41 protein-coding genes and 1 tRNA gene are annotated in these 51643 nt (G+C 43.5%); 19 read left to right on the top strand and 23 right to left on the bottom strand.

All coding sequences use genetic code 11. The features are described from left to right. The first annotated feature begins 141 nt into the window (after positions 1-141). Together H5185_RS05785 and H5185_RS05780 are read left to right on the top strand one after the other, a co-directional pair. Positions 142-218, top strand: a tRNA-Asp gene (locus H5185_RS05785). Between the two features lie 434 nt (positions 219-652). Beyond that, a complete protein-coding gene (locus H5185_RS05780; protein WP_182722979.1) occupies positions 653-1927 on the top strand; it encodes a CinA family nicotinamide mononucleotide deamidase-related protein in 1275 nt (424 codons plus the stop codon). Between the two features lie 50 nt (positions 1928-1977). Here H5185_RS05780 and H5185_RS05775 read toward each other — a convergent pair whose 3' ends face one another. The 4 genes from H5185_RS05775 to argE all read right to left on the bottom strand — a co-directional run bounded on the left by H5185_RS05775 (position 1978) and on the right by argE (position 9710). Continuing rightward, positions 1978-5037 (bottom strand): DUF2339 domain-containing protein, encoded by a 3060-nt coding sequence (locus H5185_RS05775; RefSeq protein WP_182722980.1) that lies wholly within the window; start codon positions 5035-5037, stop codon positions 1978-1980. 185 nt (positions 5038-5222) lie between these two features. Then, positions 5223-5762 carry a DUF1439 domain-containing protein gene (locus H5185_RS05770; RefSeq protein WP_182722981.1) on the bottom strand — a complete coding sequence of 180 codons (540 nt, stop codon included), beginning with the start codon at positions 5760-5762 and terminating at the stop codon, positions 5223-5225. After that, positions 5759-8407, bottom strand: a complete 2649-nt coding sequence (gene ppc, locus H5185_RS05765) for a phosphoenolpyruvate carboxylase (RefSeq protein ID WP_124018200.1) — start codon at positions 8405-8407, stop codon at positions 5759-5761. Before ppc ends, H5185_RS05770 begins: the two co-directional genes overlap by 4 nt. 151 nt (positions 8408-8558) lie before the next feature. After that, entirely contained in the window at positions 8559-9710 is a 1152-nt protein-coding gene (argE, locus tag H5185_RS05760; RefSeq protein WP_182722982.1) for an acetylornithine deacetylase, read from the bottom strand. A gap of 261 nt (positions 9711-9971) precedes the next feature. On the opposite strand from argE, the gene argC reads away from it, so the two are divergent. From argC to H5185_RS05725, 7 genes are all read left to right on the top strand, one after another. Next, the gene (gene argC, locus H5185_RS05755) at positions 9972-10952 is read left to right on the top strand and encodes an N-acetyl-gamma-glutamyl-phosphate reductase (RefSeq protein ID WP_182722983.1); all 981 of its coding nucleotides are present in this window, start codon (positions 9972-9974) and stop codon (positions 10950-10952) included. An 18-nt stretch (positions 10953-10970) separates the two neighbouring features. Further along, positions 10971-11753 carry an acetylglutamate kinase gene (argB, locus tag H5185_RS05750; RefSeq protein ID WP_182723122.1) on the top strand — a complete coding sequence of 261 codons (783 nt, stop codon included), beginning with the start codon at positions 10971-10973 and terminating at the stop codon, positions 11751-11753. A 14-nt stretch (positions 11754-11767) separates the two neighbouring features. Then, a complete protein-coding gene (locus H5185_RS05745) occupies positions 11768-12673 on the top strand; it encodes an ornithine carbamoyltransferase (RefSeq protein ID WP_124018204.1) in 906 nt (301 codons plus the stop codon). A 93-nt stretch (positions 12674-12766) separates the two neighbouring features. Next, the gene (locus H5185_RS05740; protein WP_124018205.1) at positions 12767-13990 is read left to right on the top strand and encodes an argininosuccinate synthase; all 1224 of its coding nucleotides are present in this window, start codon (positions 12767-12769) and stop codon (positions 13988-13990) included. Between the two features lie 155 nt (positions 13991-14145). After that, positions 14146-15510, top strand: coding sequence for an argininosuccinate lyase (argH, locus tag H5185_RS05735; RefSeq protein WP_124018206.1), 1365 nt, complete (start codon positions 14146-14148; stop codon positions 15508-15510). Between the two features lie 541 nt (positions 15511-16051). Then, positions 16052-17101: a hypothetical protein gene (locus H5185_RS05730; RefSeq protein ID WP_182722984.1), complete on the top strand. Its 1050-nt coding sequence runs from the start codon at positions 16052-16054 to the stop codon at positions 17099-17101. 6 nt (positions 17102-17107) lie between these two features. Then, a complete protein-coding gene (locus H5185_RS05725) occupies positions 17108-18163 on the top strand; it encodes a hypothetical protein (protein ID WP_182722985.1) in 1056 nt (351 codons plus the stop codon). 283 nt (positions 18164-18446) lie between these two features. On the opposite strand, the gene H5185_RS05720 is transcribed toward H5185_RS05725, so the two are convergent. Genes H5185_RS05720 through H5185_RS05710 form a run of 3 tightly spaced genes read right to left on the bottom strand, consistent with a single transcriptional unit; the run spans position 18447 to position 22530 of the window. Continuing rightward, the gene (locus tag H5185_RS05720) at positions 18447-20750 is read right to left on the bottom strand and encodes a xanthine dehydrogenase family protein molybdopterin-binding subunit (protein ID WP_182722986.1); all 2304 of its coding nucleotides are present in this window, start codon (positions 20748-20750) and stop codon (positions 18447-18449) included. Then, positions 20734-21213 (bottom strand): (2Fe-2S)-binding protein, encoded by a 480-nt coding sequence (locus tag H5185_RS05715; RefSeq protein ID WP_101084828.1) that lies wholly within the window; start codon positions 21211-21213, stop codon positions 20734-20736. The genes H5185_RS05720 and H5185_RS05715 overlap by 17 nt, the downstream gene beginning before the upstream one ends. Positions 21214-21231: 18 nt before the next feature. Further along, on the bottom strand, positions 21232-22530 hold the full coding sequence (locus H5185_RS05710; RefSeq protein WP_182722987.1) for a cytochrome c: 1299 nt from the start codon (positions 22528-22530) through the stop codon (positions 21232-21234). A gap of 676 nt (positions 22531-23206) precedes the next feature. Between H5185_RS05710 and H5185_RS05705 the strand changes: the two genes are divergently transcribed. From H5185_RS05705 to H5185_RS05695, 3 genes are read left to right on the top strand one after another with little or no spacing between them, the layout of a single operon-like run. Continuing rightward, on the top strand, positions 23207-23524 hold the full coding sequence (locus H5185_RS05705) for a hypothetical protein (protein WP_124018213.1): 318 nt from the start codon (positions 23207-23209) through the stop codon (positions 23522-23524). A 2-nt stretch (positions 23525-23526) separates the two neighbouring features. After that, positions 23527-23784 carry a hypothetical protein gene (locus H5185_RS05700; protein WP_182722988.1) on the top strand — a complete coding sequence of 86 codons (258 nt, stop codon included), beginning with the start codon at positions 23527-23529 and terminating at the stop codon, positions 23782-23784. A gap of 15 nt (positions 23785-23799) precedes the next feature. Beyond that, positions 23800-25389 carry a PepSY domain-containing protein gene (locus H5185_RS05695; RefSeq protein WP_182722989.1) on the top strand — a complete coding sequence of 530 codons (1590 nt, stop codon included), beginning with the start codon at positions 23800-23802 and terminating at the stop codon, positions 25387-25389. Positions 25390-25457: 68 nt separating this feature from the next. Here H5185_RS05695 and H5185_RS05690 read toward each other — a convergent pair whose 3' ends face one another. Together H5185_RS05690 and H5185_RS05685 are read right to left on the bottom strand one after the other, a co-directional pair. Next, positions 25458-26153 carry a pirin family protein gene (locus tag H5185_RS05690; protein ID WP_124018216.1) on the bottom strand — a complete coding sequence of 232 codons (696 nt, stop codon included), beginning with the start codon at positions 26151-26153 and terminating at the stop codon, positions 25458-25460. A gap of 45 nt (positions 26154-26198) precedes the next feature. Further along, on the bottom strand, positions 26199-26645 hold the full coding sequence (locus H5185_RS05685) for a DoxX family protein (protein ID WP_182722990.1): 447 nt from the start codon (positions 26643-26645) through the stop codon (positions 26199-26201). Positions 26646-26794: 149 nt separating this feature from the next. Here H5185_RS05685 and H5185_RS05680 point away from each other — a divergent pair, with 149 nt between their 5' ends. Then, a complete protein-coding gene (locus tag H5185_RS05680) occupies positions 26795-27688 on the top strand; it encodes a LysR substrate-binding domain-containing protein (protein WP_182722991.1) in 894 nt (297 codons plus the stop codon). 153 nt (positions 27689-27841) lie between these two features. Here the strand turns inward: H5185_RS05680 and H5185_RS05675 are convergent, their stop codons facing one another. After that, positions 27842-29044 carry an MFS transporter gene (locus tag H5185_RS05675; protein ID WP_182722992.1) on the bottom strand — a complete coding sequence of 401 codons (1203 nt, stop codon included), beginning with the start codon at positions 29042-29044 and terminating at the stop codon, positions 27842-27844. Between the two features lie 179 nt (positions 29045-29223). On the opposite strand from H5185_RS05675, the gene H5185_RS05670 reads away from it, so the two are divergent. The 3 genes from H5185_RS05670 (at position 29224) to H5185_RS05660 (ending at position 31211) form a co-directional block, all read left to right on the top strand. Continuing rightward, positions 29224-30105: a LysR family transcriptional regulator gene (locus H5185_RS05670; RefSeq protein ID WP_182722993.1), complete on the top strand. Its 882-nt coding sequence runs from the start codon at positions 29224-29226 to the stop codon at positions 30103-30105. A gap of 89 nt (positions 30106-30194) precedes the next feature. Further along, positions 30195-30707, top strand: coding sequence for a DUF2937 family protein (locus H5185_RS05665; protein WP_182741576.1), 513 nt, complete (start codon positions 30195-30197; stop codon positions 30705-30707). Positions 30708-30737: 30 nt separating this feature from the next. Next, positions 30738-31211, top strand: a complete 474-nt coding sequence (locus tag H5185_RS05660; protein WP_124018220.1) for a peroxiredoxin — start codon at positions 30738-30740, stop codon at positions 31209-31211. Positions 31212-31292: 81 nt separating this feature from the next. Here the strand turns inward: H5185_RS05660 and H5185_RS05655 are convergent, their stop codons facing one another. From H5185_RS05655 to H5185_RS05605, 11 genes are all read right to left on the bottom strand, one after another. Continuing rightward, the gene (locus H5185_RS05655; protein ID WP_182741575.1) at positions 31293-33248 is read right to left on the bottom strand and encodes a methyl-accepting chemotaxis protein; all 1956 of its coding nucleotides are present in this window, start codon (positions 33246-33248) and stop codon (positions 31293-31295) included. 124 nt (positions 33249-33372) lie between these two features. Next, complete coding sequence (gene envZ, locus H5185_RS05650) at positions 33373-34704, bottom strand: two-component system sensor histidine kinase EnvZ (RefSeq protein WP_124018222.1); 1332 nt, start codon at positions 34702-34704, stop codon at positions 33373-33375. A gap of 3 nt (positions 34705-34707) precedes the next feature. Further along, positions 34708-35433 carry a two-component system response regulator OmpR gene (gene ompR, locus H5185_RS05645; RefSeq protein ID WP_182697654.1) on the bottom strand — a complete coding sequence of 242 codons (726 nt, stop codon included), beginning with the start codon at positions 35431-35433 and terminating at the stop codon, positions 34708-34710. 205 nt (positions 35434-35638) lie between these two features. After that, positions 35639-35806 carry a hypothetical protein gene (locus tag H5185_RS05640; RefSeq protein WP_182722997.1) on the bottom strand — a complete coding sequence of 56 codons (168 nt, stop codon included), beginning with the start codon at positions 35804-35806 and terminating at the stop codon, positions 35639-35641. 44 nt (positions 35807-35850) lie between these two features. Then, positions 35851-36660 carry a hypothetical protein gene (locus H5185_RS05635; protein WP_182722998.1) on the bottom strand — a complete coding sequence of 270 codons (810 nt, stop codon included), beginning with the start codon at positions 36658-36660 and terminating at the stop codon, positions 35851-35853. Positions 36661-36899: 239 nt separating this feature from the next. Then, positions 36900-37832 carry a heme o synthase gene (cyoE, locus tag H5185_RS05630; RefSeq protein ID WP_182722999.1) on the bottom strand — a complete coding sequence of 311 codons (933 nt, stop codon included), beginning with the start codon at positions 37830-37832 and terminating at the stop codon, positions 36900-36902. Positions 37833-37845: 13 nt separating this feature from the next. Continuing rightward, positions 37846-38175 (bottom strand): cytochrome o ubiquinol oxidase subunit IV, encoded by a 330-nt coding sequence (gene cyoD, locus H5185_RS05625; RefSeq protein WP_182723000.1) that lies wholly within the window; start codon positions 38173-38175, stop codon positions 37846-37848. Beyond that, positions 38175-38798: a cytochrome o ubiquinol oxidase subunit III gene (gene cyoC, locus H5185_RS05620; RefSeq protein WP_182723001.1), complete on the bottom strand. Its 624-nt coding sequence runs from the start codon at positions 38796-38798 to the stop codon at positions 38175-38177. Before cyoC ends, cyoD begins: the two co-directional genes overlap by 1 nt. After that, the gene (gene cyoB / locus H5185_RS05615; protein WP_182723002.1) at positions 38798-40780 is read right to left on the bottom strand and encodes a cytochrome o ubiquinol oxidase subunit I; all 1983 of its coding nucleotides are present in this window, start codon (positions 40778-40780) and stop codon (positions 38798-38800) included. The genes cyoC and cyoB overlap by 1 nt, the downstream gene beginning before the upstream one ends. A gap of 2 nt (positions 40781-40782) precedes the next feature. Further along, positions 40783-41820, bottom strand: coding sequence for a ubiquinol oxidase subunit II (cyoA, locus tag H5185_RS05610; RefSeq protein WP_182723003.1), 1038 nt, complete (start codon positions 41818-41820; stop codon positions 40783-40785). Positions 41821-41995: 175 nt separating this feature from the next. Further along, entirely contained in the window at positions 41996-42328 is a 333-nt protein-coding gene (locus tag H5185_RS05605; RefSeq protein ID WP_243640999.1) for a hypothetical protein, read from the bottom strand. An 800-nt stretch (positions 42329-43128) separates the two neighbouring features. Here H5185_RS05605 and H5185_RS05600 point away from each other — a divergent pair. Both H5185_RS05600 and H5185_RS05595 read left to right on the top strand, forming a co-directional pair. After that, positions 43129-43944: a RecX family transcriptional regulator gene (locus H5185_RS05600; protein WP_182723004.1), complete on the top strand. Its 816-nt coding sequence runs from the start codon at positions 43129-43131 to the stop codon at positions 43942-43944. Positions 43945-44081: 137 nt separating this feature from the next. Continuing rightward, positions 44082-45638, top strand: a complete 1557-nt coding sequence (locus H5185_RS05595) for an EAL domain-containing protein (protein ID WP_310741659.1) — start codon at positions 44082-44084, stop codon at positions 45636-45638. Between the two features lie 155 nt (positions 45639-45793). Here H5185_RS05595 and H5185_RS05590 read toward each other — a convergent pair whose 3' ends face one another. Beyond that, entirely contained in the window at positions 45794-47170 is a 1377-nt protein-coding gene (locus H5185_RS05590; RefSeq protein WP_220492547.1) for a lyase family protein, read from the bottom strand. 92 nt (positions 47171-47262) lie between these two features. On the opposite strand from H5185_RS05590, the gene acnA reads away from it, so the two are divergent. After that, positions 47263-49998, top strand: a complete 2736-nt coding sequence (gene acnA / locus H5185_RS05585; protein ID WP_182723006.1) for an aconitate hydratase AcnA — start codon at positions 47263-47265, stop codon at positions 49996-49998. A gap of 199 nt (positions 49999-50197) precedes the next feature. On the opposite strand, the gene H5185_RS05580 is transcribed toward acnA, so the two are convergent. Beyond that, positions 50198-51643 (bottom strand): methyl-accepting chemotaxis protein (locus tag H5185_RS05580; protein WP_182741573.1); only part of this gene is annotated, 1446 nt, incomplete at its 5' end.

Genomic DNA, 51643 nt, shown 5'->3' with positions numbered 1-51643 from the left:
CGATGGTAGTGTGGGGTCTCCCCATGCGAGAGTAGGTCATTTCCAGGCGCCTAATTTCTCTTTTACGAAAGAGAAGTCTCCTGATAGTGACATATCAGTGACTTAAAAAGATTTAGCATAGTGCGTAAGCAATTTGCTAAAGGAGCGGTAGTTCAGTTGGTTAGAATACCGGCCTGTCACGCCGGGGGTCGCGGGTTCGAGTCCCGTCCGCTCCGCCAACTTAAGATGAAAGCCTTAGCAGAAATGCTAGGGCTTTTTTCGTTGGGCGATAAAAAGATAACAACATAGAACCCCGCGACGGTTCGTTGAAGTGACAAGGTTGCGAGATTGTAGTGCATGGCCCCATCCATGGCATGTTAGCCTCTTTATGAGCAGACCGCGGCCTGTCTTTGTCGCAAAACTCACGGATTAAACCCGTCCGCTCCGGCAACGTAAGTTGAAGGCTGTTGCTGTAACCTACTTTGGCAACATAGTGCCAACCTCATTGGTATTGTCTGTTTATCTCTTTTAATTGTTTTGAGCTATTTCTGTTGATTTGTTGTAATCCATTCATCTACTTATGATTTAATTTTCTCTTATTTCGATCTATTTTCTTGCCATTCACATGTTGGACGCCTAAGTTAGTGCCAATGAAAGGGTATAGGAAATAATGATGAAGCTAGAAATGATTTGCACGGGTGAAGAAGTATTATCTGGTCAGATAGTCGATACTAATGCTGCTTGGGTTGCTAATACTATGATGGAAATAGGTATTGAGATGCAGCATAGGGTAACCGTTGGCGATCGAATGGAAGATCTCATTGCCGTATTCCAAGAACGTAGTAAGCATTCAGATGTGATTATTGTGAATGGTGGTTTAGGACCTACTAGTGACGATATGTCGGCATTAGCGATGGCTAAAGCTAAAGGCGAAGAGCTTGTCGAAAATGTGCAGTGGCGTGAGCATTTAGAAGACTGGTTTACGCGTAATAACCGGGTGATGGCGAAGAGTAACTTAAAACAAGCTTGGTTACCTGCCTCGGCTATTATGATCGATAATCCTGTCGGTACAGCTTGTGGCTTCCGTGTGAAGTTGAATAATGCATGGCTGTTTTTTACTCCTGGTGTGCCATTTGAATTAAAGCACATGATCACCGAGCAGTTTATTCCATTTATTATCGAAGAGTTTGGTGCTCAACAAAAGTCAGCTTTAGAAAAGTTACTCACAATTGGTCACGGCGAGTCATCTTTAGCGGACACCTTATCTGAGCTGAATTTACCTGAAGGTATCGAGTTAGGTTATCGTTCATCAATGCCACACATTGAAATTAAAATTTTTGCTCGTGGTGAAAAAGCTATCCGTCAACTACCCAAAGTAACAAAGCAGGTTAAAGCCTTATTAGGGTATGCAGTTGTTGCTGAGAATCGACCAACATTAGCAGCTGAAATTCATCATCGCTTATATCAGTCTGGCCTGAGTTTAAGTGTCGCAGAGTCTTGTACTGGTGGAATGATTACCAGTCAGTTAATCGACTTTGCTGGCAGTTCATCATACTTACACCATGGATTGGTGACCTATAGCAATGAATCTAAAGTGAGAGTCTTAGGTGTTAACCCACAAATATTGGACGATCATGGTGCTGTCTCTATTGCTACTGTTGAGGCGATGGCGCAAGGCGTACGCGCTATTCTTGATAGCGATTATGCATTAGCCACTAGCGGTATTGCTGGCCCAGATGGTGGATCTGATGATAAGCCCGTTGGGACAGTGGCGATAGCATTAGCAACTAAACATGGCGTATACAGTCAAATGGTGAAATTACCAAAGCGTTCACGCCAGCTTGTAAGAAGTATGAGTACCGCAATTGCTTACGATATGCTTCGTCGTGCATTGCTTGAAGAAGCTGTTATTGTCGATTACCCGTCAATTCCACGGTTTGCCAAGTAAGTTTATGTCGAGCTTGCTTACCTCTGGTTTAAGCAAGCTCGATGTAATGACTAGCCTGTAAGGTCATCAGGCAATTGATTGTTTTTTGCTTTTTGATAAAAGTAAGCAACCGTCAGTAAAATAACGCCAATCAAAATAAACGCGACGATTTTTTGAATTAATTCAAATGACGCCATATCAACAAAAATCACCTTGATACAAGCCAGAGCAAATAGCAGCGCAGCTAGCCTAACCAGGTTCGCTTGCTGAGGCCGTAGGCTTATAAACATCACCACACAGGCATGCACAACTAACAGTATTGCACTCATTGGTGCTGCAATACTCTGGTCGAATTGATAGCTCCACAGCAAGTAACTTATTACTAATAATGCATGCCAAGCCCACTTAAGCGCGACATAAGAGATAATTTTTCTGTGTGCTCTAATGCCTAATCTTGCCGTTAACAAATAACGACCTAATAACATCAGCACTCCAAGCTCTGCTAAATTAATCAGCACATTATCAATATTAAAGGTGAGCTGTGTTTCGCTGTGAAATAGGATAGGTAAAATCGCACAAGCAAAAATCATACAATATGCCAAGCTATAGCTTGGTGCCAAAGCCTGCTTAAAATGTTGACCGATACGTGTGTTTCTTTCGCCAATAACACTAAAATATCCACAGATAATTAACGCTGTAATTGCCCATGATGGATGGAACAAGTTGGTGATGGTTTGGCTTAACACGGCTATCACTAAGGCAATATAGTATGGCGCAATGTGCCATTGTAGCGTGGTAATGTGTTGCCATTTTTTGGGTAGTTGTTCATACCGTAAGCTAATAAATCCGAGAAATAGCAAGCCTAGGACCAATGCTGCAAGTCCTTGCCACTGTTCTGCTAGACACATTGCTGCGGTGATCATGGTTGCTAGGATCGTGAGTATTTGCGTCTCATAGTGAAGACTTTTGTGCTTAACAAAGTAAGCCAAACCTAGACTCATCAAACTGCTCAGCCACAATGAGATAGCAATGTAGTCAGGATAGCTACGTATGATTTTGGGCAATATTAGTAACGGTAGCACTAGGTAACAAATTAACTGAACATAGTAAGCAAAGCGGATTAACTTGGCATCAGCATAGTATTTTTTGTACCAATAATACGCCAGTAATAATCCGCCAAAGAGCTCAACACGGGCTAATTTAGCGTTGATTGCTTGGTCGGTAAAGCTAAGGCTATCAGCATCTACCATGCCAAAAATAATTAACCCTAATAACGGCAGTTGCAATAACCAGGCTAATACTTCGCTAAAGCGTAAGGTGTGTTTAGCGCTCATGTACAGCAGCAATAAGCTGATGAATGGCAATGTATTAAGCCAATATTGCTCGGTGATGAAAAAGCTCACCAGCAATAAGGTGATTGTATAAAGCACCCCAAGTAACTCTCGGATAAATCGCACTGCTAAGTGTTCTAATTTCATTAAGTCAGCTTGATGGCGGCTAAGCAGCTTTTGCGCCGCAAAAGTCATCGCGCAGGTTAGTGCCATCGATATACTCAATAATGCTTGATATCCTAATAGACCATCATTGTCATGGTTCGACAGTGTTAGCACATCAAAGACGTTAGCAAAGCTGCTGATTATGCCTAGTATAAGTATGACATAGGCTTCAGCTCTAATAGGGCTAAATAGCTGTTTACAGCCAATCCACAGTAACAGCAAACCTTCTAACAGCAGCACTAGCCCTAGCAGTTCTACGCTAAGTAAAAACAGTGCAGCAAAACCAGCAAAGCTTCCTGCAAAAGCTAAAGCTAGGGCCGCAATATCTTTATCGCGTTTAATCACCCAATATAACAAGCCACACAGTAATGCATTAAGTGCAAAAATCTCTCCAGCAAAAACGCTCCATTGCGTCAGGGTGAAAAGGATAAAGGCCATTAGTGCGATTGGAACCGCTAGCAGTCTTGGTGTTAAAGCCGATTTTATGACAAATAATAAACTGGCAATACTGTAGAGGTAGAACAACCCATTGATCATCAGTAATGCTAAGCCGGTTTGCCAATCGATAACAGGTAAAGGCAATTGAATAGCTAAGCTCAATATCTGTACGCAAGCAATGTGGAGTAATGCGGTGACTTCAATAAGTATCGGCCAAGCTAATTTGTGGCTTTGGATCATCGAGCAGATGCCGATAAGCATCAAATAGGGTAGGTATAATAAAGGTGTTTGACCGCCGTCAAGTAACATCAATGGCGCAAGTGAGCCGCCAATTAAGGCGATAATTGCCACTACTTTGGTGTCGAGTTTACTTGAAAGGCCATAACCTAATATCGTATTGAGAAATAGCAAACCAAAGCAGGCAACATCGGCAATAAGATTAAAATATGGTCCTAGGAAATACAAACACAAGTAGTTAAGAATAAGCCCAAGACCGACGAGTCCGGAACCAAAATCTTGCATCCCCGGGCGTTTTTGCCGAATAAACACTCCGCCGACAATAATGCTATTTGCGACCCCGAGTCCTAGTAAGGCTTTACCCAACTCTGAAAACCAGTTGTTGATTGAAAACTGCAGTAAATAACCAAAGCCTAGTGTCAGAGTAATGATGCCCGCCACTGTCATCAAAAATACTGGGCCTAAGCCTTTAGCTTGGTAATGCTGATAAAAGCTTTTTGCTTGTTCGGTTAACCCAGACAAAGGTGCAAGTGCAGATGCACTGAACTCACCAATAGCTTCAGCTAACTGGGTGAGCATGGCACTAAGGGCGCTTTGTCTGGCTGGTGACTTTGTGACTACCGAAGTTTGTTGTGCCGATATCGATGCTGCTGACACCGAATGACTTGTGTCTGACGGTTGGCGCTCCCAAGCGGAAGATGAGTATTGAGGCTTATCGGCAACAATATTGCTGCTCGAATCGTTTGCTCGACTCTCGTGCACAGGAATATGTAAGTTTTCTGCAGACAAGCTAAGCGGTTGTTGATTATTACTTTGCGCTTGTACTTGCTGGGCTAAAGCATCAAGTTGCTGAGTGAACCGAGCCAATTGTTGATTTACATCGGCCTGTTGTGCACCTTGCTGTGAGACTAGCTCCGCCAGTTGTGCTTTTAATTTGGCTACGTCATCCATTAACGGCATCATTCATCCCATGATTATTATGCACTCCAATATTGCCAAGTTATTGTACGTGGTTATGATTGAATAGGAAATGCTCAGTTTTTTGATATTTGAGAGGTTGAGCCTTTATCGATTATGTGGATGTACAGAGATTTGAAGCAATAAAAAAGCACCCGCAGGTGCTTTTTATTACGATGATGATAGTGCTAAAACTTAACCACCAGTTTGCCCTGTTGTACGGCAATCTCTTTGGTCATTTTCGCCATTAGCGCTTGATTACTGTCGCGAGTGTCTAAAGTATACACTGGCTGATTTTCAAGATAACTACGTAAAAAACTCATTAATTGTGGCGTAGCCTGGCTGATGTAACGCTCAATATCAGCGGGTTCAGACTCAACTTTGACTAAGTTTAACTGTCGTAGATACACGCTCTTAGTGTCAGTATCGTACCAAGGCACTGCCTCAAATGTCGTTTTTAATTTAGCATGAATGGGCAGTAATGGGTTATTAACAGTGATCATAGTTGCTGCTGTTACTGCCATAGTATTTGGCTTAGCGCCTAATACTACCTGCATGTCATTTAGCTTAAGCGACACTCCAATTAACTTATTGCCCTGCTTGACCTCAAAATGCATGTCTTTATTAAGGTATTGTTCTATTTCAGACTCAGTGATGCTGTACTGACTGGCACAGCCAGTCAGTAGTAATAACAATCCAAGTCCAAGGGTTTTAACCAAGGTTATCATCCAGTATTTCTCATTCCTGCAGCAACGCCGGCAATAGTCAGCATCAATGCTAACTGAACATGCGCCGATGGCTCTACCTCTCTACGTGTACGGGCTAATAGCTCGGTTTGTAAAAAGTTAAGTGGGTCGATATAAGGATTGCGCAGTTTAACAGATTCACGGCTCCAAGGAGTATGTGCCATTAACTCTGTTGCTTGGGTTAATGACAATACAGCATCAATACCCAGTTGCAGACGTTGACGCAACTTTTCGCCTAAATGATGCAGTTCTGGTTTGACTAAACATAGCTCGTAATACTTAGCTAAGTTAGGTTCTGCTTTGGTGTAAACCATCTCTAGCATTGAAATACGAGTTTCAAAGAAAGGCCATTGGTCTTCCATCTCGCGCAATAGTTCAAGCTCGCCGCGATCCGCAGCATCTTGTAATGCTTCACCAGCCCCCAACCAAGCCGGTAACATTAAGCGGTTTTGTGACCAAGCGAAAATCCACGGAATAGCACGGAGACTTTCAATGCCACCATCGACTTTTCGTTTCGCTGGGCGGCTGCCTAATGGCAGTTTACCGAGTTCAACTTCTGGCGTAGCGGATCTAAAGTACGCAACAAAGTCTGGTTCTTCACGAACAATACCGCGGTAATGCGCTACTGACTCTGCAGCGATGCGTTGCATACAATCACGCCATGCCTTTTTAGGCTCGGGTGGCGGCAGTAGTGTCGCTTCCATTACGGCCGAAGTGTACAGCGCTAAACTTTGCACTGCTAATTTGGGTAAGCCAAATTTAAAGCGGATCATTTCGCCTTGCTCTGTCACACGAATGCGACCATCAACTGAACCTGGTGGTTGCGATAAAATGGCTTTGTGAGCTGGTCCACCCCCACGGCCAATTGAGCCACCACGACCATGGAACAGCATCAACTTAACGTCAGCCTTTTTACAGACAGCAACGAGTTGCTCTTGAGCACGATATTGTGCCCAGGCTGCTGCCATTACACCAGCATCTTTTGCAGAGTCAGAATAACCAATCATGACTTCTTGCATGCCTTTAGTGTAACCACGATACCAATCAATGTTGAGCAGAGCTGTCATACAATCAGCTGCACTTTCAAGGTCTGCTAATGTTTCAAATAACGGTACCACTCGCATTGGGTTCGTGCAGCCAGCTTCTTTTAGCAGTAACAACACTGTGAGTACATCAGATGGCTTACTGGCCATAGAGATCACATACGACCCTAATGCATTAACGGGTTGTTGGGCGACTAAGTTGCAGGTTCTGACAACTTCTGCCACATCATCACTTGGTTGCCAATTTGCAGGGATCAGCGGGCGTTTACTGGTGAGTTCACGCAGTAAAAAGGCTTGTTTTTCATTTTCGTCCCAGTGGTTGTAATCGCCCATACCTAAATAACGGGTCAGTTCGGCGATTACGTCGCTGTGGCGTGATGCATCTTGACGGATATCGAGGCGCAGCATGTGAATACCAAAGCAGGCTAAACGACGCAAGATGTCGAGTAACAGGCCGTTGGCAATTAACTTCATGCCGCAATCGGTCAAGCTTTTATAAAGTAACTGAAGCGGTTCAAGTAAATCTGTTTTATGCCAAATAAGCTCGCGAGTATCGACGTCTGGTTTTTTACCTTCAAGGCGAGCGTTAAGGTAATCGATAGTGTTACGTAACTGACAGCGCAACTTGCGTAACACATCACGGTACGGTTCTTTACTGTTATCGGTTAACGCTGATAATTCAGCATTAGCGTGTTCCATCGACAATTCGCCGAGTAGGGTCACAATATCTTTTAGATACAGTCTGGCTGCCGCGTGACGATTACGGTCAAGCACTTCTTGAGTCACGGTAGAGGTCACAAATGGATTGCCGTCGCGGTCACCACCCATCCAGCTCGAAAAGCGCACTGGAGATACATCAATAGGTAACTGCTGGCCGGTTTTATGCTCAACTTGATCATTTAATTGACGTAAAAAGTCAGGGATCGCTTGCCACAATGAGGTTTCAATCGTGCTCAAGCCCCAGCGTGCTTCATCAACAGGTGTTGGGCGTTCGCTGCGGATTTCGTTGGTATGCCAAATTTGAGCAATCAACTGACGAAGACGCAGTGTGCTTTGTTCACGTTCGCGATCGGTAAGCTGAGAATTTTCTTGCTCGGTTAAGCAATCTACAACGGCGGCGTATTTTTGGATTAAGGTGCGACGAGATATTTCTGTTGGATGTGCCGTTAATACTAAATCAATGTCTAAGTTTTTTAAGCACTTTATGACATCTTTTTTATCTAAATCAGTGTCTAGCATTCGCCCGAGCAGTTGCTCCACAGGATCCGGAACACACACTAGCTCGTCGCAATTGCGGCTAATGGTATGGAATTGTTCTGCGATATTGGCTAAGTTTAAAAATTGGTTGAAGGCTTTCGCGAAAGGCACCAGCTCTTCGTCTGGTAACGCGGTTAATAATGCTAGCATTTGCTCACGAGAGGCTTCGTCACCCTGGCGAGATTTTTTGGCTAAAATACGAATTTGTTCTACTTTTTCTAAGAATGCATCACCTAAGTGGGTTTGCATTGTTTCGCCTAATATCTGGCCTAGATGCCCCACATTTGATCGAAGTGATGCATACATATCTGCCGTTTGCTCTGTCATACTTACTCCCGAAAAATGAACGATTTTTCCAATATCTCTTACATCACAATACCCAGCGTATCAATATCGGTCAATACACGGGCAGTGTGTTTCGTAATTTTATTTCGTAAAAATGTTACATTTATATCGTTAAAAAACCTAACTGCGCCGATTACTTGATACAAGCGTGATAAATCATTTTTTTGATCAATTCAACCGTAGGTGTGAGGTATTCTAAGCCAATAAATTCGTCTGGCTGGTGGGCTTGGTTAATACTTCCTGGGCCCAATACTAAGGTTTGGCAACCGAGTTTATTGATGTATGGTGCCTCAGTAGAATAGTTGACCACTTCAGCTTCATTACCTGATAATTGTGCCACTAATTTGGTCCACGGGTTATCTGCTTTTCCTGCAAACGATTCAGCCCCTGGATACAAAGTACTGACGCTAATACTGCCAGGATACTCTTTACTGATGTCAGATAAGTAGTTTAATACCATTAATTCCAGATCAGCTAGCTCCATACCCGGTAATGGGCGAATATCTAAATGCAAGTCGCAGCAACCACAAATGCGGTTAGCAGCGTCACCACCATGAATATGGCCAAAGTTCATCGTAGGATAAGGCACGGTAAACGCATCTTCGCGGTAATTTTCACTTAAATGCTGTTTGAGTAGCATTAGTTTGCTAATGACTTTGTGCATCACTTCAATGGCATTGAGGCCGCGTGCTGGATCAGATGAATGGCCACTGCGACCAATGACGCGGATCCCTTGGGCTAAATGCCCCTTATGCATGTAGACAGGTTTCAAGCTGGTGGGCTCACCGATAACTGCATAATCTGGCGCGATAACTGCTGAGTCAGCAAATGCCTTGGCGCCACTCATAGTGGTTTCTTCGTCAGCGCTGGCAAAAATAGTCAAAGGTCGCTTAAATTGATCGAGTGGCATGTCTTTTAATGCTTCAAGTACTAGCGCAAAAAAGCCTTTCATGTCGCAAGTACCTAAGCCGTACCAACGATTATTTTTTTCAACCATCTCAAATGGGCTTTGGCTCCAGCGGCCTTCATCAAATGGCACGGTATCGGTATGGCCTGCTAATAATAATCCGCCGCTACCTGAACCTATTCGGGCAATAAGATTTTGCTTATTACGCGAATCTTCTACTGTAGGGGTTTCACATTCAAAACCAAGCTCGCTAAACCAGTTTTGCAACAAGTTGATAACTGCATGGTTACTCATATCATGTTCAGCTTCGAGTGCACTGACTGATGGCGCTGCAATCAGCTGTGTAAAACAACTTTTTAGATTTGGGAGTGTGCTCATGGGTTATCCTAAAAATAATATGTAAAATACTTATTCACATATATTGCATAATTAATGTTGTGTGGTAGTCTAGCAAACAGCATTAACCGACACCATAAATTGAACATTAGAAATGAAAATAAATATGTGCATTCTCGCTGCTAAATCCACTATATCAATAATCATCGCTAACTTCCTGCGACGATAGTTCTAAATTAGGCGGCTCCCGTCTAAATAGGCTATGCTGACACTTTCTCTCATTATCAAAAAGAAACCAAACTTATGAAAAGCATCGCAATTATTGGCGCCAGTGGCTACACAGGTGCACAAATCACCTCGTTAATTAATGCAGACACTAATCTAAGCGTTCAAGGTTTGTATGTATCAGAAAATAGTTTAGATAAAGGTCGTAAATTAGCTGATCTATACCCGGTATATAGCCACATGGCTTATACACTATCGCCATTATCTGATGATGCTAAAAAACGAATTGTAGCCGAAGCTGATGCAGTAGTATTAGCGACTGAGCATTCAGTGAGCCTAGAGCTTGCGGCATGGTTTTACCAGCAGGGTTTGGCTGTATTCGATTTAAGTGGTGCTTATCGTTTTGCTGATGTGGCGCAGTACCCTAAATGGTATGGCTTTGAGCATACTCATCCTGATGTGTTAGCTCAGGCAGTGTATGGCTTAGCTGAGTGGAATAGCGAACAAATTAAACAAACCAGAATGATTGCGGTACCTGGTTGTTATCCTACGGCATCACTTACTGCACTAAAACCGCTTAAACCATTTTTAACTGAAATGTACCCAGTGATTAATGCGGTTAGTGGTGTCACGGGAGCGGGACGTAAAGCGCAACTGCATACTAATTTTTGTGAAGTCAGCTTAACGCCATACGGCGTGTTAGGCCACAGACATCAGCCTGAAATTGCCACACACTTGGGTCAAGAAGTGATCTTCACGCCGCATTTAGGTAACTTTAAGCGCGGCATTTTAGCGACGATAACCGTACAGCTAAAGCCGGGCACTACCGAAGCGGATGTGATCAAGGCTTACAGCGTCTACGATAACGCCCCAATCGTAACGGTTAAGCACAACCAGTTTCCTAAAGTCGATGATGTAGTCAATACAGCCAATTGTCATTTAGGTTGGAAATATGATGCTAAAAGTGGTTATTTAGTGGTCGCCAGTGCGATTGATAATTTAATGAAAGGCGCTGCCAGCCAAGGGCTTCAGTGTATTAAAATCCATTTCGATGTGTAAGCGGATTAAGGAATAATAATAATGACTACAAAATCAGTGTTAGTGCTTAAAGTCGGTGGTGCTTTACTGCAATGCGAAATGGGTATGGCGCGCTTAATGGATACCGCTGCTGAAATGATTGCCGCGGGTCAACAAGTGATATTGGTACACGGTGGTGGGTGTTTAGTTGATGAGCAACTGACTGCAAATGGTAAAGAAACTATTAAATTAGACGGTTTACGCGTTACGCCTGCCGATCAAATTGCAATCGTGGTAGGTGCACTCGCTGGCTCGTCTAATAAAATTCTACAAGCCGCAGCCGCTAAAGCTGGCATTGTCAGTATCGGCATGAGCCTAGGAGACGGCAATGTCGTTACGGCTAAAATTAAAGATGAACGTTTAGGGCTGGTGGGCGAAGTTGAGCCAAAAGATGCTACCTATTTAAACTTTATTTTAAGCCAAGGTTGGATGCCAATTTGCAGTTCTATTGCCATTTCTAGCCAAGGCGAGATGTTAAATGTGAATGCTGACCAAGCCGCAACGGCACTTGCTAAATTAGTAAATGGCACCCTAGTGCTATTGTCAGATGTATCGGGTGTATTAGACGGTAAAGGCCAATTAATTCATAGCTTAAATAAAAGCGAAATTGAACACTTAGTCGCCCAAGGGGTGATTGAAAAAGGCATGAAAGTGAAAGTGGAAGCGGCACTAGAAGTTGCTCAGTGGATGGGGAAACCTGTGCAAGTGGCTTCGTGGCGCGACGCGGAACAATTAAAAACCTTAGTCAAAGGTGGGTCCGTCGGGACTCAAATACAACCTTAATGGAGTAGTCGTATATGCAGCACCTATTGTCGATAAAAGAGTTAACTCAATCTCAGCTATTAGCCATCATTGAATTGGCTAAAAAAATTAAGCACAACCCAGCTGAGTACCGTCGTGCCTTAGATGGAAAAAGTGTGGTGATGTTATTTGAAAAGCCATCACTGCGCACCCGAGTCAGCTTTGACATTGGCATTAATAAATTAGGTGGTCACTGCTTATACTTAGACCAACAAAATGGCGCCTTAGGTCAACGTGAAACCGTGGCAGACTTTGCAACTAATATTTCATGTTGGGCTGATGCCATTGTCGCGAGAACTTACTCGCATACGACTATCGAACAGCTCGCGCTGCATGGCACAGTACCAGTGATTAATGCATTGTCTGACTTATATCATCCTTGCCAGGCTCTGGCCGATTTTTTAACCTTATCCGAGCAGTTTGATGATGTAAGCCAAGCAAAATTAGCTTATGTTGGCGATGGTAATAACGTCACCCACTCACTTATTTATGGTGCGGCGATTTTAGGTATGACCATGACAGTGATATGCCCTGAAGGTGCATTCCCTGATGCATTAGTGGTCACCGAAGCACAAGCGTTAGCGCAAAAAAATGGTGGTAAGTTAACGTTGAGTGCTGACATTAATGCTATAGAAGGTCATGATGCTGTTTATACCGATACGTGGATTTCTATGGGCGATGACACTCCGCTTGCTGACATAAAAGCCCGTTTTGCACCGTACCAAGTTAACAGTGAGCTAATGGCTCAAGCTGGTGCTAAATTCTTTATGCATTGCTTACCAGCACATCGTGGCGTAGAAGTAACCGACGAGGTAATGGATGGTCAAGGTTCGTTGATTTTACATCAAGCAGAAAATCGCATGCATGCGCAAAATGCAGTATTAGTGACCTTATTAAGTTAGGCACATTATTTAAGTTATTCAAAAGATTAAGACAATAATGCCTCTGGCGTTATTTAAATTGAACATATACGTAATCGATTCTAGGAATTAAACATGTCTAGTGCAGTGAAAAAAACCGGCGTTAAAAAAGTGGTATTGGCATATTCAGGTGGTTTAGATACTTCAGCCATTATCCCGTGGTTAAAAGAAACCTATGATAACTGCGAAATCATCGCATTCTGTGCCGATGTAGGCCAAGGCGAAGAAGAGCTCGTTGGCTTAACCGAAAAGGCATTAGCCTCTGGTGCTTCTGAGTGCCATATTGTTGATCTAAAAGAAGAGTTTGTTGCCGATTATATTTACCCAACTATCGCCACGGGCGCTATTTACGAAGGCACTTACTTATTAGGTACTTCAATGGCGCGGCCGATTATTGCTAAAGCGCAAGTTGAAGTGGCCCGTAAAGTCGGCGCCGATGCGGTATGCCACGGCTGCACAGGTAAAGGTAACGACCAAGTGCGTTTTGAAGGTTGTTTTGCCGCATTAGCCCCAGACTTAAAAGTCATCGCGCCATGGCGTGAGTGGGAAATGCGTAGCCGTGAAGACTTGTTGGCTTACCTTGCTGAGCGCGGCATTAAAACCAGCGCCTCAGCGACCAAAATTTATAGCCGTGATGCCAACGCATGGCATATTTCACATGAAGGCGGTGAGTTAGAAGATCCGTGGAACGAGCCATCAAAAGGTGTATGGACGCTAACAGTCGCGCCAGAAGATGCACCAAATGAAGCAGAATATGTGTCGTTAGCGATTAAAAATGGTCGTGTTACCCATGTCAATGACGAGGCATTATCACCATATGCAGCATTAATGACGTTAAATGATATTGCTGCTAAGCACGGTGTTGGTCGTATCGACATTACTGAAAACCGTTTAGTGGGCATGAAGTCACGTGGTTGTTATGAAACCCCTGGTGGCACAGTGATGTTTGCTGGTTTGCGTGCCATTGAAGAATTGGTATTAGATAAAACCAGCCGTACCTGGCGCGAGCAGATTGCAGCCCAAATGTCGCACCTAGTGTACGACGGTCGTTGGTTTACGCCTTTATGTAAGTCACTTATCGCAGCATCTGAATCATTAGCGGAGTCAGTTAACGGTGATGTAGTGATTAAGCTGTATAAAGGCCAAGCAACAGCAGTTAAAAAGCGTTCGCCAAACAGCTTGTATTCAGAAGCTTTCGCTACCTTTGGTGAAGATGACGTATACGATCAAAAACACGCTGAAGGCTTTATTCGTTTGTATTCTTTAGCTAGCCGTATTCGCGCACTCAATACTAAATAACCAATACGGCAACCATATAAAGGCGCTGCAAAGCGCCTTTCTTATAATGACTTTTGGGCTAATGGCAGAGTCATTACAAGAAAGAGAATATGATTTACAGCTATATTATTGAACACCCAGTTCTTAACACAGTTTTTAATACAGAGGATACCGACATGGCGTTATGGGGCGGAAGATTTCAAGGTGAAACCAGTGCACTTTTCAAGTTATTTAATGACTCACTGCCGGTTGATTATCGCTTATTTGAACAAGACGTTGTTGGATCAATCGCATGGGCTGATGCTATTGCCAGCGTAGGCATTATTACTGCTCAAGAATGTACTGATTTAAAAGCGGCCCTCAATGAATTGCTGGTGGAAGTGGGTAATGATCCCCAAGCTATCATCAGCAATGGCGCAGAAGATATTCACAGTTTTGTTGAACAAAAGCTGATTGCCAAAGTCGGTGATTTAGGTAAAAAACTCCATACAGGCCGTTCACGTAATGACCAAGTCGCTACCGATTTAAAACTGTGGTGTAAAAAAGAAGGTGCAGCGCTGCTAGCGCGTTTAGGCACATTACACGCAGAATTAATTGCCCTTGCAGAGCGTGAAGTCGATGCAGTAATGCCTGGTTATACCCATTTACAGCGCGCACAACCGGTCACTTTTGGCCACTGGGCGTTGGCCTATGTCGAAATGTTCGAGCGTGATATTAGCCGTCTGCAAGATGCATTGGGGCGTGCCGATTCATGTCCATTAGGTTCAGGCGCACTTGCTGGTACCGCGTATCCTATTGACCGTCACGCACTCGCAGCAGCATTGAACTTTGCCCGCCCGACATTAAACAGTTTAGACAGTGTGTCAGATCGCGATCACGTGGTTGAATTATGTAGCACGGCGTCTATCAGCATGATGCATTTAAGCCGGATGGCCGAAGACTTAATTTTCTTCAATTCTGGTGAAGCTAATTTTATCTCGTTAAGCGATCAAGTTACCTCTGGCTCATCATTAATGCCACAAAAGAAAAACCCAGATGCATTAGAGCTTATTCGTGGTAAAACCGGCCGTGTTTATGGCAGTTTAATGGGGATTCTCACTACCATGAAAGCCTTACCTTTGGCTTACAACAAAGACATGCAAGAAGACAAAGAAGGCTTGTTTGATGTGGTCGACAGCTGGGCTATTTGCCTAGACATGGCTGCATTAGTGTTGTCGGGCTTAACCGTTAACCGCCCGCAAGCTTTGGTCGCGGCGCAGCAAGGTTATGCTAATGCCACTGAACTAGCCGACTACCTTGTGGCTAAAGGCATGCCATTTCGAGAAGCACATCATGTCGTCGGTGAGGTGGTGGTATTTGCCATTGGTGAGCAAAAGCCGATTGAAGACTTAAGCGTGGCAGAGTTGCAACAATTTGCTAAAGTGATTAGCGATGATGTGTATCCAAACCTTACGATTGAAGCGTGTTTAGAAAAGCGTGATGTATTAGGCGGCACTGCCATTAATCAAGTACAAGCCGCCATAGCGGCTAAAAAAGCGTAACCAATCTCATAAGATGAAGTGAGCAAAATAATCTGGCGGTTTGTCTTTGGCAGACAGTCTGTAAAGCCCTATGGATACAAGTCTATAGGGCTTTTTTATGTCTAACACTGCTTATAGATAACCAGCATTCGGGATAAGAGTGCAGCTTATCTATTATGTTTTGATCTGAGTCAGCGTAAATATCAGTAAATTTTTTGCACATACTTTGATTCTTGAGCATCTCAAACAGGTGAACTAAGTTTTTATCTAATATTGGAGTAAAAGCTTAAAACATATGTGTTAGTGCTTACTGCCATTGTTAAATCCTTGTTATCGCCTATTGGTAAGATCTGCTCTCGATATCGACCACTTATCGATTGTTTTGATTCAAACACTCGGGTGTTTTTGGTGTAAAAATCTTGATTTTTAAGAGTTGCATTGTTTTATTTCTGCTCTATGTTGATGTTGGTGCTGGAGTGAAATGCATCAATTCGGTAACAAAAATATAAAAAAACACGCACACGGCGCAGGCTGATGTAGCGGAAAATATAAGGATATTGCGATGAAAAAATCTCTATTTTTATTATTAGCGGGTTTATTAACTGGTGCAGCACAAGCATCTGTGGGGGGATACCCTGTGGTGTTAGTGCACGGCTTTCAACCCGATAACTTACAAAGCAAACCGACTGGGGAGAAGGTAAGCGAAAATGGTGGCCAATATTGGGCACAGTATTGGCGTGATCGCGCAGACGAACGTATTGATTGGCCCTCGCAAGAGCGCATTGCCAATAAAATTACCAGCCAATATGTATGGCCTAAACTACAGCAATTATCGCGTTCAGGGACATGTGACAGTGGTTGTGTATTTGTCACCCATTCTACTGGTGATTTAGTGATGCGCTATATTATTGATAACCAAGCGTTATGGTTACAAAATGCCGGTTTAAAACCGCTTAATATCGTCGCCACATTTGATTTTTCTGGTGCCGGCGGTGGTGTTGAGCTGGCAGATTTAGCCGCGAATGTTGCCAGTGGCTCAGGTTTACTGGATAGCACATTAAAACTTGCAGTATCACTATGGTTAGGTGAGCTGCCGTCGTCATCCAATATTGGGGTATTGAATGACTTACGTGTAAATACTGCACGTCAATTGGCCGCGTTTCCTGACAGTCGAGTTCCACGTTTGCGTTTTGCTGGTGCAGGTTCTGACTTTCTCGGTGTCACGGGGGCATTTTTACCCGGCGAAGATGATGGTGTTGTTGCCAGTCACTCGAGTTGCGGTGCTGCATCAGTTGGCAGTTACAACAGTTGCTCACGCAGCGTGGCATTTGATGGCAAGCTCACTTCAACAAATGGCCCAAGTGGATTTATGCCTTATCACTATCCGATGTTAATGAGTAAAGGGTATAGCCATGGCGATACCATTTTAAATAGCGCTAAAGATGAAGTGACTTCTGCTAATAGTCGTGCCAATTATCTCAATGGCGATAACTTACAATTCAGCACCTATGATGAAAAACGTGGCTGGTGGATATTTAGTTCGCGTTATAGATTGGTGAGTAATTCGAATAAAACCAGTATGTCAGCACTGGTATATCAAGCAGCTAACTAAGCGTATATGAAATATAAAAAACTCGCTATAACCATTACCCTACTTGTTGTAGCGGTAGGGTATGGGATATACCGCTATACCGCAGAGCCGACACTTAAGCCGTCTCTGGCGGTTGCTGTAGCGCCGGTTGATCTTGTGTCTGTTCAGTCCAAGGTGCCCTCGATGAAGCCAAAGCAGATAACCGTAGTTGAAAAGCTGCCTGAATCGATCAGCGACAGCTTTCAGCTTATGGCTCAGGCTTATGCTAGTGACCTGACTTTGCCCGCTTATTCGATACCACTGTCAGCTAATGACAGTACCTTGCTTAACCCTAATGCTTATATCCCACAAGCGGTTTTGTTACAAGATGGCGCCAGCGCCAGTATCGTGTTACCACAATACCGCTTTAGTTTTCCAGAACCTGTGGTGGTAAAGCTTGAAGTAAAGGGATTAGTGGTTAATGGTGCAAGTGTATCGTTACGCAGCGAGCTTGCAGGTGGAACAGAGGCATTAGTGGCTAAAACCATGCTAGGGAGTGATGGAGAATGGGCGATAACTCTCGATGCCGAAGAGGATTGGGATGGCCCAATAGAGATCAGTGTAACCTTTAGTGCTAAGGGCAAAAAGCAAACGCTAAAAACCGGTATAGAATATAGTCATCCTACTGCAACCATAACTGGAGTCGGGGATATTCGTGCTGAAGGCAGTGATATGTTGATCCCGGTTAAAGTGGATGTCGAGCTAGCGGGCTATTATCGCTTACGTGCCAATTTATATACAGCAGATAAGCAGCCGATTGCCTTGCTAACTGGCTCAGACAAGCTGACACAAGGCTCAGTGGTGTTGGATCTTAAAGCCTATAAAGAAGTGTTAGCACAATATAAAGGCCCTTATGTTCTAAGCACATTTGTATTGGAGCGTCGTCCAGCTGTGCCCGGTGAATTAACTCAGTACGGCCATAGTGAGGAACCTGCCTATGAGCTAGGTGACTTTGCCGTTGAGTCGTTATCTGATGAGCCATGGCAACCCGATGAGCAAGAAATGCAGCGACTTGAGTTTTTGCAAAAAATGGCAGGAGACTAAGGTTTAGCCATTGTTACTTACATTATCTAAAAAACCGCATTAGTAAATAGTGCGGTTTTTTTTGTGTATAAGTAACGTCAAATTAGCCATGTATGCAGCATGAAATTGTGCAGGTAATCCGATTATTTTTTTAGTTTTTTCAATAGTTTCAATGTATTTTTTTTAATCAGTTCTATACTGAAATTGGCTTCACTGTCTATTCAAGCAATGGCAATGATGAGGTTAAGTGGGTATAAAAAAGCCCAGTCATTATGATAAAGACTGGGCTATTAGTGCAGATAAATTATGCTTTAGTTAACGCGCTTTTCACGTCGCTAGGCTTCATCGGGATTTTACGTAAACGCACCCCAACTGCCTGGTAGATTGCATTGGCAATCGCTGGCGCAACAGGAGTTACCGCCGGTTCACCTAATCCAGAGGGTGGCATTTTGCTCGGGATAAACTCGATTTTAACGTCTGGAGTTTGACCTAAACGCAGCGGGGTATAAGTATCGAAGTTTGAGTCTTTATACTGACCATTAAGCAGTTCAGTACCTTCATACAAGGCCATCGATAATCCCCATAATGCCGCGCCCTGACACTGCGCTTCAGCGCCATTAGGGTCAACAATAATACCAGCATCGATAGCGATATACAGTTTCTGAACATTGACAATACCGTTGCTTTTGTCGACATGAACTTGTACTGCACACGATACCCATGTTGGCATGTCACGCTCTTGGCCAAAGGTTGATGCAATTCCAAGCGCTGTATCTTTGGCTTGTGGAGTACCCCAACCAATCATCTCAGCAGCTTTCTTAAGTACTGCGGCTTGGCGAGCCGCGCCACCTTCAGCAACGGGTGTGCTACCAGCATTTCGGCCTTCGGCAATAAGCATGTCTAGGCGGAACTGCAATGGATCTTTACCCGCGTGATGTGCCGCTTCATCCATAAAGCTTTCAACAGCCCAACCTGTCCAACCTGGTCCAACTGAACGTAACCAACCTGGTCTGAAGGTCGCAATCGCAAGATCATTGGATACCGCACGTACTTTTTGAGCTCCAACAGTGTACCAATGGTCTGCGCCGGCAATCGAGAACGGATCATACGGTTCACCATTGGTGCCTTTAGGCATAAATCCTGGGGCTAATACTTGAGTTGGCCAACCTGCTGTGGCGTGATGTTCCATTGCGGTAACCGCTTTTTTGTCATCAAATGCCATTTTTAGCTGTTGAACTGATGCAGAACGTGCGCTATCAAATAACATGTCTTGTGGACGCATCATCACCATTTTAACCGGTTTACCGCCTAATGCTTTAGAGGTCAATGCCGCTGGAATGGTGTAGTCGCCGTTAAGTCTGCGGCCAAAGCCACCGCCTAACATGTAGCTACGAATAACAATGTTAGCTTCTTCTTCACCTAATGCTGTTGCTAATACGGGGAGGGTAAGTGATTGCCACTGACAACCTGAATGCACTTCCCATATACCGTCTTGGTTTTTAAATACCAAGGCGTTAAGCGGTTCCATTTGCGCATGTAATACCGTGCTGGTGATGTATTCTTCTGCAATGGTGCTTTTGGCACTGGCAAATGCTGGCTCAGTGTCAGCATTGCCCGTGTCTAAAATACTGCCTTTGGTTTGATCGCCAAGTAATTTTTGACCATGAGCAATTATGTCTGCTTCAGACACTTTGGCCGTTTTACCCGCATCCCATGTAACCTTTACCAGCTTTGAGGCTTTTTGGGCCGCATTGAAGCTGCTGGCGATAACCATTAACCATCCTGGCACACTGCCACTGGCATCATCTAGTACGATAGTTTGTTGGTAACCCTTTACTGCTTTTGCTGCAGAGTCATCAAACTTAACGACTTTAGAGCCATAACGTGTAGGAGGCAGAATAGGGTTGGCGTACACCATGCCATCAACTTTCGCATCGATACCAAATATGGTTTTACCATTGGTCTTGTTGGCGATATCAAGAGACGTTACCTGTTGACCAACAAGTTTAAGATCGGCATTAGGTTTCAGCGGCAGGGTTTTCAGTTCTTCTTCAGTAAACTGACGTGTTAAGCCCATAGTGACTAATTCACCGTAAGATAGCTCGCCTTTAGTTGAGATAATTTTACCGTTACTGGCTTTACAGTCTTTTGCAGCGATGCCCCATTTTTTAGCCGCAGCTTCAATTAACGCTGTACGACCAGCAGCACCTGCTTGACGGTATACAGGCCAACTTTGCGAAATAGACCAGCTGCCACCCGTAACCATGTAACCCCAGCGTGGATCACTGTCGACATGGATAATTTCAATATCATCCCATGAAGCTTCTAGTTCATCAGCAAGAATACGAGCAATAGCAGTACCGACATGTTGGCCCATTTCTGAGCGCATAATGTTGACTTTAATTTTGCCGGCGGTATCGATTGAGTACCATAAAGACGGTTCGTAAATGTCGCCTTCACTTGGTAATACTTTACCGTCAGGGCTAGCCGGATCCATTGCCGCCATTAAATGGCGAGGAAAACCAAAGCTGACACCAACCGCTGTCATGGCAATTAAAAAACCGCGGCGGGTTATCCCAGCCGATCCACGTTTAGGCAGTCTGCTCATCGTTGCTCTCCTTGATTGCGTTTGCTGCTTCATGAATGGCGCTACGAATACGAACGTAGGTCATACAACGACATAAGTTTCCGCCCATCACAGCGTCAATGTCTTTGTCTGAAGGCTCTGGAATGTCTTTTAGTAGTGCTGCAGCTTGCATAATTTGGCCCGACTGGCAGTAACCACACTGTGGTACTTGCAGTTTTTGCCAAGAAATTTGTAATGGATGATCGCCCTTTTCAGAAAGTCCTTCAATCGTGGTGATTTCAGCTCCTTCAACTGACGATATCGGGGTTATACACGAACGTGTCGCTCGGCCGCCAACATGGACGGTACAGGCACCACAGGTACCAATACCACAGCCAAATTTGGTGCCTGTCATATCCAGTTCATCACGAATAACCCACAGTAGAGGAGTATCACTCTCTACGTCGGCAGTCATCGGTTTGCCGTTTAAAATAAATTTTGCCATTGTCACTTCTCCAGTGAATTAGTGCTCAAATCGGGGTTGATTGCGGATCTCGCCCACTTTTTGTTGTAGTTTTGGCCAGGTGTTTTCCCCAGCTGCTTGACGCAAATAGGCTGCTATTGCGGTAATATCATCATCGTTAAGTGCATCGCGGAATCCTGGCATTACAACGCCGCTAATCCCTTGGTCGCTGCGTACGCCATCCAGTATTACGTTAATTAGGTTGCTTGGATCATTAAGATGTGTTGCTGAGCCAATAGTAATCAATGGTCGCCCTTTCACTAATTGCTCGCTGTTGTAGTGGCATGCTTGGCAAGCCGTCGCATATAAACGTGCACCTTGATCAATCCGCTGATCTGGTTGTTGATCTTGTGCCGCTATTGCTGCCTGTAAGGTGCTACTTGAGTCAGGCTCGTCGGTATTATTGGTACCGGAAATCTCAGCAAAGTATCCACTAATGGCTTCTATGTCACTGTCAGGTAGAGCTGACAGACCTTTGTGCATAACCGGCGCCATTGGGCCTGCCGCACTACCATGGTAAGGCGAGTTACCAGTAGTAAGATATTCGTAAAAGTCTTGCGCGCGCCATGGCAGAGGTGAAGTACTCGTTGATGTTAATGATGGTGCTATCCAGCCATCAATGGCAGCCCCTTGATACATTTGTGCATATTTTTCGCCGCCCAACGCATTACGTGGTGTATGACATGCACCACAGTGAGCAATACCTTCAGCTAAGTAAGCCCCACGGTTCCATTCTGCAGATTGCTGGCTGTTGATCTCAAAAGGTTGGGTGTCAGCAAACAGCAGTTTCCAACCAGCTTGAAACCAGCGGATGTTGAGTGGAAATGGAATACCGTTGTCTTTTTTGGCTTGGTTAACTGCCGGAACTGACGTCATGATGTACGCGTAAATCGCGTTTATGTCATCGTCGGTCATTTTATTAAAGTGTTCATAAGGGAACGCAGGCAATAAATGATGTCCATCGCGGCTCACACCAGTGCGCATGGCTCGAGCAAAAGCGGCTTGCGACCAGCTACCAATGCCTGTTTCGGCATCAGGAGTGATGTTACTTGAGTAAATGGTGCCAAAGTCAGTATGCATTTCATAGTTACCAGCATAGGCGGTGCCACCAGGTGGTGTATGACAAGTACTGCAATAGCCTGCTGCGGCTAAGACTTTACCTTGTTCTATAACGTGTGGAGAGTAATCTGTTTGAGTAGGTTCGACGGGATCAATTGCTGGGTGCCAAGCATATATACTGAATATACCTAATCCAACAATAGCTGCGCCACATACGCCGTAAACGATGCGCTTTAGCATATAACATTGCCTTATTTTAAATAAAAAATGATATTAGAGAAGGGAATATCTCATTTAACATTCCCTGTTCGACTTTGTATTATTATTGTGATTGGTCAAATATTAATCCTAAGCAAGGGATAGCCCTTTGTCCAGCATTGATAATGACGGATCTTGTATTGCATTAGAATAAAATAATACAGCACTGTGCTGATAAGTAACATTGAGTACGGTAAAAAAAATATTATAGTTAATTTTATGTTAGTTAACCGTTTTTTAGGTTTACTCTATGTTGCGTTAATCATAGCGTTCTATGACAAATGTGACAGGTACAACAAGATTGATGAGCGAGTGGACGTGCGGTCTTAACCCCCCCTATTTTCTGACTGACTCCTTTATATATTATGCAGCCTTCATTTGCCTATGACTGACTTGTTCCATGGTTATATAAGGTAGTAACCATGTGATTACCTCTAAGGTGGCTTGTTTCAAGGCGGTAATTCTCTTAGTAACTCTGCCTTTCACCTGGATATACCATTGTGGCAATGATATCGCTAAGTGGATAAAGCGCTTTTAGATTGCCGATCCAGAGTTATTGTTAAGCCTGATTGACATTCTACTTGTAATAACCGAGTACATTTAGGATAATTAATGCAAATCATTATCATTTGCGTTAATCGGCTTGGGATTGTATCAAATGGAACTTGTCAGTGTATCTTCTTTATGGCTTGGTTGTTTGTTTGCCTATTTGGCATCTGACAAACAGCAGCTCATTAGTTTGCCTTTCCCTAAATTATTAGCTTGGAGCTTGTGCTGTTTAGCGGTGTTATTTTCTGTGTGGGGATTTAGTCATACATACAGTGTATTAGTTGCCAGTTTAGTGGTGCTGATTTGCATGATGACCATGTGGATATTGCTGGTGCTGGTGGCCTCGCACTATAAAGGTCGAAGCATCTGGGTCAGTTCGCTAGGCTTTGCATTGTTTGTCAGTATCCTCCTTATTGGGGTTAAATAACCATGTGGCCTAAATCTGTTGCTGCATTTTTATGGGGATTAGTACTGGCCATCAGTTTAATGCTCATCGTCTTTCGGATATTGCCGGCTGCTGTTGATGTAAAACTATTTGTGGGGCTAATGCTGGGTTTTTGTGTGTGGGTTGGGGTGATGACATTTTGTTATAGCCGCAATAGCGCAAAGGCGGCCAGTGTCGTATGTGTAAAATGGCTTATGGCCAGTAGCCTTATCAATGCGTTGTTATTTTTTTCTCAAACTTAAGTCATGAATACCTCAATGAAGTCTGATTATCCCGTTAAGCACAAGGTCATTAAAAATCTTATCGAAGCCCATAGCTGGCTTGGACTAATTATTTCACCGTTATTATTTTTGGTTTTTTGGGCTGGAGCCGTAACCTTATTTCACGATGAGATTACTCAATGGGCCGTCACCCCGCATCATCCAATTGATCCTACTCAAGTTGATATTCCTTTAGCAAAACTTGTCGAGCAAAAAAGGGCTGAATACCCAATGGATCAAACTGGCCGTTTTCGGATTAATATGCCGACCCAGCTAGTACCTTATTATATTTTTTACTTTGACAAAGTGAGAGACGATCCACAATCAGCATCTCAGTCAATGGCGATACTGGTTGATCCTAAAAGCGGTGAAACTGTGGCTGATAAGGATGACTTTTATTTATCACAATTTATTTACCGCCTGCATTACAACCTTGATCTGCCTGGCGGCAGTTATTTAATTGGTGTGGTGACGCTGATTTTTCTATTTGCGTTAGTCTCGGGTATTTTTATCCATGCGCGTAAATTACTGAAACATTTCTTTTTGTATCGTGTCGATAAACAACGCCGGGATAAATTACTTGATCTTCATACTGTTGTTGGGGTGATGACACTACCTTTTACTTTGATGTATGCGTTGAGTGGCTTGATCCTTAACTTGGCCATAGTGTTTCAGCTGGCTTTTGTGGTGTTTATTTATCAGGGCGATCGACAAGCTTTGTTTAATGATGCCGGTTTTAACCGTAGCAGCGAACCTCGCAGTGAAATGCCACTGGATATGAGCAATGCGTTTACCTTAATTGAACACACTACACAGCAAGCGAATTTTGAATTACGGAATATTATTTTCCACCATTACGGCGCCGATAACGCTCTGGTACAAGTACGTGGAACCGACACGGTTAATTTTGCCCAACGAGATGAAGTGACCTATCGGGTTCAGGACGGCACTGTGATGGATAAGGTTAATGCCGATAATTACAATGTGTTCCGTCAAGGTAGAGATGTATTAGTGACATTGCATTTTAGTAACTTTGCAGGCTTAGATATCCGTATTTTGTACTTTATTTTGGCGCTAGCTATCAGTGCCATGATTGTGACAGGCAATATGCTATGGATTAATAAACGCAGTGCTCAGCGCCAGTCTTCTCCGCGCAGTATTGCTATCGTAACTGCCATGACGATTGGCGGCTGTGGTGGCATTATTGTGGCGACAGCAGTTGGTTTTTTGTGTGAACGACTATTACCCACAGCCTTAATAGGGCGAGGGGAATGGCTGGTGGGTTGTTTTGTAACGTCACTGTTGGCCGTCATGTTGTACAGTCTAAAAGTGAGTGATATTAAGCGTCATATCAGTCAGTTGCTGTTACTCACCAGTGGCATATTAGTCATCACTGTTGTGTCAGATTGGTTGTTGTTTTCTGAGCAAATATTAGCATTATGGCAAGGTGGTTATCATGGCGTCATCGGCATCCAAGTCGGCATGATACTGATAACAGCAGTGTGTTTATGGACCGCTAGTCAGTTAAGAGTATCACCTTGTTCGCTGCCAACAATGGCTAAAAATATCACAGCTGCCAATGGATAATGGATTGATATAAATTGATTAAACCTGTGAACAACACTATCACAGGCTTAATCATTAACTAGGCTGATCTAGGGCAAATCAAAAATCAGTGCTGTTGACTGAGTGTCCGCTGGATTAACCAAGGTCACTGTGGTGATGTCGGTGAGTTTAGCACCGTCTCCTGCACTCAGATTTTGCTCATCAATACTTAGCTGTCCAGCCACCTGATGCACGTATACTTTGCGTCCAACAGTAACCTGATAGGTTATTTCGGAGTTAGGTGCCAGAATCAGTTGTGACAATGTCGCATTTTGCTTGATTTGCAAGGTACCTTTGTCACCCGTTGGCGTAGCTATCGTCGTTAGTCCTACTGCTTGACCAAAGTTTTTTTGTTGGTATCCAGGCGTGTTACCTAAGGTATTTGGCTGGATCCAAATTTGCAAAAACTTCAGTGATTCAGTTTTTGATGCATTGTATTCACTGTGACTAATACCGCTACCCGCTGACATCAATTGAAATTCCCCAGCGGGTAATACTTCAACATTGCCTTCGCTGTCTTTATGGGCGATAGAGCCTTCAAGTACGTAGCTGATAATTTCCATGTCACGGTGACCATGAGTAGCAAATCCTGCACCTGGAGTGACGCTGTCATCATTGATGACGCGTAGCGCTGAAAAGCCCATGTGCTCTGGATCGTAATAACTACCAAATGAAAAGCTGTGCTTACTGTCTAACCAGCCAAAATTAGCTTTACCGCGTTCACTTGCAAGTCGTAATGTAATCATAATGTGCTCCTAAAGCGTGATCTAAATACAGAATATAAGCTCGGCTTACTTAGCTAATTTCGCGGCAATGACGTTATCTATCCCAACTCTGCCTGAACCCGATATTGCCAGTGACACTGTGATAGCCAACAGTGCTAACGCAAATTCATAACCGTTATTTGCCATAAATAAACCGTTACTGATGTGTACGCTAGCAATGGCGATGACCATAGTGAACGCTAACACCACCGCAGCTGGACGAGTCAGTAAGCCTAATAGAATGAACAAGCCACCGAAAAGCTCTGCACTGCCAGCCATAAACGCCATTAATACGCCTGGTTCCATGCCAATCGATGCCATCCATTGTCCTGTGCCTTCTAAACCATAACCGCCAAACCAACCAAACAATTTTTGTGCACCGTGAGCCATAAAAATAATCCCAACTGGTACACGTAATGCCAAGGTACTGAAACCAGCGGTAGAGCGAGTGATATTTTTGATTAGTGCTTTCATGATAGTTATCCTCAATAAATTTAAACATAATATAAATACTGCTGTGAGTAGGTCTCACTGATTGATAATGAGTATATTGAGACTTGATTGAATAAAAAATCGGAATAAACTGAGCTCATAGTTCAAAATAATTGAATATGGAGTTAGCCATGCACCATGCCATTACGATTGATGCATTACGGGCGCTAGACGCCATAGAGCGTAAAGGCAGTTTTGCTGCTGCGGCCGCGTCACTGTATCGGGTTCCGTCAGCATTGACCTATACCATCAAAAAACTTGAAGATGATATGGGCACGGCATTATTTGACCGAACAAAACAAAAAGCCCAGCTGACGCCCGCAGGCAAAATTGTGCTGGAACAAGGACGGCAAATCTTACTCGCCACCAATCGGTTGATTGATTCAGTGCAGCAGTTAGAGTCAGGTTGGGAAACCGAAATTCGGCTGTCGCGCGATACTGTCATTCCTCAAGCGCCACTGTTTCAGTTGATTGAGCAATTTAACCAATTAGATCATTCAGTCGACATTAGTATCGATGTCGAAGCCGTCGGCGGAGGCTGGGATGCATTACACAGTCGCCGTGCCGATATTGTCATTGGCGCATCTGGGGAGTTGCCTCGAGGCGTATTTCAAACCCATAAAATCGGTGAAATTGAATTTGTATTTGCAGTAGCACCGCATCATCCATTGGCGTTTGTTGATGGCGTGTTAGAAGCTGACAAGCTCACTGAATACGCTTCAGTGGTGGTTGCTGATACCGCACAATTTTTGCCGACACGCAGCAGTGGCCTGTTTAAAAGTAAGCAGGTGATTAAAGTGAACACCATGGAAACCAAGATAGCTGCCCAATTGCAAGGGCTCGGGATTGGCTTTTTACCTAAGCATATGGTGCAATGCTACTTTGACAGTGGTGAATTAATTGAAAAAAAATGTTCAATTCCAAGGCCAAATCAGAGTTTGTATCTTGCCTGGCATAAAGATCATCAAGGTCGCGCTTTTGACTGGTTTGTGGAGCATTTACCTAACGCTGACTGGGGTTTGTAGCATCTGATGAGAACACAGTAACGACCAATGCGAGGTCGCAGATACGAGCTCACATTGGCGTTAATCAATCTAATCAGCATAATTGTGATATTGAATATCGACGTTGATGTCGTTGCTAAACAACTCGCTTAACTATTCCTAATTCCTATTCCTTTAACTATTCGCTTGAACACTCATTTGAACATTCTTGCTAACGTTAGTTTTCTTGTCCAGAAAGCCACTGAAACGTGTTAATCCTAGCGCTATAACCACAATCACAGCACCAACCCAAGGGGTATGCATTAGTCCTGCCTTAGCAACAATTAGCCCACCTCCCCAAGATCCAAGAGCAATTCCGACATTAAAAGCGGCAATATTTAATCCTGAAGCCACATCAACAGCATCGGGGGTGTACTTCTGCGCAAGTGACACCACGTAAACTTGTAGCCCGGGTACATTACCAAATGCAAAAGTGCCCCAGATTAAAATAGTGATCACAGCAGCAATAGGGTTAACCGCAGTAAAGTTAAATACCACTAATATGGTCGCAAGACCGCTGAAAATAATGCTTAACGCTTTAATTGGGCCCATTTTATCGGCCATTTTTCCGCCCCAAATATTACCAATGGCAACCGATATCCCGTATACCAACATGATTAGGCCAATAGATTGAGCTTCAAAACCAGACACTTGCTCTAAAATGGGGGCTAAAAAAGTAAAGGCCGTGAATGTGCCGCCATAACCTAGCGCAGTAATGGCATAGACCAGTAATAACCTTGGTTGAGTCAGTACTTTTAATTGCGATGATAATTTTGCCGCTGGTGGCTGGCTTAAATTACTCGGTACCAGCAAGCTACTGCCAATCAAGGCCACAAACCCAAGGATTGCGACAGTTAAGAAAGTAGCTTGCCAGCCAAAGGTTTGGCCAATGTAAGTGCCCAAAGGAACTCCTGTCACCAAGGCGACGGTTAATCCGGTAAACATAATGGCAATTGCACTGGCGGCTTTCTCTTTTGGCACTAACCCTGTGGCAATAGTTGAGCCAATAGAGAAAAACACTCCGTGGGCTAGCCCTGTGATAATACGTGCGGCGATTAAGGTTTCGTAACCGGGCGCTTGCCAAGCTAGTAGGTTACCAGCCACAAACAGTACCATTACTGACAGCAATACATGTTTGCGATTCCATTTTCCTGTTAATGCCGTTAGTACCGGTGCACCTATCGCAACACCAAGAGCATATAGGCTAACGAGTAACCCGGCGGAGGGTAAAGACACGTTAAGGTCTTGCGCCATCGTGGGTAGCAATCCCACAATGACAAATTCTGTTGTTCCTATGGCAAAGGCGCTAAGCGTCAGTGCAAGTAAAGCTAACGGCATGGTGTAGTCCTCTTTGAGTCATCAGTTAAATTGCTTGTCTGTTAATAGCGGCTATTATTGATTAGATTTTTGTTGCCAAAAACAGTATCTTTAGCAAATGACTTTTGTAATAAATAACAGTAATTGATACTAATAACCTCCAATCGGGATAACCCTTGAGGTTCATGAATGGGGTAGCCATGTTGACGCGATCTGATGACTTAGATATTTTATTAACTGTGGTCGACAGTGGCGGGTTTTCTGCTGCGGCAGACTCACTCAATATTCAAGTTGCGCGGGTGTCTCGTGCAGTGAGTAAAATTGAGCAACAACTTGGGGTGACCATATTAAATCGCACCACGCGGCGGATTGAATTAACCGATGAAGGGCGGCAATTTGTTGAGTCTGTTCGTTGCGGTTTATTGCAGTTGCAGCAAGCTGAGGATGATTTGGTTCGCCGTGGTGAACTACCGCAAGGGCGTTTGCGCGTCGATGCTGCCAGCCCATTTGTGTTCCATCAGTTAGTGCCGTTAGTACAAAATTTTCGCGCAACCTATCCAGATATCGAACTTGTGCTGACCTCTAATGAAGGTTATGTCGATTTATTAGAAAAACGCACCGATGTGGCAATTCGTATTGGAAAATTAGCAGATTCAAGCTTGTACGCGCGGCCATTAGGTCACAGCGCGTTACATATCGTTGCCTCGGCAGACTATTTAGCACGTCGTGGAGTACCGCAAAAGGTAGCCGATTTAGCCAATCATGATTTGCTTGGTTTTACCGAACCTAAAGTGCTGAATCAATGGCCACTAAAGGGCTGCGATGCGATTACTCCAACGATCAGCACCAGCAATGGCGAAACCCTGCGCCAACTGGTATTAGCGGGTAATGGTATCGCATGTTTATCGGGATTTATGATCAAAAATGACCTCGTCGCAGGGCGATTAGTGCCAATGCTCATGAATGAAAAAATCATCGCAACAGAACGTGAACAAATTAATGCTGTGTATTATAAGTCGTCAATAGTGGCTAGGCGGATCTCGGCATTTATTGAGTTTATTCAGCCAAGGTTAACCTTGTAAATTAACATCCCTTTATACAAGATGCTTAGTTAACTGAGAGGTGATATTGTGGTGTTTGTGAATTTATTTTTATCGTAACCGATGACATCATGATAAAACATTTAATGGACTACCTTCGTTTAGTGCTGTTTGTTTGTGGCGTATTGATTGGCATTCAAGTTCCCGGCTTTGTTGACCAATACGGCCAACGCCTAGAAGCGCATCAGTTAGAGGCAAAGCAGAGTTTGGGTGAGTTTCAGCATGACGCCAACCGTTTTTTTGGTGGTGATATCAATAAACTGATCCGTCATTATCGACAAAATAACGACCCAGTGTTCAGTGCTGGTGGTGAGAGTATTGAGTCTATCTACCAGCGTTATGTACTACTAACTGATGCATTAACTCGTTTTCGTCAACATAGTTATAGTCCTTACCAGCAAGTGTTTCTCGCACCACAAACAGACATTCAGGCTGAAGTATGGCAAAACTATTCGCATGTTATTTTGTTAAAACCAGAAGCCATTGCGGTAGGTATGTTGTTAGGACTATTGATCTCGATTCTATGTGAATCAGTATTATCTATTCTATATTTGGGCTGCCGTAAAGTATTGGCGCCAAGATAACCCTTCTTATTTAACTGTTAAGGAAATATTATGATCGCGAAAGGACAATCTCTACCAAAAGCTACCCTAAGCCAACTGACTAAAGACGGTATGGTTAACCATGATGTAACTGAATTATTTGCCGGTAAAAAAGTGGTCTTATTTGCCGTGCCGGGTGCATTTACCCCAACGTGTTCAGAAGCGCATTTGCCTGGTTTTGTTGTATTAGCTGACGAGTTCAAAGCTAAAGGTGTTGATCTTATTGCTTGTGTTGCTGTAAATGATGCATTCGTTATGAAAGCGTGGGGCGAAGCGCAAAATGCATCTGAATTGATGATGCTTGCAGATGGTGATGCCAGCTTCACTAAAGCATTAGGCTTAGAAATGGATACCGCAGGTTTTGGTGGCATTCGTTCACAACGTTATGCAATGGTCATTGACAATGGCGTGGTGACTTTACTGAACGTTGAAGAAGGTAAGTCATTTGAAGTCAGCACTGCAGAAGCGGTAATGGCTGCACTATAATCTGTTCATAACAGCTTGATGATATGACAAAAGGGTGCCTAATGTGGCACCCTTTTTACATTTGAAAAGCCTGTTAGAGATTTAAACCTTACTCGCACCAATCCCCAAGTTTTGTTCGATATTATCGACACTGTTGCTCACTTCTAATGCAATGGTCTCACTTTGTTCAAAGGCATGCTTTGCCCGCTGGAGTAAATTGTCCATGGCTGCTACAAACTCATCAAGATGATGCACTTGTTGGTTAGCGTGTTCACTGCCTTGGCTGGCACTCTTTGCCATAGTACTGGCTTGTTGCTGTACTTGCTTAGCCACTGTTAACAAGCTTTGCGCGCGTATTTTTTGTTGTTCAGATGCTTGGCTAATGTCATTAACGCTGCTACTGAGCGCAGCATTAGAGGCCGTTAATTGGGTCAATATCGCCATAATATCTTTAAGCGATAACTGGGTTCGATGAGATAAGTTACGCACCTCATCGGCTACGACCGCAAATCCACGGCCTTGTTCGCCCGCTCTTGCGGCTTCAATAGCAGCATTGAGTGCCAATAAATTAGTTTGATCGGCAATATTACCAATCACATCAACAATTTTAGCGGCATCAGCGACAGAGGTACTTAGCTGGGTTAGTGAACGGTTACATTGGTTGACTGTCGTCAGGGTATTTTCGGTTGCCGTCAACACACCTTGCGCCTCTTGCTGGCTGGCTAGCATGTCATTCATGGTCTGTTGGGCGCTGTCTGTTAACTCGCTAGACGACCGGTTTACTAATTCGGCTAGCGCAATTAAATCAGCGGTTTGCCCTTGTGCTTGCTGCACCACGGTTTGCGTTTGCTGGGTGCTATTTGATAATGAGCCTATTCTGGCAACTAATTCGCTTAATGAGTGCGACACTTGGGTCATATTGTGTTTTTGCTGCTCATCCTCTTGCTCAAATCGTTGCAGTAGTCGATTAAAATGCGCCGCAATTTGGCCTGTCTCACATTGGCTTGTTACGGGGAGCGGTTCACGTTGGTTAGACTCACTTAACATAGAAAAAGCACGATTTAAGCGTTTTAACGGCGCTACAACTCTGCGCTGTTGTAAGATTAAATAAATCACTGAAAACAGTGCCAGCAAGGTCACCATGCTATACAGCAACCATTGTAAGTTGCGCTTTAATTGTTGGTCAGTTGCTGTCTGTATATCGGCCAGAGACACTAATTGCTGCTCGACTTGGCTAGTCGCATTCATTAGCGCCTTTTGTACCGCTTGAATATCGGTTTGCATTTGCTTGGTGTTGGCAACCTCTTTACTGTAGCGCTGGGTTAAGCTGAGTAATTCTGAGCGAGGCGTTTCGCCAATTTCAACTCGCTCGGGCTCATCATCACCTAAGGCAAACTCATCGACTTCTTCAGTGCGGTAAATGCCTAATAATGGCAGTTTTTGCAAATCATCATGCCAAGTATTAAGCGCACTTATAGAGAAGTTAACACTGTTGATTACGCCCGTATCTTGGTCTATTAGTAAGGTTTGGGTTAGCTGTGATAATTGATAAACCAAGCTGGGTAATTCCAGCGTAAGCGCTAAATATTGCTGAGCATCGCTGTTGTCTTGTGGGGCCGATTGAGCATAGCGGGTTAGGCTGCGAGCGTAGTTGAGCATTTCTGATTCAGCAAATGCTAACAATTGACGTGGATTACCTGCTAGTTTGCCAGCAGCACGATATTTAGTGTCTAAGTCGCTGATCAGCTGGGTCATTAACTCAGTTAACGAGGTGCTATCTAGCTGCGGATGTGCCTGATGTAATTGGTTAATGCTGTTGGTGATACCTATAATATCGGTACGCGCTTGTTCGAGGTAGTTGCTTTGCCCAGTTTGTAGGTAGTTACTTATATTATTGCGTACATCGAACTGAAAGGTGTGTTGGATTTGCTGTAAATTTTGATTGAGCTGTTCGCTCACTTGTCGTTGCTGGTTACTCCATAGCACTGTTGCCGCTAATAAGGCTGCAAGTATTAATAATAATGCCGATGCACCGAGGGATAAAGTTGATATTTTCATGCTATCCAAACTTAACAGAAAGACCATTATGTGTATTTTATGGCACTAATGTTACAGTTTGTGTTGCGCAGTGAAGGTTGTTTAAGATAGGCCGAAAATAGGTCATAACATCAGTTTAGTGATATTAGTTTTTATCGATTATCGGCAGTGATACGAGTGCTTTCAGGCCGCCTTGGGGGCGATTAGACAATTGAATATTGCCATGATGACGGTCAACAATGCGCTTAATAATGGCTAAACCTAGGCCTGAGCCCACACTGCCACGAGCTGAGTCGCCTTGGGTAAAGGGTTGAAACAGTGACTCGACTTTAGTTTCATCAATGCCGGGGCCATTATCTTCAACACTAAAACATACTGTATTACCTTGATGATAAGAGCTTATTTTTATCCAGCCATTACCATAACGGAAAGCATTTTCAACTAAATTACTCAGCACCCGTTTGATCGCTACACTATTAATGGCGATGTCAGGACAATCGGCTAATGATAATTCGAGGGTTTCTTCACGATGTGACTCTTGTTGGCTAATTTCTTGGATTAAGCGGTTGATTTGGTCAGGCTCACGAACGCCTTCTTGGTCGTTACGAATGTATGCAATAAATTGGTTAATAATCGCATCCATGTCTTCAATATCGGTGACTATGCCTTCTTTTAGATACTGATCATCTTCTACCATCATTTCAGATGCTAAGCGAATGCGGGTTAACGGAGTGCGTAAATCGTGAGAAATTCCAGCCATCAGTAGGGCACGGTCTTGCTCAAGTTGCTTCATGCTGTTGGCCATTTGGTTAAATGCATGAGTTACTTCAACAATCTCGGTAGAGCCGCTTAATGGTAACGTTGGCGGAAAATCACCTTTAGATACCGCGACGGCAGCTTTTTGCAGTCGTTTTAACGGTCTGTTTTGTCGCCGTGCAAACAACCAGCCTCCGGCGACACTGAGCCCACCAATAACTAATAAATACAGCGTTAATGGCGATAAATCTGACTCGTTAATACTGCTCAGCGGCACTTTAATCCATAACGTCGGTGCTTGTGGTGGCTTAATCCACACATTGAGTTTTTCACCTTGCGAAAAACGCACTTCAGCTTCACCGCCCAGATATACCGACATTTGCTCAGATAAAAAGCTGTAATAAGTGGCTTGGTTCAGTCCCGCTTCTTGAGCTTGTTTAAGATTATAAACTGTCATGCCATCGTCACGCACTTTGGCATTTAAGGCATCAACCATGGTGAGATGTTCACGGCCAACATCAACACCATCGACAAATAAAATATTGATTTGGCGGGCGATCAGTTGGTTAATTTGTTCATAACTGGGTTTGATAAAGTAAACGGCGACAGACCAATAAGACACCAATTGATTGATCAGCAGTAAACTGCCAATCAACAATACGGTCTGGCTAAAAGCGCTGCGGGGTAAAAAGCGTTGCCACCATTTTAACTTAAGTTCCATGACTTATTTACGTGTGGTGCCGTCGGGGACAAATACATAACCTAAGCCCCAAACCGTTTGGATATAGCGTGGGTTAGCAGCATCTTTCTCAATTAAACGGCGTAGGCGTGAAACCTGCACATCAATAGAACGCTCAAGTGCCGAATAATCACGCCCTCGAGCAAGGTTCATCAGCTTGTCACGCGATAATGGCTCTCTAGGGTGGTTAACCAGTACTTTAAGTACTGCAAATTCACCGCTGGTTAGGGCAATGCTTTCATCACCATGAAACATTTCACGGGTGGCAAGATTTAGTGAAAACTCACCAAATTCAATCATTTCTTCTTGTTGAGCTGGTGCTCCAGGGACTTCGATTATTTGACGACGCATTACCGCTTTAATGCGCGCTAACAATTCACGCGGGTTAAAGGGTTTTGGTAAGTAGTCATCTGCGCCCAGTTCTAGGCCAATAATTCGGTCTACTTCATCGCCTTTGGCGGTTAACATCACAATCGGAATCGGGTTTTCTTGTTGGCGCAAGCGGCGACAAATCGATAAACCATCTTCACCGGGTAGCATCAGATCAAGTACTAAAAGGTGAAAGTTTTCGCGCTCAAGTAATCTATCCATTTGTTCTGCATTCGCAGCACTACGAACTTGGAAGCCTTGCTCTATCAAGTAACGTTCTAATAATGAACGTAATCTCATGTCGTCATCGACAACGAGAATCTTCGAGGTTTCTTGGCCCATGACATATCCTTTAAACACTAAATTGATACCAGCAATGACTCAGTATGAAGTGTAATCGCTTAAATTTGAATAGCTGATTGTGGCAGAAATTGTAACTAAATAGCTGTAAATGTTTGTTTATCGCATAAATAGTACTGGATAGTTACATAAGTTGTCTTTCATTAAACTATTTAGGGTTAATGAGGTGATGGATAACGACTTATCATTATCCTTGTAATAACCGGCTAATACTGTGGCGTAAGATGCGTTTAGCGGCCAAAAATGTAATCGCAATAATCAGTAAAGTGCAAAACACAATCCCATATAGCCATAACATAGGTTGCCACATTGATACCCCTAATAGGCTTATGCTGTAGTCATCTATTGTGAGCATCAGTAAGCCTGCGCACAGAGCTGCAATTTCATATTCGGTTTGAGCTAACGTCGATATCGTTGATTAATCGCGATGTCATCAGGATTGGCCTCCATCATAAAAGATAACGTCAATTGCTGTTTACTTGGCTGATAAACAATGCTCGAAATGGCGCTTAATAAGCTTGATGTTTGTTGTGGATGGCTATTAAACATGGGCTCAATGATCAGCTGCTTTTGTTGCAGTACAAATCGCCCCCATTGTAGATGGGTGAAGTGCTCATTAGCTTGTGGGTCTTGGTGGAGGTTAATCTTCACCATGGCGTAATAGCCATTATCGAACAGCACCAAGCTACTCAGTGCCGGGGTCGACAACTGATGCCAGACACCATAGACAGATTGGCTTGGAGTGATGTCATAGTGATGTTGTTCATCGGCAACGCTGTCACCATTAGTGTCGATACTAAAGACTAACTGGGCTGACTCGACAGTAATTGCTATGTGCAATTTAGGATGAGCTATTTGGTAGGCAACTAGACCCTGTTGTTGATTACTACTGTAGCTTGGGAAAAAGTGAACATCTGCTTGTTGGATATCTATTCGCCCCCATTCTGCAACGCTGTTTTGTGGCTCAATTAAGTTTAATTGTATGTATAAGTAACTCTGGTCATGAGTTAACTGTAACAGCGTGATTTGTTCTGGGCTATCAATGATCCAATTACCAAAAATAGTCGCTGTAGGCGGCGATTGTGGGGCTGCATACAGTGAGTTGACCGTGATCAAAGCGCACACTAGCAACAACAATCGCGGAACGATATTTTTGACGCGATTAAGTGCAAGCGCTGGATGCTGACTTGGGCGTGACATGATAAACATAAGATCCCTTTATGTTTGCCTTTACAGTTCGGTGTGATTCTTATTGAACCGTGAGAGGTCTAGCTAGTGTATTTTAACTCCAAATCTTAGCGAGCACTAAGCTTAGACCTTAGTGTTAAATCCTAATTGATGGCTTAATTTTTAGAGTTTAAGCCTAGTAAAATATTCTGATTAATCAAATAAAAAAGCCCATTGCATTATGCAATGGGCTTAAGAATGGTTAATTTTTGCTGAGGGACTTAAGGCGCTAATGTTAGCAGTGCAGGTTGGGCTATAACTTGAAAGTCCAATGCCATGGTCACGCTTAATGCGGTAATGGTAATAATGGAAAATCCAAATACTTGCCTAGCCCAAGACTGTAAGTTGATGTCGCGACGATAACCTTTTAACGCCATGGCTAACCACCATAAACTGGTGGCAAAGGTTACGGCCATAAAGGCAATACCTGTATAACCCGCCAGCGGTAATAGTGCGCTAACCAATGCAAACACGGCAATGTAGAGCACTATATGCAGTTTTGCTTTGGCCATACCTTCAGCAACAGGTAACACCGGAATGTTGGCTGCGGCATAGTCATCAAAGCGAAATATTGCAATTGCATACGAGTGCGGCATTTGCCATAAACTGAACATCAGTAGCAAAATGATTGCACCTGTGTCCATTTGTCCACTGACCGCACAATAGCCTACAACTGGTGGCACAGCACCTGAGAAACTACCCACTAAGGTGCCGTAAACCGAGTTGCGCTTCATGTATAGACTGTACACGCCGACATAAACCACATAACCGATAGCGGCAAATAATACCGCTAAATTGTTAGTGAATATCACTAGCATGGTAAAGCCAATAATCCCCAGACCAATGCCAAAGCTCAATACAGCTTGTACCGATATTTCACCGGTAACGGTAACTCGGTTACGAGTACGCTGCATTTTGGCGTCGATATCGCGATCAATACAATTATTGACAGCGCAACCAGACGCCACCACTAAAGAGAGCCCTATCATGGTTGCAAACATCAAGGTCCAATCTACGTTACCTTGTGCGGCGAGTAAAAACCCGCCGGCGACGGAAATTAAATTGCCCATGATGATGCCAGGTTTAGTTACCTGAACATATCCTCGTAAGCGTGATGTTAATTGTGCTGACATAGATTGACCTTGATTATTCATGATAGCTGTCTAATTACATCATCAATTCGTTAGCTGCGTAGATAATCCACACAGATAAACCCACTACCATGACAATAATCAGTGCAGTGAATAAGAAAGAGAATGTATTGATCCTGCCTTCTTTAGAAAAATCTAAATGAAGGAAGTACTTTAAGTGCACCACGATTTGTACTATTGCCGCAGCAACCACAATCCATAAGGTGGTTGTATGGTCAAAGCTGTGAGTCATTACCGACCAAAATGGAATACCGGTTAAGATCACCGATAACACAAAGCCGACTAAATATGACTTAACACTGGCGCCAAAGTCGCCCTCGCCGTGGCTTGAATGTGCATTGATCATCACAAGACTCCTAACAAATAAACAACGGTAAACACACACACCCACACGATGTCTAAGAAATGCCAGAATAAACTTAAGCAACTTAGGCGAGTGATACTACGATTATTTAAACCGCACTTGATAACTTCGACCATCATGATCAGCATCCAAATTAAGCCCGCGGTAACATGCAAGCCATGCATGCCGACTAAGGCAAAAAATGCTGATAAAAAGGCGCTGCGATCTGGGCCATTGCCGTGTTCAATCAGATGATGGAACTCGTATACTTCCATCGTGATAAACACACAACCTAACGCGAAGGTGATTAACAACCACGCTAATGTCGCCGCTTTCTTTTGGTGTCTAGCGCAAATCATGGCAAAGCCATAAGTAATACTACTGACTAGTAAGGCGGCGGTTTCGATAAGCACGAAGTCTAATTCGAAAATATCTTTGCCCGACACCCCACCATCTGTGTTCATGAATAACACTGCATAAGTCGCAAAAACGGATGCGAACAAAATACAGTCGGTCATTAGATAAATCCAAAAACCGAATAAGGTGTTACCACTGGTATCGTGGTGTTCGTCATGGTGCTCAGTAGAATGAGCGTCGTGTAAATCTGCTTTAATAGCAATACTCATTATCTGCCCCTTGCTACGTTATCTATATGTGCATTTTCAATACGCGCGATTTCGTCTGGCTGCACGTAGTAGTCAACATCATTGTCGTAAGCACGCACTAAGAACAATACAAACGCACCTGCAAATCCAACAATGGCTAACCACCAAATATGCCAAATTGCGGCAAATCCCATTGCGGTAATCGCAGCGGCCATAAATATCCCACTGGCGGTATTTTTAGGCATATGAATCGGCTGGTATGTTTCACGACGTTGATAGGCAGTGCCTTTCTCTTTCATGTCGGTGAACGCATCAATGTCTGTTACTGGATCTAACTGGGCATAGTTATAGAACTGTGGTGGTGAAGAGGTTGACCACTCAAGCGTATGGCCATTCCATGGATCACCAGTAGTATCTAAGTTCTGCTCACGATCACGGAAGCTGACATACAATTGTACAAACTGTAAAATAATACCCACAAGGATGATAAACGCGCCGACCACGGCAAAGTAAAGCCAGAAGTTCCACGCTGGGTTATCTGTGTGGTTAATACGACGAGTCATGCCCATAAAACCAAGCACATATAACGGCATAAAGGCGATATAGAAGCCTATCTGCCAACACCAAAATGATGCCTTACCTAAACGTTCATTGAGGTGGAAGCCCATCGCTTTAGGGAACCAGTAGGCAAAACCAGCCATGTAACCAAATACCGCACCACCAATAATGGTGTTATGGAAATGGGCGATTAAAAACAAGCTGTTATGTAGTACATAATCTGCGCCAGGTAATGCTAACAATACTCCGGTCATGCCGCCGATGGTGAAGGTCACCATAAAGCCTAAAGACCACAATACTGGCACGGTGAAACGTAAACGGCCGCGATAAATGGTAAATAACCAGTTAAACAGTTTTACCCCAGTCGGCACCGCAATCACCATGGTCATCACCCCGAAGAAGGCGTTAACGTTAGCGCTCGACCCCATGGTAAAGAAATGGTGTAACCACACAATAAAGCCAAGTACAGAAATCGCACCCGTTGCCCACACCATTGAGGTGTAACCAAATAAGCGCTTAGAAGTAAAGGTTGAAAACACTTCAGAGAAAATACCGAAAGCCGGTAATACCAAAATGTATACTTCAGGATGACCCCAAGCCCAAAACAGGTTGATGTACATCATGGCGTTACCGCCACCGTCATTGGTAAAGAAATGGAAATCTAAATAACGGTCTAAGGTTAATAAACCTAACACAGCGGTTAAAATTGGGAACGATGCAACGATTAACACGTTTGCCCAAGTACAGGCCCAAGTGAAAATTGGCATTTGCATTAGCTTCATGCCCGGAGCGCGCATTTTCAACACAGTGGCGATAAAGTTCACCCCGGTTAAGGTTGTCCCGATGCCGGATATTTGCAAGGCCCAGATGTAATAATCAACCCCCACCCCCGGACTGTATGCGAGTTCTGACAATGGCGGATAAGCTACCCAACCCGTTTTGGCAAATTCACCTAATCCAAGTGATATATTGATTAATATCGCCCCAGAGGTCGTTAGCCAAAAGCTTAAATTGTTTAAGAACGGGAACGCGACATCACGAGCACCAATTTGCAATGGTACGACCAAGTTCATCAGACCAATCATAAATGGCATTGCCATAAAGATAATCATGATCACGCCATGGGCAGTGAAGATTTGGTCGTAATGTTCAGGTGGTAAATACCCCGCAGCGCCATTGGTGGCAAGTGCTTGCTGAGTTCGCATCATAATCGCGTCAGAGAAACCGCGGATCAGCATTACCATTGCTAACACGATATACATGATACCGAGTTTTTTATGGTCAACCGAGGTTAACCAGTCATGCCAGAGCACGCCCCATTTTTGATACTTAGTCATTAATGCCGCGATAATGAATCCAATAATGGCAACCGCAGCAAGGGTCACCATAATAATCGGTTCATGATACGGAATTGACTCGAGAGTTAATTTTCCTAGAAATGGCATGATTATTTCGCCTCCCCAGATGCAGTCGAAGAATGCTCTGTGGTTGAATGTGAAGGTGATGAAAGCCCAGAATTTTCCGCGTCCTTGTCGACCATGTGCTCCATGTTTTGCATATGCTTGGTATGATCCATACCAGACATTGATTCCATGTTGCTCATGTCGTGCATACCTTCCATGCTGTCCATTGGTTTCATATTCGAGTCTGGATGCATGTATTGCATGACAATGTAGTTAAACATGCCTTTTTGTACTGACCCGTAGTATTGCACCGGATTGTTTTCGCTCTTTTCAGCCAGTTGCTTATATTGCTCAACATCCAAGGTATTACCTTGCTGTTTTACCTTGGCAACCCAAGCATCAAAATCGTCAGCGTTTGCAGTTGCAATCGCATTAAACTTCATTCCAGCAAATCCAGCACCACTGTAGTTAGCTGAAATACCCTCAAAAGTGCCTGGCTCGTTTGCGATAAGGTGTAACTTAGTCGCCATGCCTGCCATTGAGTAGATTTGGCTACCTAACTGCGGAATGAAAAATGAATTCATTGCTGTGTCAGAAGTGATTTTAAAGTTAACCGGAACATTGGCAGGGAAGGCCAATTCGTTAACCGATGCGATGCCATATTCAGGATAAATGAACAACCATTTCCAATCTAATGACACCACTTCAACCTTCACCGGTTTAGCGTCATGCACTAGCGGTTTGTAGGGATCTAAATCGTGAGTCGATTTCCAAGTGATAACACCAAGAATGATCACGATAATAATCGGTACGACCCACACCACGATTTCAATGGCGGTTGAGTGTGCCCATTTAGGTGCATAAATTTCTTCATCGCGACCGTCGCGGAACTTCCATGCAAAATACAAGGTCATGAAAATTACTGGAATAACCACAATCAACATCAGCAAGGTTGCCACAATAATGAGATGCTTCTCATCGATGCCGATTTGACCTTTGGGATCCAGCACGCCGCCTTCACAACCGGCTAGCATAAATGCTAATGCAGCCAGTATAGGTTTACTTAAATTTCGAATTAACAAAGGAAGATTCCTCTAACCTTAAAGCTTACTACGCTACCAACAGGGGGATTGGCAGTTGCACAATAATCATCAAACGCGAATAGTGGAAAAAGATAAACTAAATCAACAGTATGTGATTTTGGCTTAGTTTCCCAAAAAAGATATATCTCGCGAATGGCGTATTAAAATAAAAAAGTTAAGCTTGTAAAGGCGGGGCGCGACAACCATGTGCCGTATATTCTAGCGATTGAGGAATAACAGGAGATAGAGCACTTAGCGCATCGCTCAGTTCGAGCAAGTTGCTAAATTTAGAATTAAGATTGAATAAACGCCAAAAGTGCTGGATAACTAAGGGATTAATCAGCAATAAACTGATTAAACCCGCACCCAAAAATTCAGCTAATATACCGTCAGCAATAGCGATAAACTCGCCAATATCAATAAAATGTCCGATTGAAATAGACAAGGCATCAGCTAAAGGTTGCAGCAACAGTAACCCGAAACACAGTGTTAAATGTGCTTTACTCAACTTGGATAACCTTGTGATGCGATTAAGCGATTTAACAAGGTATTGGCAAAGGGTTAGTTTCAAGAAACGTTTCCAACCGAGCTCAAAGGAGTGGGTAGTTGAATCAATAGATCCAGCTGGCGATTTTCATTTGCAGGAGAATAACAAGAAGGCGCTATTGATTGAAAGTAAATCAGAGTAGTAAAACAGCGGAATTATTAAATAAACTTGAATTTGAACAATGTTTATACTGTTTATTTACATTGTTAACTGTTTTGTTACTTATCAATGGCTCAAAAGTCACAAATCTGTGATCCCTAGCACCTAATATAAATGGGTGGATGTGATCAGATATAAGCGCCTTAATTCAACAATCCTAACACGTATTGATACGTCCTTGGGGGGTTATGAGGATCATATTTTTTGCGAACTAAAATATTTTCTGGCTTCTGTATTGTTACAAATCGATACCGCAATAAACGCTTGCGGGCAGCAGATTATCTATTGAAGTTATTAGTGGCAGTCTGCGCCGGTTCAGCAGCGTTAAATAATCAAGTAATAATCACTTATGACTCGAGTATAAAGAGCCCTTCTCCACTGATGTTCCGTTGCGCGTAATGCAGCTAAGTGAATAATGATGCGGTTTTAGCACAACAAGTCTCCATCGATAAATTACACTATAATTTTTTAAAGCGCTGCAGTTAACTCACCATAAACAGCTGGTTTTTAAATGATTTAAACAATGAAATATCTAGATCTTTCTCAATAACCGACTGAGCTGCTACACTCATTTTGATTATATTAAGGTAAGATTAATTTTTATGCAGCGCCCACAACTACGCCAAGCTAAAACCATAGATAACGTTTTTAATAGTGCTTATTGGCACCTTAGTCAGCAAGACTTTACTATTGGCGAAATTCGTACCAAGCTTGAGCGTAAAACCGAGAACCAGCAATGGATTGATACCGTATTAGCCAAGCTAATCGACAGTGGTTATTTAAAAAATGACTTCGATTTTGCCGTGCGTTATTGCGAACTTGCTTTTAGCAATGAAGAGGGGACTGGCGCCATAAGGCGTAAGTTACAACTTCGCGGTGTGAGTGCAACAGAGATTGATGCCGCGCTAGAACAGGTTATGCACGAGCAAAAAATAGATACTTTTAAGCTCGCTACCTCAAGGCTACTAGGCCGATTTGAGAATTTTTACGGCACCAGCAGAGAAAAAGTCTATGCTCAAATGACCGCAAAAGGATTTTCTCGATCTGAAATTGATCATGCATTATCGTTACATCCACAAGGTGAAACATTGCGCAGTAAATTGGCGATAAAAGCAGAAAAAGTCGATTTAACAACTGAAATAATTAAGCTGTTTAATAAAGGTAAAGGTAAAACACTTATTTTACAGGAACTCAAACAGCGATTGATTGATGTGAGTGATTTTGAAGAAACCTTGTATCAATTAACCTTAACAGATGATGTCGATTTTTATCAAAGCTGTAGAAATGAGCTGGCTAAAAAACGCTATAACTTATCTGATTATAAAGAAAAGTCTAAAGCGTATGCGTTTCTATCTCGTAAAGGTTTTGCCAGTGATGAAATAAAAGAGGCCATGAGCATAGATAATGATGCATCATAAAAATAGCTTCTAGAGAAGTGCTGAACATTTTAACAATAAGCTGTGAATAGATTTTATCGATCATTAACATTTAAAATAAATATTATACTTACGTCATCATAGTCGTTATATCGCGTTAATGTGGTTGGCTACTATTCATGTGTTATTACTATTTGGGGCGGCAAATTATGTCGTTTAAACATAAGTTAGTGTCATTTATCGTTAGTTTGTCTCTGGGCACTTTGTTTTTTCTATTTTTATTCTTATGGATAGAAAAACAGATTGTCGTTGAGCAAGAGCAAGCTGCAACAACCCATTTAGCCTTAATGAGTACTATTAGCAAAGACATTCAACACACTCTTGAGCGATTAGATAGGTTTGATGATCCAGTGTGTAGTAGTGAAATGTTGCTGCATATGCGCCGTGAGAATTTCCTGTCTATCTTTATCAAAGATATAGGCTATTCAGATGAAAATGGTAAATTGCTGTGTACCGCAGGTTTAGGGATAATTGTTACAAAGAGTATGGAATCTGAGCCAGACTACATTAATAACTACGGTGCAAAAGTGTGGGTAAATAAAGCGTTAGAGCTTTTTGATAGGTTACATACAGCGGTTGTCATCAAGCATAACGCTTTCAATGTAGTGATTGAGCCTGCGGAGATCAATAAATTCAGTTCTATGGGATTCGATTGGGAAATTGTATTCAATAGAGCAAATCATTATAAACATGTGTCAGGCAGCAATAATCTATATGTCAAAGGTATCGTTGGCAGAGTGAACTTAACCCATGCCTATCAATTTCAACAATGTGATCCTGAATCATCTTACTGCGTCGCACTGAGCCTTAGTGCTGGCGAGTTTTATGAAAAAAACCGCCTGTTAATTGCTATCATTATTACGTCATCATTTTTTCTGACATTATTTTTATATTATTTTATATCATTTAAAATCAATGGTTTTATGTCAATAAGCGCTCGAGTTAAACGAGGCGTTAAATCAAACAAGTTTTTTCCTTTATTTCAACCGATAGTCAATATTCAAACCGGTAAGATCGTCGGCTGTGAAGTGCTGGCGCGATTTGAAGATAACGAAGGTAAAATATTTCCAGATGAATTTATTCCCAAAATTAGACAGCTGGGCCTGTCATGGGAGTTTACTGAGCAACTTGTTGAAAAATCGCTGCTGCGCCTAAGTGAAAGCGGTATTGATTTGAAGGGTTTTAAAGTCAATATTAATATTTTTCCTTCTGATGTTTCTAGCGGAAAAGTGTTAAAGATAATTGATCTGCCGTATGTGAATGATCATCCCATTAAGATTGTGCTTGAGATTGTAGAAGATGAACAGTTGACTGGTAAAGAGTTTGCAAACCACTTAGAGATCCTGGTGCAACATGGTTTTCTGATTGCAATCGATGATTTTGGCACTGGATATTCAAATTTAAACCAAGTGTCAAAATTGTCGTGTCATATTTTGAAAATCGATAGAAGCTTTATTAATGCCATGGAAGGAGGGTCCATCCGTTCATCATTAATACCTTATATTGTCCAAATGGCTAACGAACTTCATATAGACGTTGTTGCTGAAGGTGTTGAAAACATCATGCAACATCAAGCACTTAAAAATTTAGGAATATTAAACGGGCAAGGATGGTTATACGGTAAGCCAATGAGTGCCGATGATCTTTGCCCAATAATTAAACATTTTAAGATTTAATGTTTGGTTTTATTCTATTGGCCCAACCTTGGGTTGGAGATGAGTTCAGCAAGGCAAGTTAGCGAGATTTTACCTATTCACATAAATAGGTTTTACTCTCGCCAACTCTGTTTGGCGTTAGTCTTTTGCACTCTTAGCGCTGGCTGTTGGTGGCGTTATTGATGAGGCTTCGCGAGATGCAAGGGATCGAGTATCGCAGTGAGTTTATCTTCGCTCAGCTCGGTTTCTTCCAGTGCAATGTCTAATACCGATTTATGTTCTTTATGTGCACGTTTGGCTATTTTCGCGGCCATATCGTAACCCACCACTGAATTGAGTGCGGTGGCAAGAATAGGATTTTTCTTCAACACTTGAGTCAAGTTGTCGGTATTGGGCGCAAAATCCGCAAATACCTTATCCGTCATGGATTGGCAGGCATGGGTTAATAAATCGATGCTGGAGAGTAACTTGTCAGCAATCAGTGGCAGCATGACATTTAATTGAAAATTACCCGATTGCGCCGCGATGGTTATGGTCGTTTCATTACCGATCACTTCAGCGGCAATCATGGCAACCGCCTCCGGAATAACCGGATTAACCTTACCGGGCATTATCGATGAACCAGGTTGCAGCGCGGTTACACTAATTTCTTGTAGTCCGGCGATAGGGCCTGAGTTCATCCAGCGTAAATCATTGGCAATTTTCATTAAGGTGATCGCCAATCCTTTGAGCGCCGAAGCCACGGCAAGAGTGTGATCTTGGCTACTCATGTATAAGGCCGGAACAGGTGCCGCCTGCCAAGGATGCTGGTCTTGCTGCTGTAAATAATCACAAGCGAGTTTGGCAAAACGCGGATCACAATTAACCCCAGTGCCAACCGCAGTGCCGCCCAGAGGTAAATGATGTAAGTTGAGCTCTGCTTGTTGGAGCTTCGCTTGAGCAGCATTGAGCTGTAGTCGCCAACATTGTAGTTCTTGCCCTAAGGTAATCGGCATAGCGTCCATTAAATGGGTGCGTCCAGTTTTGACCAAATTTACATGCTCATCGGCCAAAAACGCTAATTTGTCACTTAAGCGATTAATGGCCGGATACAGTAGAGCCTTTAAATGCCGCACTGTACTAATGTGAATACCGGCAGGCACCACATCGTTGCTGCTTTGGCCCATATTGACATGATCGTTGGGGTGAACTTTATCCTGCAAAATGTCGCTGGCTAAGCTGGCAATCACTTCGTTAACATTCATATTGGAACTGGTGCCTGAACCGGTTTGGAACAGATCCAGTGGGAAATGGGTTGAAAAGTCGAGCTGTTTACTGGCGGTAATCGCTTGTTGGATCGCCGCCGCCATGGCGTTATCCAGCAAACCTAACTGACTATTAGCGTGTGCTGCCGCTGATTTTATGTCGAGTAGGGCAACGATTGCCGGTGTAGGAAAACGCCGCTCTGAAAATTGAAAATTATCCAGTGCTCGCTGGGTTTGTGCCTGATAATAAACATCATTTGGCACTTCAACTTTACCCATGCTGTCATATTCTATACGTATCTTACTCATAATATTTCCGACTCGATTTTTGATTGGGATATGTTAGTGTGTTCACTAAGCTTAGCAGGAAGTACTCATAAACGTTTATAGGGAGATCATTAATGAAAGACTCTATGCAATTATTGAAACAACTTGAGAGTAATGGAAAAAATTTCCGATATTACAGCTTTGACCGATTAGCCGAACACTTCGATTTATCCCGCTTACCCTTTGCGGCAAAAATATTATTAGAAAATCTACTGCGCTATGAAAATTCGGAGTTTGTCCAGCCAAAGGATATTGAAACCTTGGCCCGCTGGGATTTAGATGACTGGTCTGAAACCGAAATTGCCTTTGTCCCATCCCGGGTCATTTTACAAGATTTTACCGGTGTACCTTCAGTCGTCGATTTAGCCGCCATGCGTGATGCCATTATAACGCTAGGTGGTAATGCTGCCGCGATTAATCCGCTGAACCCGGTAGAGCTGGTTATTGACCACTCAGTGATGGTCGATGTATTTGCCGAAACAGGGGCGTTGCAACAAAATACTGCCATTGAAATCCAACGAAATCGCGAACGATATCAGTTTTTGCGTTGGGGTCAGCAAGCCTTCGATAACTTTAAAGTCGTGCCGCCAGGGCGCGGTATCGTGCATCAAATCAATCTAGAATATCTGGCAAGAGTGGTTTTTGTTAAAGAAGATGAAGATAACTTATTGTATCCAGACACCTTAGTCGGAACCGATTCCCATACCACCATGATCAACGGCTTGGGTGTGTTGGGGTGGGGCGTGGGCGGTATTGAGGCTGAGGCTGCGATGTTAGGCCAACCAGTGACAATGTTGTTACCCGAGATCGTTGGTTTTGAATTTGTCGGCAAATTGCCTCCTGGGGTTACCGCTACCGATCTGGTGTTAACCGTAACTGAGCAGTTGCGCTCATTTGGCGTGGTCGGCAAGTTCGTCGAGTTTTTTGGTGCCGGGGTTGATCAATTAACCTTGGCTGATAGGGCGACCATTGCCAATATGGCGCCAGAATACGGTGCCACCTGTGGCATTTTCCCGATCGACCAACAAACGCTAGATTACCTAAAACTTACTGGTCGTGATCCAGAGCATATCGAGCTGATCAAGACATATCTTAAAAAGATGGGCATGTGGGCCAGTGCATCCGACAACAAAGCCTGTTATCACGCCAGCTTACAACTGGATTTAGGCAGTATTGTGCCTTCTATCGCAGGTCCCAAAAGGCCACAGGACAGAATTGCACTTGAGCAAGCTGGAGTCAGTTTCCGTCAGTGGTTAGACAGTCAAATCCCTGTTAGCCAAATAGACGCTGAAGGTAAAGATGAGCTGGCAAGCGAGGGTGGCCCATCGGTGCAAGTCCCCGTCGTCGATGGTAGCGCAGGTGTTGCGTGTCGTTATCGAGATAAAGACTTTGTGCTCGAAGCCGGCGCTGTGGTGATAGCTGCGATAACCAGTTGTACTAATACCTCTAATCCATCAGTGTTAATCGCCGCTGGACTATTGGCCAGAAATGCCCGTAAAAAGGGTTTACAGGTTAAACCTTGGGTAAAAACCAGCTTTGCACCTGGCTCGCAGGTAGTTACGGATTATTTAATAAAATCAGGTCTTAATGTCGATTTAGATGCTCTAGGATTTCAGTTAGTTGGCTACGGTTGCACTACCTGTATTGGTAATTCCGGCCCATTGCCTCAGCCCGTCAGTGAAGCGATACAACAGGGCAGGTTGAAGGTGTGTTCGGTGTTATCGGGCAATCGTAACTTTGATGGTCGCATCCATCCAGAAGTACAAGCCAATTACTTAGCATCGCCGCCGCTGGTGGTGGCATATGCATTGGCCGGTAATATGAAAGCCGATATGGTTACTGAACCACTGGGTGAGGATGCCAATGGCAAAGCCGTGTATTTAAAAGATATCTGGCCAGACAATCAGGAAATCCAACAGGTTATGGCCAGCGCGGTGCAAAGCGAGATGTTTGTTTCCCGTTATGCCGATGTATACAGCGGTGATGTAGACTGGCAAGGACTTGAGGTAGTGCAGAGCCAAAAATATAACTGGCCTGATTCCACTTATGTTAAACAACCGCCATTCTTTGATGGGATCAGTGCAGAGGTTCCCCAAATTATGGGTATCGACAATGCCCGTTGTTTACTTAAGTTGGGTGATTCGGTCACCACCGACCATATTTCACCCGCGGGCTCTATTGCACCAGACAGCCCAGCCGGAGATTATTTACAGCAAGCAGGGGTTGCCATTAAGGACTTTAACTCTTACGGTTCACGCCGCGGCAACCATGAAGTCATGATGCGCGGCACCTTTGCCAATGTAAGGCTAAGAAATTTGCTGGCGCCAGGGACCGAAGGTTGCTGGACTCGCTTGATGCCGACAGGTGAGTCGATGACAGTATTTGATGCTGCTATGTATTATCAGCAACATAACACAGCGTGTATTGTGCTTGCGGGTAAGGAGTACGGTACTGGCAGCTCACGCGATTGGGCGGCGAAAGGGCCTGCACTTTTGGGAGTAAAAGCGGTTATCGCACAAAGTTATGAACGTATTCACCGTTCTAATTTGGTTGGCATGGGTATTTTGCCGTTGCAGTTTATGCCTGATGACAGTGCGGAGTCGCTAAATCTCACCGGTGAAGAGCAATTCAGTATTCCTGCTGTAAGCGCCGATCAGAAAACCGTCAATGTGTCAGTGATCGACAAAGCGGGTAAGCAACGTTTGTTTGAAGTTAAAATCCGTATTGATACGCCTAATGAGTTCAGTTATTACCGACATGGCGGTATTTTGCATTATGTATTACGCAATTTGGCTAAGTCGTCTAGCTAAGTCATTGAGGTGTATTTCAGTTGAACAGGGCGTTAAATAGCCTGTAAATGGGCCCAAGTTGCATGACTTGGGCCTCTTTTTTGGAATCGAGATGAGCTGTGGCAGCGATGGCTGGGGAGGCGTTATTTACTTGTATTGAGTTTGGATATCGCCGCTGGCTATATTCCCCAAACGATTGCGACCGAAATAATGCAGGGTATTAATTTTCTGCCTTGTAGCCAATTCTAAATCCGCCCCAATGTTTACCGTTAACATAAATTGGGGCAGAGAGATCATGCATCACTTCGCCGGTATCGCGTTTATATGTTTGCAATAAGAAACTTTCAACGTTACTGCCGCAGCGTTTACCTGTTGGATCATCAAAAATACGCTTGGTGCGATTACCGGCAAGATCGCGTTCGCGATTTCCGGTTAACGCTTGGGTAAATTTGCGGTTATGAGTGGGGAAATATCCTCTAACATCCACCGCACCAGCATAAATAATATCGGCATTATTATCTAAAATAGCTTCTTGAATACTCGGTAAATTTGAGTCGGTAAAACGATCAAAACCTGTGGTGAACTTTTGTGGGTTGGTATTAGGAATAGGTTGGTAATTTGAATCAAATAATTGCGCTTGTGTAAGCGAACCTTTAGTTAAGGCTTGTTCAAAAATTGCGCCGACATTGGCTGCAGCATTCAAAGCTACTTTGGCGATGACGGCATGTTTATCGGATAATTCAAAATGTTGTAGATGACGGAATATCTGTTCTGCAAAGCCACTGAGCACAAGCACCCTATCTGAAGCTTCAATTAAATCAGTATCGACTTTAAGGATAGAAGCGCCAATGCCTTCAATATTTGCCCCAATACCATTGGTATTATCAACGGTAAAATTCACGGTTTGATCCATTTGCAGCATTTCGCTCGCGGCACTGGCCATGCTTTCTTGACTGGCTTTGGTGAGTATATAAATTTCATTCATCCGACTAGACAGTTTGCCGCCCATATCACTGACTTGTTGCATGGCTTGTACTGATTGAATACTGTTTTGACCAATTTCGGATAGCAATGACTCAATACCTTGGGTTGCTTCGGCCGTTTTATGGGCCAAATTGCGCACTTCATCGGCAACGACTGCAAACCCTCTGCCTTGCTCTCCAGCTCTGGCGGCCTCAATGGCAGCATTGAGTGCCAGCATATTAGTTTGATCAGACAGTTTATTAATCGTATCTGTGATGCTGCTGATCGCGCTGGCTTTATTTTTTAGTTCGATGAGTAATACTGCGGTGGATTCAATTTCAGTCGACAATTTTTGTTGTTGTTCATCCACTTGCTTTATTTCTTCGGCGTAGCTAGACGCTTGTGTACTGGCTTCTTCAACTAGCGCTCGTACATTGGCTGATTGGCCTAATAGTTGTTGAGCACCTTGTTCTAAATTGCTGGCGCGTTGTGAGATTTCTTGAACATGCTTAACTTGTAAACCCATTGCGTGTGCGAGTTTTTCAATAAAAAATGATACTTCGGCTCCGCCAATGGCTATTCGAGTGGCGGCTTTACTTATGCCATTGGCAACGTGTTCATCTTGTTGAGATGAGTCCGTGTTATCTGCAGCTATAGGTTTTTTTTGGGTAAGCAGTATGGTGATAACAGAGGCAACCGCGAC

Origin of the sequence: Shewanella sp. SG44-6 (assembly GCF_014164185.1) — a bacterium.
Lineage (GTDB): Bacteria > Pseudomonadota > Gammaproteobacteria > Enterobacterales > Shewanellaceae > Shewanella > Shewanella vesiculosa.
Note: the sequence above shows the minus strand (reverse complement) of the source record. Positions and strands in the feature narration are given on the sequence as shown.

What these genes read in the sequence shown, in the direction of transcription:
- H5185_RS05780 (WP_182722979.1), top strand. Translation starts at nt 653, where the DNA reads ATGAAGCTAGAAATGATTTGCACGGGTGAAGAAGTATTATCTGGTCAG.
- H5185_RS05775 (WP_182722980.1), bottom strand. Translation starts at nt 5,037, where the DNA reads ATGCCGTTAATGGATGACGTAGCCAAATTAAAAGCACAACTGGCGGAG.
- H5185_RS05770 (WP_182722981.1), bottom strand. Translation starts at nt 5,762, where the DNA reads ATGATAACCTTGGTTAAAACCCTTGGACTTGGATTGTTATTACTACTG.
- ppc (WP_124018200.1), bottom strand. Translation starts at nt 8,407, where the DNA reads ATGACAGAGCAAACGGCAGATATGTATGCATCACTTCGATCAAATGTG.
- argE (WP_182722982.1), bottom strand. Translation starts at nt 9,710, where the DNA reads ATGAGCACACTCCCAAATCTAAAAAGTTGTTTTACACAGCTGATTGCA.
- argC (WP_182722983.1), top strand. Translation starts at nt 9,972, where the DNA reads ATGAAAAGCATCGCAATTATTGGCGCCAGTGGCTACACAGGTGCACAA.
- H5185_RS05745 (WP_124018204.1), top strand. Translation starts at nt 11,768, where the DNA reads ATGCAGCACCTATTGTCGATAAAAGAGTTAACTCAATCTCAGCTATTA.
- H5185_RS05740 (WP_124018205.1), top strand. Translation starts at nt 12,767, where the DNA reads ATGTCTAGTGCAGTGAAAAAAACCGGCGTTAAAAAAGTGGTATTGGCA.
- argH (WP_124018206.1), top strand. Translation starts at nt 14,146, where the DNA reads ATGGCGTTATGGGGCGGAAGATTTCAAGGTGAAACCAGTGCACTTTTC.
- H5185_RS05730 (WP_182722984.1), top strand. Translation starts at nt 16,052, where the DNA reads ATGAAAAAATCTCTATTTTTATTATTAGCGGGTTTATTAACTGGTGCA.
- H5185_RS05725 (WP_182722985.1), top strand. Translation starts at nt 17,108, where the DNA reads ATGAAATATAAAAAACTCGCTATAACCATTACCCTACTTGTTGTAGCG.
- H5185_RS05720 (WP_182722986.1), bottom strand. Translation starts at nt 20,750, where the DNA reads ATGAGCAGACTGCCTAAACGTGGATCGGCTGGGATAACCCGCCGCGGT.
- H5185_RS05715 (WP_101084828.1), bottom strand. Translation starts at nt 21,213, where the DNA reads ATGGCAAAATTTATTTTAAACGGCAAACCGATGACTGCCGACGTAGAG.
- H5185_RS05710 (WP_182722987.1), bottom strand. Translation starts at nt 22,530, where the DNA reads ATGCTAAAGCGCATCGTTTACGGCGTATGTGGCGCAGCTATTGTTGGA.
- H5185_RS05705 (WP_124018213.1), top strand. Translation starts at nt 23,207, where the DNA reads ATGGAACTTGTCAGTGTATCTTCTTTATGGCTTGGTTGTTTGTTTGCC.
- H5185_RS05700 (WP_182722988.1), top strand. Translation starts at nt 23,527, where the DNA reads ATGTGGCCTAAATCTGTTGCTGCATTTTTATGGGGATTAGTACTGGCC.
- H5185_RS05695 (WP_182722989.1), top strand. Translation starts at nt 23,800, where the DNA reads ATGAAGTCTGATTATCCCGTTAAGCACAAGGTCATTAAAAATCTTATC.
- H5185_RS05690 (WP_124018216.1), bottom strand. Translation starts at nt 26,153, where the DNA reads ATGATTACATTACGACTTGCAAGTGAACGCGGTAAAGCTAATTTTGGC.
- H5185_RS05685 (WP_182722990.1), bottom strand. Translation starts at nt 26,645, where the DNA reads ATGAAAGCACTAATCAAAAATATCACTCGCTCTACCGCTGGTTTCAGT.
- H5185_RS05680 (WP_182722991.1), top strand. Translation starts at nt 26,795, where the DNA reads ATGCACCATGCCATTACGATTGATGCATTACGGGCGCTAGACGCCATA.
- H5185_RS05675 (WP_182722992.1), bottom strand. Translation starts at nt 29,044, where the DNA reads ATGCCGTTAGCTTTACTTGCACTGACGCTTAGCGCCTTTGCCATAGGA.
- H5185_RS05670 (WP_182722993.1), top strand. Translation starts at nt 29,224, where the DNA reads ATGTTGACGCGATCTGATGACTTAGATATTTTATTAACTGTGGTCGAC.
- H5185_RS05665 (WP_182741576.1), top strand. Translation starts at nt 30,195, where the DNA reads ATGATAAAACATTTAATGGACTACCTTCGTTTAGTGCTGTTTGTTTGT.
- H5185_RS05660 (WP_124018220.1), top strand. Translation starts at nt 30,738, where the DNA reads ATGATCGCGAAAGGACAATCTCTACCAAAAGCTACCCTAAGCCAACTG.
- H5185_RS05655 (WP_182741575.1), bottom strand. Translation starts at nt 33,248, where the DNA reads ATGAAAATATCAACTTTATCCCTCGGTGCATCGGCATTATTATTAATA.
- envZ (WP_124018222.1), bottom strand. Translation starts at nt 34,704, where the DNA reads ATGGAACTTAAGTTAAAATGGTGGCAACGCTTTTTACCCCGCAGCGCT.
- ompR (WP_182697654.1), bottom strand. Translation starts at nt 35,433, where the DNA reads ATGGGCCAAGAAACCTCGAAGATTCTCGTTGTCGATGACGACATGAGA.
- H5185_RS05640 (WP_182722997.1), bottom strand. Translation starts at nt 35,806, where the DNA reads ATGCTCACAATAGATGACTACAGCATAAGCCTATTAGGGGTATCAATG.
- H5185_RS05635 (WP_182722998.1), bottom strand. Translation starts at nt 36,660, where the DNA reads ATGTTTATCATGTCACGCCCAAGTCAGCATCCAGCGCTTGCACTTAAT.
- cyoE (WP_182722999.1), bottom strand. Translation starts at nt 37,832, where the DNA reads ATGAATAATCAAGGTCAATCTATGTCAGCACAATTAACATCACGCTTA.
- cyoD (WP_182723000.1), bottom strand. Translation starts at nt 38,175, where the DNA reads ATGATCAATGCACATTCAAGCCACGGCGAGGGCGACTTTGGCGCCAGT.
- cyoC (WP_182723001.1), bottom strand. Translation starts at nt 38,798, where the DNA reads ATGAGTATTGCTATTAAAGCAGATTTACACGACGCTCATTCTACTGAG.
- cyoB (WP_182723002.1), bottom strand. Translation starts at nt 40,780, where the DNA reads ATGCCATTTCTAGGAAAATTAACTCTCGAGTCAATTCCGTATCATGAA.
- H5185_RS05600 (WP_182723004.1), top strand. Translation starts at nt 43,129, where the DNA reads ATGCAGCGCCCACAACTACGCCAAGCTAAAACCATAGATAACGTTTTT.
- H5185_RS05595 (WP_310741659.1), top strand. Translation starts at nt 44,082, where the DNA reads ATGTGTTATTACTATTTGGGGCGGCAAATTATGTCGTTTAAACATAAG.
- H5185_RS05590 (WP_220492547.1), bottom strand. Translation starts at nt 47,170, where the DNA reads ATGAGTAAGATACGTATAGAATATGACAGCATGGGTAAAGTTGAAGTG.
- acnA (WP_182723006.1), top strand. Translation starts at nt 47,263, where the DNA reads ATGAAAGACTCTATGCAATTATTGAAACAACTTGAGAGTAATGGAAAA.